General features: G+C 72.4%; 33 protein-coding genes, 1 tRNA gene and 1 rRNA gene. 15 read left to right on the forward strand and 20 right to left on the reverse strand.

Annotation, left to right across the window (positions count from 1 at the left end; translation table 11 throughout):
- Window positions 1–35: 35 nt before the first annotated feature.
- Window positions 36–2213 (forward strand): endo-beta-N-acetylglucosaminidase, encoded by a 2178-nt coding sequence (locus tag OTB16_RS36215; RefSeq protein ID WP_267726782.1) that lies wholly within the window; start codon window positions 36–38, stop codon window positions 2211–2213.
- 4 nt (window positions 2214–2217) lie between these two features.
- On the opposite strand, the gene OTB16_RS36220 is transcribed toward OTB16_RS36215, so the two are convergent.
- Both OTB16_RS36220 and OTB16_RS36225 read right to left on the reverse strand, forming a co-directional pair.
- A complete protein-coding gene (locus tag OTB16_RS36220) occupies window positions 2218–3630 on the reverse strand; it encodes a sensor histidine kinase (protein WP_267726783.1) in 1413 nt (470 codons plus the stop codon).
- A 12-nt stretch (window positions 3631–3642) separates the two neighbouring features.
- Complete coding sequence (locus OTB16_RS36225) at window positions 3643–4347, reverse strand: response regulator transcription factor (RefSeq protein WP_267726784.1); 705 nt, start codon at window positions 4345–4347, stop codon at window positions 3643–3645.
- A gap of 274 nt (window positions 4348–4621) precedes the next feature.
- Between OTB16_RS36225 and OTB16_RS36230 the strand changes: the two genes are divergently transcribed.
- From OTB16_RS36230 to OTB16_RS36260, 8 genes are all read left to right on the forward strand, one after another.
- Entirely contained in the window at window positions 4622–5407 is a 786-nt protein-coding gene (locus OTB16_RS36230) for an amino acid ABC transporter ATP-binding protein (RefSeq protein ID WP_267726786.1), read from the forward strand.
- Window positions 5408–5527: 120 nt separating this feature from the next.
- On the forward strand, window positions 5528–6382 hold the full coding sequence (locus OTB16_RS36235) for a glutamate ABC transporter substrate-binding protein (RefSeq protein ID WP_267726787.1): 855 nt from the start codon (window positions 5528–5530) through the stop codon (window positions 6380–6382).
- 62 nt (window positions 6383–6444) lie between these two features.
- Window positions 6445–7119: an amino acid ABC transporter permease gene (locus OTB16_RS36240; protein ID WP_267726788.1), complete on the forward strand. Its 675-nt coding sequence runs from the start codon at window positions 6445–6447 to the stop codon at window positions 7117–7119.
- Window positions 7116–8009, forward strand: a complete 894-nt coding sequence (locus OTB16_RS36245; protein WP_267726790.1) for an amino acid ABC transporter permease — start codon at window positions 7116–7118, stop codon at window positions 8007–8009. Before OTB16_RS36240 ends, OTB16_RS36245 begins: the two co-directional genes overlap by 4 nt.
- A 1663-nt stretch (window positions 8010–9672) precedes the next feature.
- On the forward strand, window positions 9673–11256 hold the full coding sequence (locus OTB16_RS36250) for an FAD-dependent oxidoreductase (RefSeq protein ID WP_267726791.1): 1584 nt from the start codon (window positions 9673–9675) through the stop codon (window positions 11254–11256).
- A 202-nt stretch (window positions 11257–11458) separates the two neighbouring features.
- Entirely contained in the window at window positions 11459–11545 is an 87-nt protein-coding gene (locus tag OTB16_RS39395) for a putative leader peptide (protein ID WP_311318651.1), read from the forward strand.
- A gap of 75 nt (window positions 11546–11620) precedes the next feature.
- Entirely contained in the window at window positions 11621–12181 is a 561-nt protein-coding gene (locus OTB16_RS36255; RefSeq protein ID WP_267726792.1) for a cupin domain-containing protein, read from the forward strand.
- Window positions 12172–12567 (forward strand): rhodanese-like domain-containing protein, encoded by a 396-nt coding sequence (locus OTB16_RS36260; protein ID WP_267726829.1) that lies wholly within the window; start codon window positions 12172–12174, stop codon window positions 12565–12567. The genes OTB16_RS36255 and OTB16_RS36260 overlap by 10 nt, the downstream gene beginning before the upstream one ends.
- 82 nt (window positions 12568–12649) lie before the next feature.
- Here OTB16_RS36260 and recX read toward each other — a convergent pair whose 3' ends face one another.
- A complete protein-coding gene (recX, locus tag OTB16_RS36265; RefSeq protein WP_267726794.1) occupies window positions 12650–13216 on the reverse strand; it encodes a recombination regulator RecX in 567 nt (188 codons plus the stop codon).
- Between the two features lie 3 nt (window positions 13217–13219).
- Entirely contained in the window at window positions 13220–14350 is a 1131-nt protein-coding gene (gene recA / locus OTB16_RS36270; RefSeq protein ID WP_267726795.1) for a recombinase RecA, read from the reverse strand.
- Between the two features lie 533 nt (window positions 14351–14883).
- On the opposite strand from recA, the gene OTB16_RS36275 reads away from it, so the two are divergent.
- Window positions 14884–15645, forward strand: coding sequence for a Clp protease N-terminal domain-containing protein (locus OTB16_RS36275; protein WP_267726796.1), 762 nt, complete (start codon window positions 14884–14886; stop codon window positions 15643–15645).
- On the opposite strand, the gene OTB16_RS36280 is transcribed toward OTB16_RS36275, so the two are convergent.
- Both OTB16_RS36280 and OTB16_RS36285 read right to left on the reverse strand, forming a co-directional pair.
- Window positions 15593–16687, reverse strand: a complete 1095-nt coding sequence (locus OTB16_RS36280) for an AI-2E family transporter (protein WP_324290930.1) — start codon at window positions 16685–16687, stop codon at window positions 15593–15595. The genes OTB16_RS36275 and OTB16_RS36280 overlap by 53 nt on opposite strands.
- A 392-nt stretch (window positions 16688–17079) precedes the next feature.
- On the reverse strand, window positions 17080–17274 hold the full coding sequence (locus OTB16_RS36285; protein ID WP_267726798.1) for a DUF3046 domain-containing protein: 195 nt from the start codon (window positions 17272–17274) through the stop codon (window positions 17080–17082).
- A gap of 81 nt (window positions 17275–17355) precedes the next feature.
- Here OTB16_RS36285 and OTB16_RS36290 point away from each other — a divergent pair, with 81 nt between their 5' ends.
- Entirely contained in the window at window positions 17356–18372 is a 1017-nt protein-coding gene (locus OTB16_RS36290) for a hypothetical protein (protein ID WP_267726799.1), read from the forward strand.
- On the opposite strand, the gene OTB16_RS36295 is transcribed toward OTB16_RS36290, so the two are convergent.
- From OTB16_RS36295 to OTB16_RS36305, 3 genes are all read right to left on the reverse strand, one after another.
- On the reverse strand, window positions 18341–18649 hold the full coding sequence (locus OTB16_RS36295; RefSeq protein ID WP_267726801.1) for an AzlD domain-containing protein: 309 nt from the start codon (window positions 18647–18649) through the stop codon (window positions 18341–18343). The genes OTB16_RS36290 and OTB16_RS36295 overlap by 32 nt on opposite strands.
- A complete protein-coding gene (locus tag OTB16_RS36300) occupies window positions 18646–19344 on the reverse strand; it encodes an AzlC family ABC transporter permease (protein ID WP_267726831.1) in 699 nt (232 codons plus the stop codon). Before OTB16_RS36300 ends, OTB16_RS36295 begins: the two co-directional genes overlap by 4 nt.
- Before the next feature lie 187 nt (window positions 19345–19531).
- Window positions 19532–20368 (reverse strand): AraC family transcriptional regulator, encoded by an 837-nt coding sequence (locus OTB16_RS36305; protein ID WP_267726802.1) that lies wholly within the window; start codon window positions 20366–20368, stop codon window positions 19532–19534.
- Between the two features lie 80 nt (window positions 20369–20448).
- Between OTB16_RS36305 and OTB16_RS36310 the strand changes: the two genes are divergently transcribed.
- The 3 genes from OTB16_RS36310 to OTB16_RS36320 all read left to right on the forward strand — a co-directional run bounded on the left by OTB16_RS36310 (window position 20449) and on the right by OTB16_RS36320 (window position 27090).
- Window positions 20449–25038 carry an ATP-dependent helicase gene (locus tag OTB16_RS36310; protein WP_267726804.1) on the forward strand — a complete coding sequence of 1530 codons (4590 nt, stop codon included), beginning with the start codon at window positions 20449–20451 and terminating at the stop codon, window positions 25036–25038.
- A gap of 384 nt (window positions 25039–25422) precedes the next feature.
- Window positions 25423–26226, forward strand: coding sequence for an Fpg/Nei family DNA glycosylase (locus OTB16_RS36315; RefSeq protein ID WP_267726806.1), 804 nt, complete (start codon window positions 25423–25425; stop codon window positions 26224–26226).
- Complete coding sequence (locus OTB16_RS36320) at window positions 26227–27090, forward strand: SDR family NAD(P)-dependent oxidoreductase (RefSeq protein ID WP_267726808.1); 864 nt, start codon at window positions 26227–26229, stop codon at window positions 27088–27090.
- Here the strand turns inward: OTB16_RS36320 and OTB16_RS36325 are convergent.
- From OTB16_RS36325 to OTB16_RS36365, 9 genes are all read right to left on the reverse strand, one after another.
- Entirely contained in the window at window positions 27038–27415 is a 378-nt protein-coding gene (locus OTB16_RS36325) for a hypothetical protein (protein ID WP_267726810.1), read from the reverse strand. The genes OTB16_RS36320 and OTB16_RS36325 overlap by 53 nt on opposite strands.
- A gap of 148 nt (window positions 27416–27563) precedes the next feature.
- On the reverse strand, window positions 27564–27944 hold the full coding sequence (locus OTB16_RS36330) for a helix-turn-helix domain-containing protein (protein WP_267726812.1): 381 nt from the start codon (window positions 27942–27944) through the stop codon (window positions 27564–27566).
- Between the two features lie 109 nt (window positions 27945–28053).
- A complete protein-coding gene (locus OTB16_RS36335) occupies window positions 28054–28563 on the reverse strand; it encodes a CinA family protein (RefSeq protein WP_267726814.1) in 510 nt (169 codons plus the stop codon).
- A gap of 65 nt (window positions 28564–28628) precedes the next feature.
- Window positions 28629–29285, reverse strand: coding sequence for a CDP-diacylglycerol--glycerol-3-phosphate 3-phosphatidyltransferase (gene pgsA / locus OTB16_RS36340; RefSeq protein WP_267726816.1), 657 nt, complete (start codon window positions 29283–29285; stop codon window positions 28629–28631).
- On the reverse strand, window positions 29282–30775 hold the full coding sequence (rimO, locus tag OTB16_RS36345; RefSeq protein WP_267726818.1) for a 30S ribosomal protein S12 methylthiotransferase RimO: 1494 nt from the start codon (window positions 30773–30775) through the stop codon (window positions 29282–29284). Before rimO ends, pgsA begins: the two co-directional genes overlap by 4 nt.
- Window positions 30776–30899: 124 nt before the next feature.
- Window positions 30900–31796 carry a helix-turn-helix domain-containing protein gene (locus OTB16_RS36350; protein ID WP_267726820.1) on the reverse strand — a complete coding sequence of 299 codons (897 nt, stop codon included), beginning with the start codon at window positions 31794–31796 and terminating at the stop codon, window positions 30900–30902.
- A 223-nt stretch (window positions 31797–32019) separates the two neighbouring features.
- On the reverse strand, window positions 32020–34809 hold the full coding sequence (locus tag OTB16_RS36355) for an FtsK/SpoIIIE family DNA translocase (RefSeq protein WP_267726822.1): 2790 nt from the start codon (window positions 34807–34809) through the stop codon (window positions 32020–32022).
- Window positions 34810–35058: 249 nt separating this feature from the next.
- Complete coding sequence (locus tag OTB16_RS36360) at window positions 35059–35739, reverse strand: response regulator (RefSeq protein WP_267726823.1); 681 nt, start codon at window positions 35737–35739, stop codon at window positions 35059–35061.
- 274 nt (window positions 35740–36013) lie between these two features.
- Window positions 36014–41539 carry a HAMP domain-containing protein gene (locus OTB16_RS36365; protein WP_267726825.1) on the reverse strand — a complete coding sequence of 1842 codons (5526 nt, stop codon included), beginning with the start codon at window positions 41537–41539 and terminating at the stop codon, window positions 36014–36016.
- Window positions 41540–41707: 168 nt separating this feature from the next.
- Here OTB16_RS36365 and OTB16_RS36370 point away from each other — a divergent pair, with 168 nt between their 5' ends.
- Window positions 41708–44293 carry a SpoIIE family protein phosphatase gene (locus OTB16_RS36370; protein WP_267726827.1) on the forward strand — a complete coding sequence of 862 codons (2586 nt, stop codon included), beginning with the start codon at window positions 41708–41710 and terminating at the stop codon, window positions 44291–44293.
- 127 nt (window positions 44294–44420) lie between these two features.
- On the opposite strand, the gene OTB16_RS36375 is transcribed toward OTB16_RS36370, so the two are convergent.
- Both OTB16_RS36375 and rrf read right to left on the reverse strand, forming a co-directional pair.
- A tRNA-Thr gene (locus OTB16_RS36375) sits at window positions 44421–44496 on the reverse strand.
- A gap of 5 nt (window positions 44497–44501) precedes the next feature.
- Window positions 44502–44618, reverse strand: a 5S ribosomal RNA gene (gene rrf / locus OTB16_RS36380).
- Between the last annotated feature and the right edge of the window lie 8 nt (window positions 44619–44626).

The raw sequence follows: 44626 nt of genomic DNA on the forward strand, positions 1-44626 counted from the left end.
TCGCCAACCCGCCCGCCCCTCCGGAGGAGCCCCGCATGTCCGAGACCGGCCCCGGCGTCGACCCTCGTACCGCCGGTACCACCCCCGCCCGAGCCCCCGTACGCCCGACCCGGCGCGGCGTGCTCGCCGCGGGAGCCGGGGCCGGGGCCCTCGCCCTGCTCGGCCCGACCCCCACGGCCCGGGCGGTGCCCGCCGCCCCGGCCCCGCCCGGGCCGGCCGCCGCCGCCGCCGACCTGACCCCGTACGCCTCCTACTGGTTCCCGGACTCGCTCCCCCACGGCGCCCCCGGCCCGGGCATCGTGTGGCGCTCGCTGAAGCGGTGGACCCCTGAGTCGGACCCCGACCTCGCCCACAACACCGCCTCCGTGCCGCTCGCCCCGCGCTTCACCCCGGTCGCGCCCCATCCGGGCGCCCGCGCCGGCCAGGCCCGGATCTCCTCCCTCGTCTCCTTCGGGCCGACCGCGCGGAACCCGTCGCAGGGCTCCCCGACCGCCGACTCCTACGCCCTCACGCACTGGGCGTACATCGACGAGCTGGTCTTCTGGGGCGGTTCCTCCGGCGAGGGGATCGTGCTGGCCCCGAACGCCCCGGTGATCGACGCCGCCCACCGCAACGGGGTCCGCGTCCTCGGCAACGTCTTCCTGCCGCCCGCGGCCTACGGCGGCGACCTCCAGTGGACCCGCGACCTCGTCCAACAGGACGCCTCCGGCTGCTTCCCGATCGCCGGGAAACTGGCCCTGGTCGCGGCGGCGTACGGCTTCGACGGCTGGTTCGTCAACGCCGAGACCGACGGCGGCGACAGCGAACTCGCGTCCCGGATGCGGGAGTTCCTGCGCGCGTTACGGACGGCCGGCGCTCCGCACGGGCTGCGCACCACCTGGTACGACGCCATGAACAGCACCGGCCGGGTCGGCTGGCAGGGGGCGCTCAACGAGCTCAACCAGGAGTTCTTCGAGGACCGGACGGGCCCGGTGTCCGACACGCTGTTCGTCGACTTCCGCTGGACCCCGGAGCGGCTGGCCTCGTCGGGGGCGCTCGCGGACCGGCTCGGGCGCGGCCGCCACGAGCTGTGGGCGGGCGTGGACGTGGAGTCCAACGGCTGGAACACCGAGGTTCGCTGGGACGCGATCGTGCCGCGCGGGCGCGACCACGTCGTCAGCTGTGGGCTCTACCGGCCGGAGTGGACGCGCGACCACCTCGCCGACCGCTCCCCCGGCGCCTTCCACCGCGCCGACGACCGGTTCTGGACGGGAGAGTCCCTCGACCCGTCCCGCCCCGCGCCCGAGGGCACGTGGCGGGCCCCCGCCACGGTCGTCGCCGACCGGTCCACGGTCGCCGCGCTGCCGTTCGCGTGTTCCTTCAACACCGGCCACGGGGAACGCTGGTACGAGGCGGGCGAGGTGGTCTCCGACGCCCCCTGGAGCCACCTCGGGCTCCAGGACCGGCTCCCGGGCCGCCGCTGGGTCGTGGAGACCTCCGGGTCGCGGCCCGCCGTGACCCTGGACTTCGCGCGGGCCTGGCGCGGGGGCTCCAGCTTGCTGGTCGCGGGCCGGCTCACCGCGCCGGCCGCGGTCGGGCTGCACTCCACCCGGCTGCCGCTGACCCGCTCCACCGTGCTGGAGCTGGTGCACTGCGCCGCGACGGGCCCGGTCGGCACGGAGGTCGGCGTGGAGGTCGGCGTCGCCGTACGCGAGCCGGCCGCCCCGGGCGAGCCGGTCCCGTACACCTGGTTTCCGGCTCGGGAACCCGCCCCGGGGCCGGGCTGGCGCACCGCGCGGTTCGGGCTCGCCGCCCTCGCGGGCAGGACGGCGTACGGGCTCGCCGTACGGATCACCGCGCTCGGGAGCGGTCCGGTGGAGTGGCGGCTCGGCGCGCTGTCGGTGCGCGACGGCTCCGCCGGACGGCGGCCGGCCCCGCCCACCGCGCTGACCGTGGACGCCTCGGCCGCACGGGACGGCACGGCGGCGGTCCGCCTGTCCTGGCACCGCGCACCGGGGCGGCCCGCCCGCCCCCCGCGGGTCCGGCACTACGAGGTCTCCCGCGTCCTGCCCGACGGCACCCGCCGCTTCCTCGGCGGCACCTGCGGGACGGCCCTGCACTTCCCGGCGGTCCCCCGCGCGGGCCGGGAGCGGGCGGTGGCCTTCGAGGTGCGGGCCGTGGACGAGCTGTACGCGGCCTCCGCCCCGGCCCGCACCGCGCTCCCCTGGGACTGACCCCTCAGGGCGCGGCGGGGTCGGTGCGCGGGACGGCCACCGTCACCCGGAGTCCGTGCGGCGGGTTGTTCTCGTAGGAGAGGGACCCGCCGCCCGCGGCGAGCAGGGCCCGGGAGATGGACAGGCCGAGGCCGGAGCCCTTGACGTTCTGGTGCCGTCCGCTGCGCCAGAAGCGGTCGCCGACGCGGAGCAGCTCGTCCTGGGTGAGACCGGGCCCGCGGTCGGCGACGACCACGCGGACGGTCCGTGCGACGGCCTCGACCGACACCTCGACCTCCTCGCCGGAGGGGGTGAACTTGAGGGCGTTGTCGATGACCGCGTCGAGCGCGCTGGACAGCGCGATGGGGTCGGCCCAGCCGGTGACGGCGCTCCGGCCCGTCAGGGCGAGCAGTACGCCCCGCTCCTCGGCGTACGGCCGCCAGGACGCCACCCGCTCGGCGGCGAGCGCCCCGATGTCGGTGAGGCTGATCTCCGCGGAGGCGTGCTCGGCGAGCGCCAGGTCGAGCAGGTCGTCCAGGACCTGCGTCAGGCGCTTGCCCTCGGTGCGCACGGAGGCGATCTCCTCGTTGCCCTCGGGAAGCTCCAGCGCGAGGAGCTCGATGCGCAGGAGGAGCGCGGCGAGCGGGTTGCGCAGCTGGTGGGAGGCGTCGGCGACGAACGCCCGCTGCTGTTCCAGCACCTCTTCGACGTTGTCGGCCATCTCGTTGAACGAATGGGCGAGGCGTTGCAGTTCCGGCGGCCCGCCGGCGGCGGCGACCCGCGAGTTCATCCGCCCGGTGGCGATGCCGTGGGCGGCCGCGTCCAGGGTCTGTACGGGCTTGAGGACCCAGCTGGTGAGGCGCAGGGCGGCGCCGAAGGCGACCAGCATGGTGGCGGCCAGCCCGGCGGCGATGATCAGCCAGCCGCGCAGGATCCGGCTCCGCATCTGGTCGGTCGGCGATTCGGTGGCGACGACGGCCACGACGTCACCGTCGAGGACCACCGGGGAGGCGACAAGCAGTTTCCCGTGTGTCTGCCAGGGCCACACCTGCGGGGGGTCGTGGCTGCGGCGTCCAGCGAGCGCCTCGACGAAGGCTTCCCGGCCCTCGCCCTTCGCCGGGAGCTCCCACCAGCCCGGGGCCCGGGCCATGGCGTTGTCGTCGCGGTAGAAGATGCCGGCGCGGATGCCGTACAGCTCTTGGTAGCGGACGAGCTCCAGCTGCAGGGTCGCGCGGCGCTCGTCGGCTCCGGTGGACCCGGAGCCCTCGGCGTCGACGACGAACTGGGCGAGGGCGGCGAAGCGGGCGCTGTCGTCGATCCGGTCGACCACCACCCGCTGCTGCTGGCCGGCGGCCAGGCTCACGGCCAGCGGGAAGCCGAGGGCGAGCAGCGTGCCCGCCATCAGGATGACGAGCAGCGGGAGCAGCCGGGCACGCACGCCGGGATCCCGCTAGGGGGCGGCCGGGGCGACGAGCCGGTAGCCCACCCCGCGGACGGTCTCGATGAGGGCGGGCATGCGCAGCTTGGAGCGCAGCGAGGCGACGTGCACCTCCAGGGTGCGGCCCGTCCCTTCCCAACTGGTGCGCCAGACCTCGCTGATGATCTGCTCGCGGCGGAAGACGACGCCGGGCTGCTGGGCCAGCAGCGCCAGCAGGTCGAACTCCTTGCGGGTGAGCGGTACGTCGGCGCCGTCCACGCTGACCCGCCGGGTGGGCAGCTCGATGCTGACGGTGCCGAGCCGGACCACGGCGGGCGTGCCGGTTCCGGTGGCGGCGGCCTCTTCGGAGGCTCCCGCGCGCCGGGCGACGGCGTGGATGCGGGCGAGGAGCTCGCCGGTGTCGTACGGCTTGGTGACGTAGTCGTCGGCGCCCATGTTCAGCCCGTGGATGCGGGAGCGCACGTCGGCCCGGGCGGTCACCATGATGACGGGCGTGGCGGTGCGCTTGCGGATCTTGCCGCAGACCTCGTAGCCGTCCTGGTCGGGCAGGCCGAGGTCGAGCAGGACGACGCCGAAGGGCGGGGCTCCGGCGGGCAGCAGCGCCTGGAGGGCCTCCTCGCCGTTGCGGGCGTGGGTGACCCGGAAGCCGTGCCGGGCGAGGATCGCGGACAGGGCGGCGGCGACGTGGTCGTCGTCCTCGACGAGCAGCAGTCTCATGCCGTCCCCCTCTCCTCTTCTTGCTCTTCAGCTTCCGTACGCATGGCCACCCTGCATCCACGCCGATGCGGAGTCCCACGTCAAGGGGGTTCCGGTGCGGCGCGCCTTCCGTTATGCACCCGGTACGCGCCCGGGGCGGCAGCGCGGGCGGCACGCACGGAGCGTATCCGGGCGAGGCCGGATTGTTATCCTCAATTCTCCCTCAGATGTGATGACGTTGTGCGCGCCACGTCACTACTGTCCTCCCAACCGAGGAGGACGGAGCAAGAAGCCGATGAGCGGAGTATCAGTGACCAAGGACGTGCAGGACGCGGCCGGTGCCGCGGACGACCTGGTCGTACTGAGCAACGTCAACAAGCACTTCGGCGCGCTGCACGTGCTTCAGGACATCGATCTGAGCATTGCCCGCGGTGAGGTCGTCGTCGTGATCGGTCCTTCGGGATCGGGCAAGTCCACGCTGTGCCGGACCATCAACCGTCTGGAGACCATCGACTCGGGCACCATCACGCTCGACGGAAGCCCGCTGCCCGCCGAGGGCAAGGCGCTGGCCCGGCTGCGCGCCGACGTCGGCATGGTCTTCCAGTCGTTCAACCTCTTCGCGCACAAGACGGTGCTGGAGAACGTCATGCTGGGCCAGCTCAAGGTCCGCAAGACCGACCAGAAGGCCGCCCGCGAGAAGGCCGTGGCCCTGCTGGACCGGGTGGGCGTCGGCTCGCAGGCCGACAAGTACCCGGCGCAGCTGTCCGGTGGCCAGCAGCAGCGCGTGGCGATCGCCCGCGCGCTGGCGATGGACCCGAAGGTGATGCTGTTCGACGAGCCGACCTCGGCGCTCGACCCGGAGATGATCAACGAGGTGCTGGAGGTCATGCAGCAGCTCGCCCGGGAGGGGATGACGATGGTCGTCGTCACGCACGAGATGGGCTTCGCCCGCTCCGCGGCGAACCGGGTCGTCTTCATGGCCGACGGCAAGATCGTCGAAGAGGCCACGCCCGAGCAGTTCTTCAGCAACCCGCGCAGTGACCGGGCCAAGGACTTCCTGTCGAAGATCCTGCACCACTGAGGTCCGGGTCTGGTAGTGATCCGGTGACGGGCCGCCGCCCGACCGGCTCCTGCCGCCTGCGCACGTGCCCGTAAAGCGTCGCTCGTCGTTCAACAACGTCTCATCCGAGGGAAGTTCACCATGAAGATCTCCAAGGTCGCCACGACCGCGGCCATCGCCGTCGCTCTCGCCCTGACCGCGACCGCCTGTGGCGGCAGCGCCAAGGACGCCGCGAGTGACGCCGGTGCGTCCGGCGGCACCGCCAAGGACAAGATCGTCGTCGGCATCAAGTACGACCAGCCCGGTCTGGGCCTGAAGACCCCGGACGGCAAGTACACGGGCTTCGACGTCGACGTCGCGACGTACGTGGCCAAGGAGCTCGGCTACCAGCCGGACCAGATCGAGTTCAAGCAGGCCGTCAGCGCCGAGCGCGAGAACCTGATCGCGAACGGTGACGTCAAGCTGGTCGTCGCGACGTACACGATCAACGACAAGCGCAAGGCGAAGGTCGACTTCGCCGGCCCGTACTTCCTGGCCCACCAGGACCTGCTGGTCCGCGCCGACGACACCTCGATCACCAAGGCCGAGGACCTCAACAAGAAGAAGCTCTGCTCGGTCGCCGGATCCACCTCGGCACAGAACGTCAAGACCAAGCTGGCTCCCGACGCCGACCTGCGCGAGTACCCGGGCTACTCCGAGTGCCTGACCGGCCTGGAAAACAAGGCCGTGGACGCGCTTACCACGGACGGCTCGATCCTGGCCGGGTACGCCGCGCAGGAGAAGAACAAGGGCAAGTTTAAGCTGGCCGGCCTGAAGCTCAGCGACGAGCCCTACGGCATCGGCCTGAAGAAGGGCGACAAGGACCTGCAAACCAAGGTCAATGCCGCGCTCAAGAAGATGGTCGAGGACGGCTCCTGGCAGAAGGCCATGGACGCGAACCTCGGTCCCGCCGACTACAAGGCCGAGCCGGCCCCGCAGATCACCGAAGGCAGCTGATTCATCGGTGAGGCGCGCCGCCGCGCGCCTCACCGGCCATCCTGGGGAGAGCGCAGGGCAACGTGTTCGACTTTCTTACTTCCGGGCAGTATGACGTGCTCGGAGCCTTCTGGGTGACGGTTCAGCTCACCCTCTACTCGGCGGTCGGGTCCCTGATCTGGGGCCTGATGCTGGCCGGGATGCGGGTCAGCCCGGTCCCGCTGATGCGGACCTTCGGTACGACGTACGTGAACGTCGTGCGCAACACTCCGCTGACCCTGCTGGTCCTCGGCTGTTCGCTGGGTTTGGACCAGACCCTGGGCATCACGCTCGCCGGCGGGGATTCAAAGGAGATTGGATTCCGCCTCGCCATCCTGGGCCTGATCGCCTACACTGGGACGTTCGTCTGTGAGGCGCTGCGCTCGGGCATCAACACCGTGCCCGTCGGCCAGGCCGAGGCCGCCCGTGCGCTGGGTCTGAGCTTCTTCCAGGTACTCACTCTGATCGTGCTTCCCCAGGCCTTCCGGGCGGTCGTCGGACCGCTCACCAATGTGCTGATCGCCCTCACCAAGAACACCACGGTGGCGGCAACCATCGGCGTGGCCGAGGCGGCCCTGCTGATGAAGGAAATGCTGGAGAACGAGGCGGACGCGCTCTTCGCGGTCTTCGGGGTCTTCGCCCTCGGCTTCGTCCTGCTGACCCTGCCCACCGGCCTGCTCTTGGGCTGGGTGGCCAAGCGAGTGGCGGTGAAGCGATGAGCTCCGTTCTGTACGACAAGCCCGGCCCCAAGGCCAAGCTCCGCAACTGGATCTACACCGGCGTTTTCGCGGTACTCGTCGCGCTAGCCCTGTGGTGGATTCTCGACCGCATGGCCGAGAAGAACCAGCTCGAGGCCGACAAGTGGACCCCATTCGTCACCGACAGCCAGGTCTGGACGACGTTCCTGCTGCCCGGCCTCGTTGAGACCCTCAAAGCGGGCCTGATCGCCATGGTGATCGCGCTGCCACTGGGCGCGGCCTTCGGCATCGCCCGGCTCTCCGACCACGCGTGGGTGCGTGTCCCGGTCGGCGCGCTCGTGGAGTTCTTCCGCGCCATCCCGGTCCTCATCTTGATGATCTTCAGCTCGGCCTTGTACGTGATGCTCGGAACCGTCAGCTCCGATCTGCGGCCGCTGTACGCCGTCGTCACGGGCCTCGTCCTGTACAACGCCTCGGTCATCGCTGAAATCGTCCGGGCCGGCGTCCTGTCACTGCCGCGTGGCCAGACCGACGCGGCCAAGGCGATCGGCATGCGCAAGGGCCAGACCATGATGTACGTCCTGGTCCCGCAGGCCGTCACGGCGATGCTGCCCGCGCTGGTCAGCCAGCTCGTGGTGATCCTGAAGGACACCGCACTCGGCGGCGCCTTCCTGGGCTTCGCCGACCTGATGTCGATGAACCGGCAGATCTCCGCCAACTACAGCAACACCATCGCGACCATGGTGACGATCGCCCTGATCTACATCGCGGTGAACTTCACCCTGACCACGCTGGCCTCCGCACTCGAGAAGCGGCTGCGGCAGTCGAAGAGGGGCACCGGCGCCGTCCTCGAGGGCGACGTGGCCGAGGTCGACGCGGGCGGCGCGTCCGGCGTGGGCAAGGCCCCCTGACGCAACGGGACAATCCCCTCTGGGGTCTGACACATAGTCAACCCGATGGAACGAAGTGACACGTGTGGTGCGGCAGATCTCATCCGCCGCACCACACGCATGCCCGCACCTTTATCACTTGACGTACGCACCCATGGGGTTGCCCACCATGCCAGCCGCCACCCCGCACCGCAGCGATCTTCCACTGTGGTCCCCGAGGCGATCGCAAGGCCCCTGTCGGTTCTCGAACCGTCCGCCCCGCTCTGCGGGCCGACCGCGACGCACCGGCGCCCTCCGGGGTACCCACCACATCACTACCAAAGGCACCTGAGGCTCGAGGTAGGGCATCAGCCCCACGAGCGGTATGCACGGCACCGCCATACCTGCCGGCCCACCGGGTCGCCGACCCCATTGTGAGCTCCTCGAGCAGGCCGACGACGCTCCTTCGCCGCCGCATGGGTTCATGCCACAGAGCAGGATAAGGATCACGGAGAATTCCCGGCGACCTATCAAATTTCACGATGGGCCACCGGGAATTCTTGACCTGCCTCAGGAATCGGTGCGGCTAGCGCACGCGACTAGTAGGAACGGGTCCAGAATGTCCCGCCGGTGACGTAGGTCAGCGGCGGACAGAAGGCCATGGAAATTCCGCTCTTGGTCCAAGACGTCGCGTCCCAAGTGATGGCGGGTGCACCGTCATAGGGCTGACATTTCGCAGACGCCTTCCAACTCCCACCGTTAGGGCTGGTGCAGTTGGCTGCCCGACCGTTGGTTTCGGGAACCGTCCAGGTCCAGCAGCCCTCCGGCCAGCCCGTCGGGGCCGCAGTAGCCGTTCCCTGGAGCCCCATACCCGCCATCGCCGTAGCGGCCAACAGCACTGTAAGCGCCTTCTTCATCGTCACAGATCCCTCCCAGTAGCCTCGACTGAATTCAGGTGTTGTTTCGGACGGACGTCTCAATCCCCGCAGAGGTGGCCCGGTAGGAGCTCTCACAGTAGGCAATAGAGTTTCCCCACTGCCTCCACGGCCCATAGAATCCCATCACCCTCCCATCCGCGGGGTCCGTGCACGTAACGTAGGCTCGATAGGATCCGCCGTTGTGATTGCTACAACTGACGACGGCGCCCCAATTTCCCGGGACCTCCTTACGGCACCCATCAGGACGCCCCTGCGGGGCGGCCGATGCGGGTGCCTCGACGCCTAGCGTGAAGATTCCGGCGAGCAGCAATCCGGCCACCGGAATAGTGGCAGCACGACCACGAATACGCTTCAGCAACTTTCCTCACCTGCTTCCCATCTAGAAACAACTACCAGAGAGGGCTCGACACCCCGAAAGAGGGGCAACGTAACCTCGGGAATGCCCCCTGCACAAATACGAGAATTCCATGCCCGTCGCGAATCCGCAAGAGAATATCATTATCTTGAGGTTTATTTGAGCATTGTAAATAGATGAATCAATTCCGGCACACCGAGGCTGGAATTCGTCGCGTATATATATGCGCCAGATGTCCGATAATCAATGCCCTTCAGAGTGTCGCGAAACATCTTCGACATTGCGACGCATCCACTCCATGCGGAGTAAATGATTCCCCTTGTCGGCTCGCCGCACGGTGTCACTTGACTCGGGAACGTTCAGTCGGTTGCATACGTTCTGTGATCACATACCGGACATCGGGAGCCGCGCCATGGACCCGGTGATCGTCGTCGGCGCGGGGCCCGTCGGACTGTCCCTGTCCCTCGCCCTGGCCGGCCAGGGCGTACCCACCGTCGTGCTCGACGAGGGGCCCGGCAAGGAGGAACGCCGGCCGGCCCGTACGGTCGTCCTGCACTCCGACACCGCGGCCATGGTGAACCGGCTGGGCTGCACGACCCTGCGCGACGAGGGGGCGTACTTCGCCGCCTGGCGCACCGTACGCCGCCGCCAGTCCGCCCAGCGCCGCACCTTCGACGACGGCCCGGCCCCGCTGCACCTGCCGCAGCACGCCCTCACCCGCGGACTGCGCGACGCCGCCGCCGCGCACCCGCTCGTCCAGCTGGTCACCGACTGCCGACTCGACTCCCTGGAGCAGGACGGCCGCGGGGTGACCGCCCACACCCGCGGCGCCGAGACGACCTGGTGGCGGGGCAGCCACCTCGTCGGCTGCGACGGCGCCCGCTCCACCGTGCGCAAGCTGCTCGGCATCCGCTTCCCGGGCCGGACCGCCGTGGAGCGGCACGCCGTGGCCGCCCTGCGCACCGAACTCCCCTGGCCGGGCGAGGCGTTGCTGCACCGCGGCCTGCCGTCCGGGCCGGACGAGGCCACCGCCCGGCCGCTGCCCGACGGGGTGTGGCGGCTGGACTGGCTGCTGCCGCCGCGCGGCGACCTCGTGACCCCCGACGCGCTGGTGAACCTCGTACGGGACACCCTCGCCGTGTGGTGCGGGGGCACGACTCCCCCGTACGACCTGATCGACACCGGGGTCCACACCCTGCACCACCGGCTGGCCCGGCGCTGGCGCGAGGGGCGCGCATTCCTCGCCGGGGACGCCGCGCACCTGCTGGGCGCCCTCGGCACCCAGGGTGTCGAAGAGGGGCTCCGGGACGCCGAGAACCTGGCGTGGAAACTGTCCCTGGCCTGGCACCAGGGGGCCTCCGAGGCCCTGCTCGACAGCTACGAGGCCGAGCGGCGCACCGCCGTCGCGGCCCGGCTGCGCGCCGCCGACCAGGCGATGCCGGTGCTGCGGGCCGGCGGCGGCCTGCGCACGTACCTGCCCGGGGCGTCCCGTTCCGCCGAGTCCCTGCTCGCCGACGGCCACCTGGGGCGAGGCCCGCTGGGCGCGGAGCCCGCGTACGCCCCGCCCGTGGCCGTACGCGAGGTGCCGACGGCCACCGAACCGGGCGGGCCGGTGGCGAACGTGGCGGTGACCGCGCCCGACGGCTCGACCGTACCGCTGCGGGACCTGCTGGGCGGCCGGCTGCTGGTGATCCTGGTCGCCCCGGGCACCGGGGTCTGGGACCGGCGCCACTGGCTCGGCGCCGGGCTGATGCCGCGGCTCGCGGCCGCGGTGAGCGCGCTGCCCGTCCGGACCGACCTGCTCGTCGCGGAGAGCTACCCGGGGGCCCCGGCGCACACCGTGCTCCTCGTACGGCCCGACGGGCACCTCGCGGCGACTTTCGCGGGGGTCAGCCCGGCGGAGCTGTACGAGGCGGCGGACGCCGTCCGCGCCGGAGCCCCGGACGCGGCGGCGCTGACGACTCCCGCCACGACGCCCACGGCGGTGGTCGACTGAGGCTCCGGCGGTGGTCGACGGCAGTGCGAGTCCGACGCGCCCGGACCGACTTGCCGGACCGACGCGCCGGACCGACCTGCTCGGCCGACCTGCTGGACTGACATGCTGCGCTGTTGGACTGACCTGCTGGACTGACGTGCTGGACCGGGACTCCAGCCGTGATCGATTGCCCCTCCCGCGGACTCGTGGTTCACTCGCGAACATGACCGGCAACGACGTACGCCTGTGGCGGAGGGTCCATATGGACTTGCTCCGCTACGCGGGCTGCGTGTGTCGCCCTTCCTGCTGATTCGCCTCCTCCGCGCGCCCCGTGCCGTCACCGGCCCGCGCGCACCTCCGCGAACCCCAGGAACGGTCCTCCTCCATGTCTGCACCCACGCTCGCCCCCGCTCCGGCACCCGTCGCCGTCCCCGCACCCGCCGCGCCGGCCGGGGGCCCGACGGCGCGCGAACTCCTCGACTTCGCCCTGCACACCGCGGCGGACGCCGACGCCGTCGCGGCCCTGCCGCTGGACCCGCAGGGCCGTACCTGGATCCGGCTGGACGGGCCCGCCGGCAGCGAGGCCTGGCTGATCGGCTGGCCGCCGGGCACCGGCACCGGCTGGCACGACCACGCGGAGTCGCGGGGCGCGTTCGCCACCGCCCGGGGCCGGCTCACCGAGAACTCGCTGGCCGTGCGCCTGCCCTCGGAGGGCTGGAAGTCCCTGGAGCTCGCTCCCGACGTGGACCGCCTCCGGCACCTGGACGCGGGCACCGGACGGGCCTTCGCCGAGCACCACGTCCACGAAGTCCTGAACGAGTCCCCGGCCGAGCACGCGATCTCGGTCCACGCCTACTACCCGCCGCTGCCGCTGATCCGGCGCTACAGCCGCTCCGGCCCCGTCCTCACCCTGGAGCACGTCGAGCGTCCGGCGGACTGGCAGTGAGCGCCCCGGTCGGCATCGACGAACTGCTGGGGCGGATCCGCGCGGCCTATGACCGGGTCGGCCCGGAGGAGGCCGCCGCGGCCTCCCGCGCCGGGGCCGTGCTGGTGGACATCCGCTACCGGGCCCTGCGCGAGCGGGACGGCCTGATCCCGGGCGCGCTGGTCATCGAGCGCAACGAACTGGAGTGGCGCCTGGACCCGCGGGGCAGCCACCGCTTGCCGGAGGCCACGAGCCACGACCTCCGGGTGGTGGTGATCTGCAACGAGGGCTATGCCTCCACCCTCGCGGCGGCGTCCCTCCACGCCCTGGGACTCCACCGCGCCACGGACCTGACCGGCGGCTTCCAGGCCTGGAAGTCGGCGGGCCTGCCGGTCGTCCCCTCCTGACGTCCCGGGGGGCGTGCCGCGGTTCACCCCGTCACGGTCCGGCGGGGACGCGGTACCCCCCTGGCCACTCCCCCGGTCCTGGTCACTCCCCCGGGTAACCCAGCCCCTCGGCGTCCTCGCCCTCCGCCTCCAGCGCGCGGCGGACCACCCGCAGGGCCATGCCCTCCGGGTACCCCTTGCGGGCGAGCATGCCGGCGAGGCGCCGGATGCGCTTGTCCCGCTCCAGGCCCCGGGTGGCGCGGAGCTTGCGCTCCACGAGCTCCCGGGCGGTCTGCTCCTCCTGGTCGGAGTCCAGCTGTTCCAGCGCCTCCTGCACGAGGGTGGTGTGCACCCCCTTGGTACGGAGCTCCTGCGCGAGCGCCCGCCGGGCCAGGCCCCGGCCGCGGTGCCGGGACTCGACCCAGGCTCCGGCGAAGGCGGCGTCGTCGATCAGGCCCACCTCCTCGTACCGCGAGAGGACCTGCTCCGACACCTCCTCGGGGATGCCCCGCTTGGCGAGTGCGTCCGCGAGCTGCCGCCGGGTGCGCGGCATTCCGGTGAGCAGGCGCAGACAGATCGCCCGCGCCTGCTCCTCGGGGCTCTGGGACGGCAGTTCCTGGCGGTCTTCACGGCCGCGCCGGCCTTCACCGCCCCTTTCCTGCTCCCGCACGGGTCAGCTCTTGGCCACGGCGGCCTTGGCCGTCGTCTTGGCCTTCGATGCGGGGGCGGGCACGGCGGCGGCCGCGGCGTCGGCGGTGTCGGTACCGGCAGCAGCAGCGGCCTCGGGGGTGGCGGCCGCGGCGTCCTTGCGGATCCCCACGCCCAGCTTCTCCTTGATCTTCCGCTCGATCTCGTCGGACAGGGCGGGGTTGTCGCAGAGGAACTTCCGCGCGTTCTCCTTGCCCTGGCCGAGCTGGTCGCCCTCGTACGTGTACCAGGCGCCGGCCTTGCGCACGAAGCCGTGCTCCACGCCCATGTCGATCAGGCCGCCCTCGCGGCTGATGCCGTGGCCGTAGAGGATGTCGAACTCGGCCTGCTTGAACGGCGGCGCGACCTTGTTCTTGACGACCTTGACGCGGGTGCGGTTGCCGACCGCGTCCGTGCCGTCCTTCAGGGTCTCGATGCGGCGGATGTCGAGGCGTACGGAGGCGTAGAACTTCAGCGCGCGGCCACCGGTGGTGGTCTCGGGCGAGCCGAACATCACGCCGATCTTCTCGCGGAGCTGGTTGATGAAGATCGCGGTGGTCTTGGACTGGCTGAGCGCACCGGTGATCTTCCGGAGCGCCTGGCTCATCAGGCGGGCCTGCAGACCCACGTGCGAGTCGCCCATCTCGCCCTCGATCTCCGCGCGCGGCACGAGGGCCGCCACGGAGTCGATGACGATCAGGTCGAGGGCACCGGAGCGGACCAGCATGTCCACGATCTCCAGCGCCTGCTCGCCGGTGTCCGGCTGGGACAGGATGAGGTTGTCGGTGTCCACGCCGAGGGCCTTGGCGTACTCGGGGTCGAGCGCGTGCTCGGCGTCCACGAAGGCGACGGTGCCGCCGGCCTTCTGCGCGTTGGCCACGGCGTGCAGGGTCAGGGTCGTCTTACCGGAGGACTCCGGCCCGTACACCTCGACCACGCGGCCGCGGGGGAGCCCGCCGACGCCGAGGGCGATGTCCAGCGCCGTCGATCCGGTGGGGATGACGTCGATGGGGTCGTTCGGCTTGTCGCCGAGGCGCATGACCGCACCCTTGCCGAATTGCCGTTCAATCTGTGCGAGAGCGGCGTCGAGAGCCTTCTCGCGGTCGGTGCCTGCCATGGGTTCCACCCGATTTGCTTGAGTCGATCGCTTCACGCCTTTGACGCTAATGCCTGCCACTGACAATGCGCCTCCAGCGCCGGTCCGGCTGTGGATAACAATCAGAATGGATGTTCGATTTCCCTGTCAAGCGCGCCACGCCCACCCCTCCCCGGCCGTCCCGCGACCGGCTGCGACGCGGCTCGGAACCCGCACCCCCGCAGGGCGCGGACCTGCGGGTTCGCCCCGGCCGGGCGACCCCGGAGGACGGGCGGCGCGGGGGCACCCCCTACCCACCATCGGGGTTCCGGCGGGACCTCGAGGGGACCTGACGGCGATCCACTCCGGCGCGGTGCCCCTCTCGTTCCGGCCGGACGCCATCGCACCAGGGGCTTCGGCGGGATGCCGGAGGAAGTGACCAAGGCCCAGTGGGACAAGTTCGCGAAGGCCTCCGCCGCCGGTCACTGACGAGCGCGGGGCGGCCGACCCGACGCAGCCACTTACTGACAACCCAGGGTTGACAGTCATGAGACTGTCAACCTACGGTTGCCTCCATGACGAACCCTTCCGTGGAACCCGTTCGCATGACCAACCCGGTACGTCTCGACGACCTGATCGAGGCCATCAAGAAAGTCCACACCGACACCCTGGAGCAGCTCAGCGGCGCCGTCGTCGCCGCCGAGGCGCTCGGGGACGTGGCGGACCACCTCATCGGCCACTTCGTCGACCAGGCCCGTCGCTCCGGCGCTTCCTGGACCGACATCGGCCGCAGCATGGGCGTCACCCGTCAGGCCGCCCAGAAGCGCTTCGTCCCCAAGGCCGACAAGGAGGGTGAGGCGGGGATCGACCCGGGCCAGGGCTTCGGCCGCTTCACGCCCCGCGCCCGCAACGTCGTCGTGACCGCGCAGAACGAGGCGCGCGCCGCCGGCAACGCCGAGATCCGCACCGAGCACCTCGTCCTCGGCCTGCTGGCCGAGCCCGACGGCCTCGCCGCGCACGCGCTCGCCGCCCAGGGGGTGTCGGCGGACGACCTGCGCGCCGCCTCGGCCGCCGCCCTGCCCCCGGCCCAGGCCGAGGTCCCCGAACTGGTGCCCTTCGACGCCTCCGCGAAGAAGGCCCTGGAGCTCACCTTCCGCGAGGCCCTGCGACTGGGCCACGACTACATCGGCACCGAGCACGTCCTCCTCGCCCTCCTGGAGCTGGAGAACGGCACGGGCGTGCTCAGCGGGCTCGGCGCGGACAAGGCCGGCGTCGAGGCGTGGGTCAGCGACGCCTTGGCAGCCGCACTCGGCTCCACGGACGGGACGCAGCGGTAGAGGTGTGCGCGTCCTGCGTCAGCGCGTACCGCTTCACGTACGCGCCGAGGAACGCCTGCAGCGTGGCGACGGCCGGGATCGCGATCAGCGCCCCGACCGCGCCCAGCAGGGCGGTGCCCGCGATGACCGAGCCGAAGGCCACCGCCGGGTGGATGTCCACGGTCTTCGAGGTCAGCTTCGGCTGGAGGACGTAGTTCTCGAACTGCTGGTAGACCACCACGAACCCGAGTACGTACAGCGCGTACCAGGGGTTGACCGTGAAGGCGATCAGCATCGGCAGCGCACCCGCGAGGTAGGTGCCGATGGTGGGGATGAACTGGGAGACCAGCCCCACCCACACCGCGAGCGCCGGCGCGTACGGCACACCGAGGATCGCCAGCAGGATGTAGTGCGCGACGCCTGAGATCAGCGCCATCAGCCCGCGCGAGTAGAGGTAGCCGCCCGTCTTGGCGACGGCGATCTCCCAGGCCCGCAGCACCTCGGCCTGCTTCGCGGGCGGCAGTACGGAGCACAGCGCGCGCCGCAGCCGCGGCCCGTCGGCGGCGAAGTAGAAGGAGAACAGCCCGACCGTCAGCAGCTGGAAGAGCCCGCCGAGCACCGTGGCGGACACGTCGAGCACCCCGCTGGCACTGTTCTGCACGTACTTCTGGAGCCAGTCGGAGTGCAGCATGCTGTCCTGGATGTCCAGGCGGGACAGCTTGGTGTGGAAGGTCGCGTTGATCGAGTCGATGACCGAGTCGAGGTAGTTCGGGAAGCTCTCGACCATCGCGACGATCTGCCCGGCGAGCATCGAGCCGAGCAGGATCAAGAAGCCCGCCGCGAAGCCGAACACCGCGAGGAACACCAGGAAGGTGGCGAATCCGCGCCGCATGCCGCGGGCCGCCATCCGGGCCACCGCAGGCTCGATCGCGAGCGCCAGGAAGAACGCGATCAGGATGTTGACCAGCAGCCCCATCAGCTGGTGGAAGGCCCAGCTGCCGAGCTGGAAGCAGGCAACGAGGGCCAGTACGAGGACCACGGCGCGCGGCAGCCAGCGCGGCATCCGCTCGCCCGCGCCCGCCGGGACAGCGCTCGCCGGGACAGCGCCCGGAGGCGGTCCGCCGGGGCGGGCCGGATCGGCGGGCCGGGGCGGCTCCCCGGCGCCGGCGGGCCCTCCGGCCGCGGCGGATCGTGCCGGACCTCCGACCGCCGCGGATTCCGCCGCACCTCCGGCCGCCGCGGACCCTCCGGCTGCCGCAGGCCCCTCGGACGGTCCGGCCGTCGCGCCCGGCCGAGCCGCCGGTACCGCCGCGGCTGTCGTAGCCGTCACGGGCACCCCGGCAGCGGCGTCCGGGGCGCCTGCGGGCTGGTCGGTCGTCTCATCAGTCGCTGCCACGCGGTCAAGTCTCGCCCACCGGCCGCCCATCCGGCGAAGCCGCGTCCGGCCGAGCGGGGTCAGCGCATCGAGGCGGGCACGTCCATCGCGGAACACACCGCGCGCCACACGTCCTTGGCCTCCCAGCCCGCGTCCAGCGCCTGGTGGACGGTGCGTCCGCCCAGCTCCGTCATGACGTGGTCCCGCGCGAAGGAGTCCGCGTAGCCCGCACCGAAGTGCTCCGCCATCCGCTCCCAGAAAATCGTCAACCGCATGCCTCCAGTATCCCGCCCCGGAGAGTGCACCCGCCCCGTTTGTCCCCCTCCGGCGCACCACCGCGCCCTACGGTTTCTCGCATGCCTGGAGACGAAGCTCCCCCACCGGTCCACCCGGTCCACCCGGTCCACCCGGTCCACCCGGCCCCGACCGCCCCGCCGCAGGACCGGCTGGCCCGCGCCGAGCGGTTCATCTGGCTCACGGCCCGGGTGCTGGAGCAGCGGCGGTTCGCGTTCCACTTCCTCGGCGCGGACGCCGACCCCGTGGACGCCGCCCTCGGCGCCTACCTGGGCGACGACGGCGGCTACGGGCACGCGCTCGATCCGGATCTGCGCGGCCCGCTCAGCCAGCCCCTGCACACCGCGCACGCGCTGCGGGTCCTGGACGGCCTGGGCCGCTGCGGCGGGCAGCGGATCGAGCGGCTCTGCGGCCACCTGACCCGGGTCTCCACCGCGGACGGCGCCCTCCCGACCCTCGTCCCGGCCCCCCGCGGCCATCTCGCGGCCCCGTACCACCCCGCGTACGACGACCCTCCCGGCGAGCTGCTGGCCACGGGCCCCGTCGTCGGCGTACTGCACCGCAACCGGGTCTGGCACGCCTGGCTCTTCCGGGCCACGGACTTCTGCTGGGACCGCGTCGAGGGCATGCGCCAGTCGCATCCGTACGAGGTCCAGAGCGCGGTGGCCTTCCTCGACGGCGTCCCCGACCGGCCGCGCGCGGCCGCGGCCGCGGACCGGCTGGGGCGCCTCGCGCGCGAGCGAGGGCTGGTGGTGCTCGACCCCGGGCGGCGCGCCGAGTACCCGCCGGCCCCCGGCTACGCGCCGGCCGAGCAGCTGTTCCCGCACGACTTCGCGCGGGGACCCGGTTCGCTGGCCCGCGGCTGGTTCACCGACGAGGAGGTGCGCCGCTCGCTGGACTTCCTGGCCGCGCAGCAGCAGCCGGACGGCGGCTGGCCGGTGTACCGCCGGGAGTGGGCGCCGGGCAGCTCGCTGGAGCGGCGGCCCATCGCCACCCTGGAGGCCCTGCTCACCCTGCGGGCGTACGGGCGCCTGCCGGACGGCGCCGCTACCAGCCCAGCGCCCGGACCCCCGCGGTGACCAGCACGGCCGCGGCGACGACGACGAGGAACGGCGCCCGCAGCACCAGCGCCAGCCCGGCGGCCGCGAGCCCCGCGGCGCGGGCGTCGAGGACGAGCTCGTGCCCGGTGCTGAAGGTCTGCTGGGCGGTGAGCGCGGCGAGCAGCGCGACCGGCAGCAGGGCGGACAGGCGGCTCACCAGCGGCCGCTCCAGCGCCGCGGCGGGGACGAGGAGCCCGGCGAGCTTGACGGCGTAGCAGCCGACGACGGTGAGCCCGATGGCGATCCAGACGTTCACGAGCGGCGTCCCTTCATCCACAGCACCGCGGGAGCGGCGAGCGCCGCGATCAGCACGGGGACCCCGGCGGGCAGCACGGGCAGGAAGGCCAGCCCGAGGACGAGCGCGAGGGCGGCGACGGTCCGTTCGGTGGAGGTCTTGAGCATCGGCGCGAGCAGCGCCAGGAACACGGCGGGCCCGGCGGCGTCCAGGCCCCAGGCCCTGGTGTCCCCGATGGCCTCGGCGCCCAGGGCGCCCAGCAGGGTGGTGAGGTTCCACAGCACGTACAGGGTGAGCCCGGTGACGGTGAAGCCGAGCCGGGCCGACTTCCGGTCGGGCTGGGCCAGCGCCACGGCGGTGGTCTCGTCTATGACCCAGTGCGCGGCCAGCGGCCGTACGGGCCGGGGGAACGCCAGCAGCTGGGACAGCCGCAGGCCGTAGAAGGCGTTGCGGGTGCCGAGGAAGAAGGCCCCGGCGGCCGCGGTGAACGGGTTGCCGCCCGCGGCCAGCGCCCCGACCAGGGCGAACTGCGAGGCGCCGGTGAAGACGAGCAGGCTGAGCACGCAGGCCTGGAGCGTGCTGATCCCCGCCCCGGCCGCGGTCACCCCGAAGGCGAATCCGGACAGACCGACGGCCACCCCGACCCCGAGCGCGTCCCGGACGACGGCGCCCCGCGGCTTGTCGTCGACCCCGTCGGGGGCCTCTCGTATGACCATCTGATGTTCTCCCACGCCGCGAAGGTACGCAGGGAGGGCCGGTCCGGTCTTGTACGTTCTTGCGCGCTCGACCCGGGTCCCGGATCCCCGGCGGACCCTGCCGACGCGCCTGCCCGGCGGACCCTGCCGACGCGCCTGCCCGACGCGCCTGCCCGGCGGACTCGCCCGGCGCGCCTGCCCGGCGGGCCTACCCGGCGGCCCGCCCCCGCCGGTACGCGCCCGGGGGCACCCCCACGATCCGGGTGAAGTGCCGGTTCAGGTGCGGCTGGTCGGTGAAGCCGACGGCGACCGCCGCCTCCGCCGGCGGGGTCCCCGCGTCCAGCAGCCGGCGCGCCCGCCGGACCCTGGCGTCGGTCAGCCAGGTGTGCGGCGGCATCCCGTACCGCTCCCGGAAGGCCCGCAGCAGGGCGAACGGACTCGTCCCCAGACCGGCTGCCAGCTGCTCCAGCGAGGGCGGATCCGCCATCCGCTCCTCCAGCACGGCCCGCGCGGCCGCCGCGTCGGCGGCGCCCGCCCCGCGGACCGTACGCGGCGGCAGCGGGCCCGCGTGCCGGCCGAGCATCCGCGCCACCACGCCCCGCAGCAGGGTGTCGGCGGCCAGCGCGTTCCCCGCCTCGGCGGCCCGGTGCACGTCGGCGATCGCCCGCGAACCCTCCGGGTCGGTGACCATGTCGGCGGTGAAACCGGGGGTTCCGCGCAGCGTCCCGATCTCGGCGGCGACCTCGCCGATCAGCTCGCGGGAGGGATAGAGCGTGGAGTACGCCCACCCCTCCGGCACCCCGGCCCGCGCGGTGTGCGCGACCTCGGGGTTGATCAGGACCACGCTCCCCGGCCCGGCCCGCAGGGTGCCGCCCGGCAGCCCGATCTCCTCGACGCCGCCGGTGACGGCCGCGATGACGTACCCGTCGTGGGCGTGGCGCGGGAAGGTGTGGCGGACGTAGCGGGCACGCAGCAGGTCCAGCCCGGGCAGCTCCGGGTACCGCCAGTGCCGCGCCCACTCGCGGCGGTCCTCGTCCGTCCCCATCCCCCCATTCTGCGCCCCGCCGCGGACCGGCGTTTCCCCAGGTCCGGACCGTTGTCAGTGCCGGGGTGCAGGATGGGGACATGGTCGGCTCCGCGCTCGAATCGTTCTCCCCCGCGACCCGCTCCTGGTTCACGGGGGCCTTCGCCCTGCCCACCGCCGCCCAGGAGGGCGCGTGGCGGGCGATCGCCGAGGGCTCGGACGTGCTCGTCGTGGCGCCCACCGGATCGGGCAAGACGCTGGCCGCCTTCCTCGCCGCCCTCGACCAGCTCGCCTCGACCCCGCCGCCGGCCGAACCGAAGAAGCGCTGCCGGGTGCTGTACGTGTCGCCCCTGAAGGCGCTGGCCGTGGACGTCGAGCGCAACCTGCGCAGCCCGCTGACCGGCATCCGCCAGGAGTCCGTACGGATCGGCCTGCCCGAACCCGAGATCCGCGTCGGGATCCGCTCGGGGGACACCCCGCCCGCCGAGCGGCGCTCGCTGGCCGTCCGCCCGCCGGACATCCTCATCACCACGCCCGAGTCGCTGTTCCTGATGCTGACCTCGGCCGCCCGGGACGCCCTGGCCGGCATCGAGACGGTGATCCTGGACGAGGTGCACGCCGTCGCCGGCACCAAGCGCGGCGCGCACCTCGCCCTGTCCCTGGAGCGGCTGGACGAGCTGCTGCCGCGCCCCGCGCGCCGGATCGGGCTCTCCGCGACGGTCCGCCCGGTGGACGAGGTGGCCCGGTACCTGGCGCCGCGGGGCAAGGTGGAGATCGTCCAGCCGCCGTCCACCAAGGAGTTCGACCTGTCGGTGGTCGTGCCGGTGCAGGACATGGGCGAATTGGGCGGCTCCCCGGCCACGGAGGGGCGCGAGGGCGGGGACAAGCCGTCCATCTGGCCCCACGTGGAGGAGCGGATCGCCGACCTCGTCCAGGCCCACCGCTCGACGATCGTGTTCGCCAACTCCCGCCGGCTCGCCGAGCGGCTCTGCAACCGGCTCAACGAGATCGCGTACGAGCGCGCCACGGGCGAGCAGCTCCCCGAGGGCTCGCCCCCGGCCGAGATCATGGCCCAGTCGGGCGCCTCCCACGGCGCCCCGCCGCTGCTGGCCCGCGCGCACCACGGTTCGGTGTCCAAGGAGCAGCGGGCCCTGGTGGAGGAGGACCTGAAGGCGGGCCGGCTGCCCGCCGTGGTCGCCACCTCCAGCCTGGAACTGGGCATCGACATGGGCGCCGTGGACCTGGTGGTGCAGGTGGAGTCTCCGCCCTCGGTGGCCTCCGGGCTCCAGCGCGTGGGCCGCGCCGGCCACCAGGTGGGCGCGGTGTCCACCGGCGTGGTCTTCCCCAAGTACCGGGGCGACCTCGTGCAGGCCGCCGTGGTCACCGAGCGGATGCGCACCGGTTCGATCGAGTCCCTCCGCATCCCCTCCAACCCGCTCGACGTCCTGGCGCAGCAGCTCGTCGCGATGACCGCGATGGACACCTGGCAGGTCGACGACCTGATCGCGCTGGTGCGGCGGGCGGCGCCGTTCGCGGCGCTGCCCGAGTCGGCGTTCACAGCAGTGCTGGACATGCTGGCGGGCCGCTACCCGTCGGACGCGTTCGCCGAGCTGCGGCCGCGCGTGGTGTGGGACCGGGTGGCCGGGACGGTCACCGGGCGGCCCGGGGCCCAGCGCCTCGCGGTCACCTCCGGCGGCACTATCCCGGACCGCGGCCTCTTCGGCGTCTTCCTCGCGGGGTCGGACCCGAAGAAGGGCGGCGGCCGGGTCGGCGAGTTGGACGAGGAGATGGTGTACGAGTCCCGCGTCGGGGACGTGTTCACCCTGGGCACCACGACGTGGCGGATCGAGGACATCACCCGCGACCGGGTCCTGGTCACCCCGGCTCCCGGGGTGCCGGGCCGGCTGCCGTTCTGGAAGGGCGACCAGCTGGGCCGCCCGCTGGAGCTGGGCCGCGCGGTCGGCGCGTTCCTGCGCGAGCTGGGCGCCCTCTCCGGCGAGGACGCCCGGCTACGGCTGCTGGCGGCCGGCCTGGACGCCTGGGCCGCGGAGAACCTCCTGGCGTACCTGGCCGAGCAGCGCGAGGCCTGCGGGCACGTACCGGACGACCGGACCATCCTCGTGGAGCGCTTCCGCGACGAGCTGGGCGACTGGCGGGTCGTCGTCCACTCCCCGTTCGGCGCGCCGGTGCACGCCCCGTGGGCGCTGGCCCTCAGTGCCCGCCTCGCCGAGAAGTACGGCATGGACGCGCAGGTCATGCACGCCGACGACGGTATCGTGCTGCGCCTGCCGGACGCCGACCTGCTGTCCATGGACCTCCTGGACCACGACCCTGCGGGAACGCCGGCCTTCGAGTTCGACGACGAGCAGGCCCCGCTGGGCGCCGCCGACGTCGTCCTCGACCGCGGCGACGTCAACCAGATCGTCACCGACCAGGTCGGCGGCTCGGCGCTGTTCGCCTCCCGCTTCCGCGAGTGCGCGGCCCGCGCCCTGCTGCTGCCGCGGCGCAGCCCCGGCAAGCGCACCCCGCTGTGGCAGCAGCGCCAGCGCGCGTCCCAGCTGCTCCAGGTGGCTTCCGAGTTCGGATCCTTCCCGATCGTGCTGGAAGCCGTACGGGAATGCCTCCAGGACGTCTTCGACGTGCCCGGCCTGACCGAGCTGATGGGCGACATCGAGGCCCGGCGGGTCCGCCTCGTCGAGGTCACCACCCCGGAACCCTCCCCGTTCGCCCGCTCCCTCCTCTTCGGGTACGTCGCGCAGTTCCTGTACGAGGGCGACTCGCCCCTCGCCGAGCGCCGGGCGGCCGCGCTGTCGCTGGACTCCCGGCTGCTGGCCGAACTGCTGGGCCAGGCCGAGCTGCGCGAACTGCTCGACGCGCAGGTGCTGGAGGAGCTGGAGCGGGAGCTCCAGTGGCTCACCGAGGACCGCCGGGCGAAGGACGCCGAGTCGGTCGCCGACCTGCTGCGCCTGCTGGGCCCCCTCACCGGCGCCGAGCTGGCCGAGCGCGGCGCTGATCCGGCCTGGGCCGCCGCCCTGTCCGCGGCCCGGCGCGCGATCTCCGTCCGGATCGGCGGACAGGACCACTGGGCCGCGATCGAGGACGCGGGCCGGCTGCGGGACGCCCTGGGCACGGCGCTGCCGGTCGGTGTCCCGGAGGCGTTCACGGAGCCGGTCAAGGACCCCCTCGGGGACCTCCTCGCCCGGTACGCCCGCACCCACGGGCCGTTCACGACGGCCGCCGCGGCCGCCCGCTTCGGCCTGGGCGCGGCGGTCACCGAGGGCGCGCTCCACCGGCTCGCGGCGGCCGGCCGGGTGGTCCAGGGAGAGTTCCACCCGGCGGGCATCGGCCAGGAGTGGTGCGACGCGACGGTGCTGCGACGGCTCCGCCGCCGCTCCCTGGCCGCGCTCCGCCAGGAACTGGAACCGGTGCCGCCGGACTCGCTGGCCACGTTCCTCCCGCAGTGGCAGCACGTGGGCGGCGCCCTGCGCGGCATCGACGGCCTGGCCCGGGCGGTGGAACAGCTCCAGGGCGCCCCGGTACCGGCGTCCGCCCTGGAGCGCCTGATCCTGCCCTCCCGGGTCGCGGGATACTCCCCCGCCCTGCTGGACGACCTGACCACCACCGGCGAGGTCGTCTGGGCGGGCGCCGGGGCCCTCCCGGGCAAGGACGGCTGGATCTCGCTCTACCTGGCCGACGCGGCCCCCCTGCTCCTGCCCCAGCCGCACCCCCTGGAGCTCGGCCCGCTCCACCAGGCGGTCCTGGACTCCCTCGCCGGGGGGTACGGGCTGTTCTTCCGCCAGATCACCGACTCCGTCCGGGCCGGCCACCCGGAGGCGTCGGACCTGGCCCTGTCCGAGGTGCTGTGGGACCTGGCCTGGTCGGGCCGGCTGACGAACGACACCCTGGCCCCGCTGCGCTCCCTGCTGGGTTCAGGCCGCACGGCGGGCGCGACGGCCCACCGCGCCCGCCGGACCGTCCCGCGCGGCCGGTACGGCACCCTGAGCGCGACCGTGTCCCGGACCGGCCCGCCGACCGTGTCGGGCCGCTGGTCCCTCCTGCCCCTCCGGGCCCCCGACCCCACCCACCGCGCCCACGCCCTGGCCCGCACCCTGCTGGACCGCCACGGAGTCGTCACCCGCGGAGCGGTGGCGGCCGAAGGCGTGGAGGGCGGTTTCAGCGCGGTCTACCGCATCCTGGCGGCCTTCGAGGACAGCGGCCAGGCCCGCCGGGGGTACGTGGTGGAAGGACTCGGAGCCGCGCAGTTCGCGATGGACGGCGCGGTGGACCGGCTCCGGGCCGCCGAGCGCACCCCGCCCCCGCTGGCGGCGGTGGTCCTGGCCGCCGCCGACCCCGCGAACGCCTACGGCGCCGCCCTGCCCTGGCCGGAGCCCCCGGTCGGCGCCACCCACAAGCCGGGCCGCAAGGCGGGCTCGCTGGTGGTGCTGGTCGACGGGGAACTCACCCTGTATCTGGAGCGCGGCGGCAAGACCCTCCTCGCCTGGCCCCCGCCGGACGATCCCCGCCTCACGTCGGCGGTCGCGGCCCTGGCGGGCGCCTGCCGCGCGGGCACCATCCCCGCCCTGACGGTGGAGCGCGTCAACGCGGCCGCCTCCCTGACCTCCCCGTACGGCCCGCCCCTGGAAGCCTCCGGCTTCCACGCCACCCCCCGGGGCCTGCGCCTGCGCACCTGACGGCCGCGGGGCCCTCACCCCTTCCGCGTCCCGGCCTCCACGTCCGTGGCGCGCCCCGCAGCCACGGCCGGGCCCGCAGCCGTCCCCCTCGACGACAATGCCTCGCCACGGGCGGAGAAGATCCACGAACGGAGAACCACCTCAGCCACGGCCGGGTCCACAGCCGTCCCCCTCAGCGACAATGCCTCGCCACGGGCGGAGGAGGTCCGCGGACGGAGAACCACCCTGGGCACGGCCGCCGCGCCGCCCGCCGGCCCCAGTCGGCCCCCGCCAGTCGCCCCCCACCGGCCGGCCGCCGCCTCCCCACCCCGCACCCCACACCCCGCACCCCACAACGGAACCGCGCCACCGGCACGGGGCCCGCCGCCGCGCGACAATGTCCGCATGCCCGAAGGAGACAGCGTCCACCGCGCAGCCGCCCGCCTCCACGCGGCCCTCGCGGGCCGCCCCCTCACCCGCAGCGACCTGCGCGTCCCCCGCTTCGCCACCGCCGACCTCACCGGCCGCACCACGCTCGACGTCACCCCCCGCGGCAAGCACCTCCTCGCCCGGTTCGAGGGTGGCCTCACCCTCCACAGCCACCTCCGCATGGACGGCGCCTGGCACGTCTTCCCCGCGGGTGCCCGCTGGCGCGGCGGCCCCGACTACGAGGTCCGCGCGGTCCTCGGCACCGCCGAGCACACCGCCGTCGGCTACCGCCTCCCCGTCCTGGAGCTGATCCGGACCGCCGACGAGGACCAAGCCGTGGGGCACCTCGGCCCCGATCTCCTCGGCCCGGACTGGGACCCCGACCGGGCGGCGGCGAACCTCCTCGCGGTTCCCGACCGCCCGCTCGGCGAGGCCCTCCTCGACCAGCGCAACCTCGCCGGGATCGGCAACATCTACAAGTCCGAGCTCTGCTTCCTGGCCCAGGCGACCCCCTGGACCCCCGTCGGCGCGCTCCCCGACCCCCCTGCGACCCTGCCCCGCATCGCCTCCGCCGCCCAGCGCCTCCTCGCCGCGAACATCGGCGACAGGGCGCGCGGCCGCCGCAACACCACGGGCATCGGCCGCCCCGGCCCCGACCTCTTCGTGTACGGCCGTGCCCGCCGCCCCTGCCTGCGCTGCGGCGCCCCCGTCCGCGAAGCCGAGCAGGACGGCCGCCCCACGTACTGGTGCCCCCGCTGCCAGACCGGACCCACTCCTTAGTTGACGCCCCGTCAGATTCGGTCGTACGGTCCCGGCATGCCCACACCCGCGCCCGCACCCGCATCCCCCACAGCCACACCCACGCCCACACCCACGCCCACCCCGCCCTCCCCCCACGACCTCACCGGCCGCACCGCCCTGATCACCGGCGCCGCCGGCGGCATCGGCCGCGCCACCGCCCTCGCCCTCGCCGGAGCGGGCGCGCACGTGCACTGCGCCGACCGCGACGAGACCGGCCTCGCCGAGACCGCCGCGCTCGTCGCCGCGGCCGGCGGCGCCGCCACCGTCCACCCCCTCGACGTCACCGACCGGGCCGCCCTCCGCGCCGCCGTCACCGCGGCCGGCCCCCTCGACATCGCCGCCGCGATAGCCGGGATCATGCACACCAGCAGCGTCCTGGAGACGGCTGACGAGGACCTCGACCGGATCCTGGACGTCAATTTCAAGGGTGTCCTGCGCACCTGCCAGGAGGCCGCCCGCTCCATGATCGCCGCGGGCCGCCCCGGCTCGATCGTCACCATGGCCTCCGGCGCCGTGGACGCCGCCCAGCCCGGCCTGCTCTGCTACAGCGCAGCCAAGGCCGCGGTCGTCCAGCTGACCAAGACCCTCGCCACCGAGGCCGGCCCGCACGGCATCCGCGTCAACGCCGTCGCCCCCGGCTGGATCCGCACGCCGATGACCGGCCGCCACGGCCCCGAGGTCCAGGAGCGGACCGAGGCGATGATGATCCGGATGTCCCCGCTGCGGCGGGTCGGCGAGCCCGAGGACATCGCCCAGGCCGTGCTCTACCTGGCCTCGGACGCCTCATCCTTCATGACGGGCCAGATCCTTCGCCCGAACGGCGGAGTCGCGATGCCGTGGTAGCCCAGCCGTCGCCGCCCCCGGCCCCCGCCTCGCCCGCACGGGCCGCCTGCGCCGCGCCGGCCATCCCCGCGACGCCGTTCATCCGGGTCGCACCCGCCACAGCGACCGCGGCCGCCTCAGCGGCCGCCCGCCGTGCCTTCCGTACGGGACCCGGCACGCAGTGCACCGGCAGCAGCCCCAGGCCCCAGCCGCCCACGGCCACCGCGCCCTCCACGGTCCCCGCCTCCGCGGGTGCGAGGACGAGCCGCAGCACGGCCCACCACCACAGGGCGCCCACCGTCAGCGCGAGGGCCGGAGCCACGGGTATGCGCAGCGAACGCCGCACGGCTACCTCCCAGGGACCGGGGACGGACCCGGACGGCCCCATCCTCCCGCACCCCCCTCACCCCCGCACCCAGAACGGCACAGAGCCCCGGCCGGCGCTCAAGGCACCGGCCGGGGCTCCGGCCACACTCACACGCTCACGTGCTCGCTCACGCGGCTACGACATTCACCGCTTCCGCGGGCGCCTTGATGGTCACCCGCTCCGGTCCGGCCGTGACCGAGGTCATGGAGACCGAATTGAGCATCGGGCGGACCGGTACCTTCACCGGTTCGCTTGCCGCGGCCGACTGTGCCAGCTCGGCAAGCGACAGTTCGTCGCTGACTTCGCGCATCAGCTCGGACATCCGTACGTCCAACGCGTCGCAGATCGCGGAGAGCAACTCGGAGGATGCCTCCTTCTGCCCCCGCTCCACCTCGGAGAGATAACCGAGCGAAACTCGGGCCGACGAGGAGACTTCGCGCAGAGTACGGCCCTGGCGCTGGCGCTGCCGACGCAGCACGTCACCCAGCAGGCGACGGAGCAGAATCATCGGTGGCTCCCTCCTCTGACCGTGTAGCCGCATCCTTCACGCCCCACCGTACCGCCTCGCGCCGCGGCCGTGCGGGGAGCGATGTCGTGTTCACTCAGGGCTGCAAACATCAAATCCCCCCGTTCCGTTCCGTATCCTGCCTCCGCGCATTCTCGCGGAGTTGGCTTGAGAGAAGTTCGAGTACTGTGCGCGCACTCTCCCTACGAATTTCCGTACGGGAGCCGTTCAACCACAGCCGGGCCGTTTTCCCGCCCTCCGGACCCGAAACGGAGACGAAGACGGTGCCCACCGGCTGACCGTCCTGCGGGTCCGGACCGGCCACCCCGGTGGTCGCGATTCCCCACGACGCGCCCATGACCCGCCGCACCCCGGCCGCCATCTCCTCGGCGACCTGCGCGTTCACCGCGCCCTCGGCCTCGAGCAGCCCGGCGTCCACGCCCAGGACGCGGTGCTTGAGCTCCGTGGCGTACGCCGTCACGGAGCCGCGGAAGGACCGGGAGGCGCCCGGGACGGCCGTGAGTTCGGACGCGACCATGCCGCCGGTCAGCGATTCGGCCACGGCGAGGGTCTCGTCACTCTCCGCCAGCAGCCGCAGCACTTCCGCGGCCACTGCGGCCACACCCGCCCCCGCGGCCCCTCGGGCCGCACCGTCCGCCAGAGGGGGAAGCGCCCCCGCCGCGTGCGTCACCGCGCGGCCCGCTCCGCGGCGATTCCCCTGCGGCGCAGTACGAGGGCCTGGCGGATGTAATCCAAACCGGTGACGACGGTCAGCACGACGGCGAGCGCCATCGCCCAGAAGCGCAGGGTCGCCAGCGGTCCGGTCAGCGCCAGGACGTACATGCCCACCGCCGTGCCCTGGGCCAGGGTCTTCATCTTGCCGCCCCGGCTGGCCGGAATCACTCCGTGCCGGATCACCCAGAAGCGCAGCAGCGTGATCCCGAGTTCCCGCCCGAGGATCACCCCGGTCACCCACCAGGGCAGGTCGCCGAGCCAGGAGAGGCAGATCAGCGCGGACCCCATGATCGCCTTGTCGGCGATCGGGTCGGCGATCTGGCCGAAGTCCGTGACCAGGTTGTACGTGCGGGCCAGGTGTCCGTCGAAGATGTCCGTGATCATGGCGACGGCGAAGGCCGCCCATGCCCAGGCCCGCCAGACGGGGTCGTAGCCCCCGTCGGCGAGCAGGAGCAGGACGAATCCCGGCACCAGTACGAGCCGGACCATCGTCAGGATGTTGGCGATGTTCCACAGGCTGGCCTGATTGACGGCCGTGGTCCCGAGCTGTGCGCCGGGGACGGGCCGGCGGCCGGTCCCGCCCGCCGCAGGTGCCGGGACTCCGGTCATCCGGCCGCCTCCTCGAACTCCAGGCCCAAGGGCTCGGCCACCAGGTCCACGCCCAGCGTGCCGACCACCTTCGCCGTGACGATGCGCCCGGGGACCAGGCCGGCGCCGTCCGTGAAGACGACCTGCCCGTCGGTCTCGGGAGCCTGGTGGGCGGCGCGTCCGTAGGCGCCCTCGCCCTCCTCCGCCTCGTCGAGCGGCACGACCGTCTCGACGAGTACCTCCAGGGTCTCCCCGATCCGCTCCTCCGCGCGCTGCGAGGTGAGCTCCTCGGCGAGGCGCTGCATGTGGGCGAGGCGCTCGGCGATGGTCTCGGCGTCGAGCTTGTTCTCGTACGTGACGGCCTCGGTGCCGTCCTCGTCGGAGTAGCCGAAGACACCGATGGCGTCGAGCCGCGCGTGGGTGAGGAAACGCTCCAGCTCGGCGAAGTCCGACTCCTTCTCGCCGGGGAAACCGACGATGAAGTTGGACCGGACGCCGGCCTGCGGGGCCTTGGTGCGGATGGTGTCCAGCAGTTCCAGGAACCGGTCGGTGTCACCGAAGCGGCGCATGGCGCGCAGCACGTCGGGGGCCGAGTGCTGGAAGGACAGGTCGAAGTACGGGACGACCTTGGGGGTCGAGGTCAGTACGTCGATCAGGCCGGGCCGCATCTCGGCGGGCTGGAGGTAGCTGACGCGGACGCGCTCGATGCCGTCCACCTCGGCGAGCTCGGGCAGCAGGGTCTCCAGCAGGCGGATGTCGCCGAGGTCCTTGCCGTACGAGGTGTTGTTCTCGGAGACCAGCATGATCTCCTTGACGCCCTGCTCGGCGAGCCAGCGGGTCTCGCCCAGCACGTCGCTGGGGCGGCGGGAGATGAAGGAGCCGCGGAAGGACGGGATGGCGCAGAAGGAGCAGCGCCGGTCGCAGCCGGAGGCCAGCTTGACCGAGGCCACGGGGCTCTTGTCCAGACGGCGGCGCAGGGGCGCGCGCGGGCCGGAGGCGGGCGCGAGGCCGTCGGGGAGGTCTGCCGGCGCGGGAGCCGGCTCCTGGGCGTGGCCGGGGAGCGCGACCGCGGTGTCCTGGCGCTCCGCGGGGCTGATCGGCAGCAGCTTGCGCCGGTCGCGCGGGGTGTGGGAGGCGTGGATGCCGCCGTTGAGAATGGTCTGCAGGCGGTCGGAGATGTCGGCGTAGTCGTCGAAGCCGAGCACGCCGTCCGCCTCGGGGAGCGCTTCGGCGAGTTCCTTGCCGTAGCGCTCGGCCATGCAGCCGACCGCGACGACGGCCTGCGTCCTGCCCTGGTCCTTGAGGTCGTTGGCTTCCAGCAGGGCGTCTACGGAGTCCTTCTTGGCGGCTTCGACGAAGCCGCAGGTGTTGACGACGGCTACGTCCGCGTTCGCGGCGTCCTCGACGAGCTCCCAGCCATCCGCCGCCAAGCGGCCTGCGAGCTCCTCCGAGTCCACCTCGTTACGGGCGCAGCCAAGAGTGACAAGGGCGACGGTACGGCGTTCGGGCATGGACTCAAGACTACTTCGTCCCGGCGGCGGCCCCCGCCCACGTCCCCCCACGACAAGATCCCCGGAGTGCGGCGCAGCACTCCGGGGATCTCGAATCGGGCGTTCCGCCCGGGGGCGGCCCTGGTCAGCCCGCCTGCGGCTGACCCTGGAGGGGGTCTTCCTTGGTGTAGGTGAGACGTTCCACCTGGCCGGGCTGGAAGTCGTCTTTGATCTCCTTGCCGTTCACGAAGAGCTTCACGGCCCCGGCGTCGCCGAGCACGAGGTCGACGGACTCCTTGTCGGTGAACGTCTTGGACTCACCCTGCGTGAGGGTTCCGTCGAAGAGGAGCCGGCCGCTGTGGTCCTTCGCGGAGATCCAGCTCTCGCCCGTGTCCGCCGTCAGGACGACCGTGACGAGGTCCTTGGGCGCGGCGGCGATGGCACTGTCCGAAGGCTCCGGCTTGGGCGCCTTCGGGCTCTGGGGGGCTTGCGGGGACTGGGACGCCGGCTGCTTGCCGCCGGACTGCTTGGGGGCGGGCTGCGGGGCGGCGGAACCTTCCGCCACCGGCTGCTTCGCCTTCTCGTCGTCGCCGCCGAAGGCGGTGAAGCCGACGAAGCCGATCACGGCGACGATGGCGGCGACCATGGCGGCGGTCCAGTTGGGCCGCTGCCTCTCGGGGCGGATGCGCTCGGCTTCGAACATCGGCGCGGCGGGGGTGGGGGCCGGCCGGCCGCCGTAGCTCTCGATCAGTGGTTCCGGATCGAGGTTGACGGCGCGGGCGAGCGTACGGATGTGACCGCGGGCGTATACGTCGCCGCCGCAGCGGGTGAAGTCGTCCTCTTCGATCGCGTGCACGATCGGGATGCGCACGCGGGTGGTGGAGCTGACCTCGTCGACGGTGAGCCCGGCGGCGATCCGGGCCTTCTTGAGGGCCGTCCCGATGGACGGTCCTTCGACGGAGCGTTCGACGATGCGGTCCTCGGACCGGTCGTCGGTCGAAGGACGCTCATCTTCGGGGGAGTTGGCGTTGCCGATGGACACGAGGGCGCCTTTCGAGCGTGTAGCCACCTGCTGGATGTCCAGTCTAGGGGGGTGACGAAAGGGTGGAGCAACCGGAGGGTGCACTTCCTACGCCATCCGAATGGCGAAGCAAGATCCGTTTCCGGCGCGGTGGCCCTGCGCCGTGCACGTGGCCGTGCGCGCGGTGCCACCACCTCCGTTCAACTTGACGCGCGCCCGGGGGAAACGGTTGCTCGCCGATCCCTTACGGGTGAGCCTCCCCGCGGATGACGGCGAGCAGTCCGTCCAGCTCGTCCGCCTTGAGCAGCACGTCACGGGCCTTGGAGCCCTCGCTCGGGCCGACGATCCCGCGCGATTCCATCAGGTCCATGAGCCGGCCGGCCTTCGCGAAGCCCACCCGCAGCTTGCGCTGGAGCATCGAGGTGGAGCCGAACTGGGTGGTGACCACGAGCTCCGCCGCCTGGCACAGCAGGTCGAGGTCGTCGCCGATGTCCTCGTCGATGTCCTTCTTCTGCTTCTGCCCGACCGTGACGTCGTCCCGGAAGACGGGGGCCATCTGGTCCTTGCAGTGCTGGACGATCCCGGCGATCTCGTCCTCGGTGACGAAGGCGCCCTGGAGGCGGACCGGCTTGTTGGCCCCCATCGGCAGGAACAGCCCGTCGCCCTTGCCGATCAGCTTCTCGGCGCCCGGCTGGTCGAGGATGACCCGGCTGTCGGCGAGGGAGGAGGTGGCGAAGGCGAGCCGCGAGGGCACGTTCGCCTTGATCAGGCCGGTGACCACGTCGACCGAGGGCCGCTGGGTGGCGAGCACCAGGTGGATGCCGGCCGCGCGGGCCAGCTGGGTGATCCGGACGATGGAGTCCTCGACGTCGCGCGGGGCCACCATCATCAGGTCGGCGAGCTCGTCGACGATCACCAGCAGGTACGGGTACGGGCTCAGCTCCCGCTCGCTGCCCGGCGGCAGTTTGATCTTGCCGTCCCGGATGGCCTGGTTGAAGTCGTCGATGTGCCGGTAGCCGAAGGCGGCCAGGTCGTCGTAGCGCAGGTCCATCTCGCGCACGACCCACTGGAGCGCCTCGGCGGCCCGCTTGGGGTTGGTGATGATCGGCGTGATCAGGTGCGGAATGCCCTCGTACGCCGTCAGCTCGACGCGCTTGGGGTCCACCAGCACCATCCGGACGTCCTCCGGGGTGGCCCGGACCATCACGGAGGTGATCAGGCAGTTGATGCAGGAGGACTTTCCGGAGCCGGTGGCGCCGGCCACCAGCACGTGCGGCATCTTGGCGAGGTTGGCCATGACGTAGCCGCCCTCGACGTCCTTGCCGAGCGCGACGAGCATCGGGTGGTCGTCCTCGGCCGCGTCCGCCAGTCGCAGGACGTCGCCGAGGTTGACCATCTCGCGGTCGGTGTTCGGGATCTCGATGCCGACCGCGGACTTGCCGGGGATCGGGCTGATGATCCGGACGTCCGGGGACGCCACCGCGTAGGCGATGTTCTTCGCCAGCGCCGTGATCCGCTCGACCTTCACGGCCGCGCCGAGGGTCACCTCGTAGCGGGTGACCGTCGGTCCCCGGGTGAAGCCGGTGACCTTCGCGTCGACCTTGAACTCGGTGAAGACGTTCGTCAGCGAGTCGACCACGGCGTCGTTGGCGGCGCTGCGCGTCTTGCCGGGGCCGCCGCGCTCCAGCAGGTCGAGCGACGGCAGCGAGTACGTGATGTCCCCGCGCAGCTGGAGCTGCTCGGCGCGCGGCGGCAGCGGCTGGCTCTCCGGCGCGGTCTTGGTCAGGTCGGGCACCGCCAGCGTCCCGGACACCGCGGCGGTGGTGTCGTGCGGCTCCTCGGCGGGCGGCGCCGCGGGAGGGGTCGCGGGCGGCGCCGGTACGGGCCGCTCCGCGCGCGCCGGCGGCACCGGGGCGGTGGGCTCCGCGCCCTCCCGCTCGGGGGTGATCCCCTGGGTCAGGTCGGCGACGAGCGGGGACGGCGGCAGCCCGCCGTACACCGCGCCGTCCAGGGCGGCGGCGGCCGCGGCGGCCACGTCGACGGCGTCCATCTCGCGGTTCATGGCCGGCCGGGCCGAACTCCGCCGCGGGCGGCGGCGCCGGGTGAGCGCCTCCTCCTCGGCGACGTCCGCCGGGTCGCCGGACTGCGCGTCGGCGCCGCCGCGGGCCCGCCACCGCTCCGGATCGTGCCGGTCGCCGGGGGCCGGGCCGGCCTCGTGGTCCCCGTAGCCCTCGTCGTACTCGTTCGGCGCGATGATCCCGAGCCGGATGCCGAGCCGCCGCAGCCGCTGCGGGATGGCGTTGACCGGGGTCGCGGTGACCACCAGCAGTCCGAAGACCGTCAGCAGCACCAGCATCGGCACGGCCAGCGGCGCGCCCATGGTGAAGATCAGCGGCTTGGAGGCGCCCCACCCGATCAGCCCGCCCGCGTCCTGCATGGCGGTGGTGCCCTCGTCCCGGCCGGGCGCTCCGCAGGCGATGTGGACCAGGCCCAGGACACCGATGGCGAGGGCGGAGAGTCCGATGCCGATCCGGCCGTTGGCGTCGGCCTGCTCGGGGTGCCGGATGAAGCGCACCGCCATGACCCCGAGCAGGATCGGTACGAGCAGGTCGAGCCGGCCGAAGGCCCCGGTGACCAGCATCGTGACCAGGTCCCCGACGGGACCGCTCAGGTTCGACCAGGTTCCGGCGGCGACGATCAGCGCGAGGGCGAGGAGCAGCAGCGCCAGGCCGTCCTTGCGGTGGGCCGGATCCAGGTTCTTGGCACCCTGGCCGATGCCGCGGAAGACCGCGCCGACCGCGTGCGCGCAGCCCAGCCAGACGGCGCGCACCAGCCGCACCACACCCCCGGTCGGTGAGGGCGCGGGCTTGGCCGCGACCTTCTTGACCGGTGCGCGCCGGGCCGCCGCGGCCTTCTTCGCGGGAGGTCTGCGCGCGGGAGCCGCCTTCTTCGCCGGCGCCGTCGTACGGCCGGTGCGGCCCTTCGCGGTGCCCGCGGTGCTCGGGGAACCCTTACCGGACGTACTTGAGGCCATGGGGCCGAGGTTACCGGTGCGCACGCCGGTGGACACGCGTGCCCACCCCTTCACCCGTTCGTGTCGCCCGCCCCACCGGTGCTTTGACACTCCGCCAGACCTGACGCCCGCCCAGGACGCTCCCCGGCCGGGCCTCTTCGCGGAGCGGGGCCCGGACGCCGGGGTCCCGTCGGCTCCGGCCGGTGCGTGGTTGCGCGGGCGGTGCGTGGTGGTGGGGCCGGTGCGTGGCGGTGGGGCCGGTCGTCCGGCTCAGCCCTGGACGGGCAGCATCGCGCCGCCGCCGGTACCGGGCTCCAGCGCGTCGAGCGCCCGCCGCAGTCCGGTCAGTTTGCGCTCCAGGTGGGCGGCGGTCGCGACCACCCCGGCGTCGGCCGAGTCCTCGCCGAGCTGCTTGGTCAGCGCCTCCGCCTGCTCCTCGACCGCCGCGAGCCGCGCGGAGAGCTCGGCCAGCAGTCCGGCCGTCTCCTTGCCGGCGTCCACGCCGTCGGAGCTGCCGCCCTCCAGCTGGAGCCGCAGCAGGGCCGCCTGCTCACGCAGTTGGCAGTTCTTCGTGTACAGCTCCACGAAGACCGAGACCTTGGCCCGCAGCACCCACGGGTCGAAGGGCTTGGAGATGTAGTCGACCGCACCCGCCGCGTACCCGCGGAACGTGTGGTGCGGACCGTGGTTGATCGCGGTGAGGAAGATGATCGGGATGTCCCGGGTCCGCTCCCGCCGCTTGATGTGCGCGGCCGTCTCGAATCCGTCCATCCCCGGCATCTGCACATCCAGCAGGATGACCGCGAAATCGTCCGTCAGCAGCGCTTTGAGCGCTTCCTCCCCCGACGACGCCCGGACCAGTGTCTGATCGAGCGCGGAGAGGATGGCCTCCAGCGCCAGCAGATTCTCCGGCCGGTCGTCGACCAGGAGGATCTTGGCCTTCTGCACCATGCCCTGTCCTCCTCGCCCCGGCATGGGGCCTCCCCGGCTCCAGGCCCCGGCCTGTGCGCCGGGCCCCGCCCCAGAGGAAGGCATCCTTGCGCCGTCCGTCCTTGTGCCGGTCATCGTAGCCCCAGTCCCGAGATCGCCACACCCTGTCACCAAGATGTCACTGTGCACGAAGCGGAAACGCGGTGGGAGACCAGAAGGTTCCCCGCCCGCCCGCCTCCCACACCCGTGCGGCCGCACCGCGGCGGCCCTGCCCGTCCGTATGCCCGCCGCGCGGTCACTTTCCCCGCATCCACTGCTCCATCACCGACAACAGGTAGTCGGGGTCGACGGGCTTGGTGACGTAGTCGGAGGCACCGGAGTCGATCGCCTTCTCCCGGTCGCCCTTCATCGCCTTCGCCGTCAGCGCGATGATCGGCAGCCCCGCGAACTGCGGCATCCGCCGGATCGCCGACGTCGTCGCGTACCCGTCCATCTCCGGCATCATGATGTCCATCAGCACGACCGTCACGTCGTCGTGCTGCTCCAGGACCTCGATGCCCTCCCGCCCGTTCTCCGCGTACAGCACGGACAGCCCGTGCTGCTCCAGCACGCTGGTCAGCGCGAAGACGTTGCGTACGTCGTCGTCCACGATGAGCACCTGCTCGCCGCGGAAGTCGTACGTCCGGGGCACCACCGGAAGCTCGTCCTCCGCATCGCCCCAGCCGGCCTCGGCGCCCACCGCGCTGGGCTGCCCCGGCACCGCCGTACGCGGCTCCTGGTCACTCAGCGGCTTGCGCCGCCGCCGGAACAGCGCGGCCGGACCGCCGCCCTGCCCCGCCTGCTCACCGGTCGGCAGGGAGGCCCGTACCGGCTGGGCCCGCACCGGAGCCGCGGGCGCCGCGGCGACCGGCGGCAGCGCGGGCCGCGGCTCGTCCGCCGGCCTGCGGTACAGCTCGCCGCGCGCGCCGCCGGGCGCGGGCGGTGCGTATCCCTGCGGGGGAAGCTCGCTCGGGTGCAGCGGCAGGTACAGCGTGAAGGTGGACCCGCGGCCCGGCTCGCTCGCGGCGTAGACCTCGCCGCCCAGCAGCCGGGCGATCTCCCGGCTGATGGACAGCCCGAGGCCCGTGCCGCCGTACTTGCGGCTGGTGGTCCCGTCGGCCTGCTTGAACGCTTCGAAGATCACCAGCATCTTGCTCGCCGCGATCCCGATCCCGGTGTCCGTCACCGAGAAGGCGATCAGGTCCCCGTCCGCCTCCCTCAGCGATCCGGCTTCCAGCAGCTGTTCCCGGATCGCCGTGGGAACGTCGGCCCCGGCGGGCCGGATCACCAGCTCCACCGCCCCGGTGTCGGTGAACTTCACCGCGTTCGACAGCAGGTTGCGCAGCACCTGCAGCAGCCGCTGCTCGTCGGTGTGCAGGGTGGCGGGCAGCTCCGGGGAGACCCGCACCGAGAAGTCGAGCCCCTTCTCCGCGGTCAGCGGCCGGAAGGTGGCCTCCACGTAGTCGACGAGCTGGACCAGCGCGATCCGCGTCGGCGAGACGTCCATCTTGCCCGCCTCGACCTTCGACAGGTCCAGGATGTCGTTGATCAGCTGCAACAGGTCCGAACCGGCGCCGTGGATGGTCTCGGCGAACTCGACCTGCTTCGGCGACAGGTTCTCCTCGGCGTTGTCGGCGAGCAGCTTGGCCAGGATCAGCAGCGAGTTGAGCGGGGTCCGCAGCTCGTGCGACATGTTCGCCAGGAACTCGCTCTTGTAGCGCATCGAGACCGCGAGCTGCTCGGCCCGCTCCTCCAGGACCTGCCGGGCCTCCTCGATCTCGGTGTTCTTCACCTCGATGTCCCGGTTCTGCTGGGCCAGCAGCTCGGCCTTCTCCTCCAGCTCCGCGTTGGCGGCCTGGAGGGCCTTCTGCCGGTTCTCCAGTTCGTCGGAGCGCTCGCGCAGCTGCTCCGTCATCTCCTGCGACTGCTTGAGCAGCATCTCCGTCTTGGAGTTGACGCTGATGGTGTTGACGCTGGTGCCGATCATCTCGGCGATCTGGCTGAGGAAGTCCTTCTGGATCTGCGTGAACGGCGTGAAGGAGGCCAGCTCGATGACGCCGAGCACCTTCCCCTCGAAGAGCACGGGCAGCACGATCACGTGCGCCGGCGGCGCCTCGCCCAGCCCCGAGGAGATCCGCAGGTAGCCGGGCGGGGTGTTCTCGACGAGGATCGTCCGCTTCTCTTCGGCGACGGTCCCGATCAGCCCCTCCCCCGGCCGGAACGAGATCGGCATCTGACCCCCGGCGTACGCGTAACTCCCGCGCATCCGCAGCTCGTACGAACCGTCCGCGCCCCCCTCCGTCCCGATCTGGGTGGTCCCGCCGGCCGGCAGCGCCAGGAAGAAGGCGCCGTGCTGCGCCGAGACCACCGGGGTGAGCTCGCTCATGATCAGCTTGGCCACGTCGTCCAGCTCCCGGCGCCCCTGCATCAGGGCCGAGATCCGGGCGAGGTTGCCCTTGAGCCAGTCCTGCTCCTTGTTGGCCAAGGTGGTGTCGCGCAGGTTGACGATCATCGTGTTGATGTTGTCCTGGAGGACCTGGATCTCCCCCGCCGCGTCCACGTCGACCTTCAGGCTGAGGTCGCCGCGGGTCACCGCGGTGGCCACCGCCGCGATGGCACGGACCTGCCGGGTGAGGTTGCCGGCCATCTCGTTCACGGACTCGGTGAGGTCCCGCCACGTGCCGTCGACGTCCCGGACCCGGGCCTGGCCGCCGAGGATGCCCTCCGTGCCCACCTCGCGGGCGACCCGGGTGACCTGGTCGGCGAAGGAGGACAGCTGGTCGACCATCGTGTTGATGGTCGTCTTGAGCTCCAGGATCTCGCCCCGGGCGTCGATGTCGATCTTCTTGGTCATGTCGCCCTTGGCGATGGCGGTCGTGACCATGGCGATCTGCCGCACCTGACCGGTGAGGTTGGAGGCCATGAAGTTCACCGAGTCGGTGAGGTCCTTCCAGGTCCCCGAGACGCCCGGCACGTGCGCCTGGCCGCCCAGGCGGCCCTCCGTGCCCACCTCTCGGGCCACGCGCGTGACCTCGTCCGCGAACGACGACAGGGTCTTCACCATCGTGTTCACGGTGTCCGCGAGCTGGGCGACCTCACCCCGCGCCTCGACGGTGACCTTCTTCGTCAGGTCGCCGTTGGCGACCGCCGCCGAGACCTGCGCGATCCCGCGCACCTGGGCCGTCAGGTTCCCGGCCATGGTGTTGACGTTGTCGCTGAGGTCCTTCCAGATGCCGGTGACCCCGCGCACCCTGGCCTGGCCGCCGAGGATGCCCTCGGTGCCCACCTCGCGGGCCACCCTGGTCACCTGCTCGGCGAACGAGGACAGCTGGTCCACCATCGTGTTCACGGTGGTGACCAGCTCGAGGATCTCGCCCTTCGCGTCGACGGTGATCTTCTTCGACAGGTCTCCCATGGCGACCGCCGTGGTCACCTCGGCGATGTTGCGGACCTGCGAGGTCAGGTTGTTGGCCATGAAGTTGACGGACTGGGTGAGGTCCTTCCAGGTGCCGGAGACGCCCTTGACCTCCGCCTGCCCGCCGAGGATGCCCTCGGTGCCGACCTCCCGGGCCACCCGGGTCACCTGCTCCGCGAAGTTCGACAGCTGGTCGACCATCGTGTTCAGGGTGTTCTTCAGCTCCAGGATCTCGCCCCGGGCGTCCACGTCGATCTTCTGCGACAGGTCACCGCGCGCCACCGCCGTGGCGACCTGGGCGATGTTGCGGACCTGCGAGGTCAGATTCCCGGCCATGCCGTTCACCGAGTCCGTCAGGTCCCGCCACACGCCGGCCACCCCGGGCACCTGCGCCTGGCCGCCGAGGCGGCCCTCCGTACCCACGTCCCGGGCGACGCGGGTCACCTGCTCCGCGAAGGCCGAGAGCTGGTCGACCATCGTGTTGATCGTGTTCTTCAGCTCCAGGATCTCGCCCCGGGCGTCCACGTCGATCTTCTGCGACAGGTCACCGCGCGCCACCGCCGTGGTCACCTGGGCGATCTGGCGGACCTGCGAGGTCAGGTTCCCGGCCATGAAGTTGACCGAGTCGGTCAGCTCCTTCCAGGTACCGGAGACCCCCTCCACCCGGGCCTGGCCGCCGAGGCGGCCCTCCGTACCCACGTCCCGGGCCATCCGCGTGACCTGGTCGGCGAACGACGACAGCTGGTCGACCATCGTGTTCACGGTGTTCTTCAGCTGGAGCATCTCGCCGGACACGTCCACGGTGACCTTCTGCGACAGGTCGCCGTTGGCCACCGCCGTCGTCACCTGCGCGATGTTGCGCACCTGGCCGGTGAGGTTGCGGAAGGCGGTGTTCACCGAGTCGGTGAGGTCCTTCCACGTGCCGGCCGCCCCGGGCACCTGCGCCTGGCCGCCGAGCTCGCCCTCGACACCGACCTCGCGGGCCACCCGCGTGACCTCCGCGCCGAAGGACTGGAGCTGGTCGACCATCGTGTTGACGGTGTTCTTCAGCTCCAGCATCTCGCCGGCCACATTGACGGTGACCTTCTGCGACAGATCGCCGTTGGCCACCGCCGTCGTCACCTGCGCGATGTCCCGCACCTGCGTGGTGAGGTTGCGGAAGACCGTGTTCACCGAGTCGGTGAGGTCCTTCCACGTCCCCGCCGCCCCCGGTACCTGCGCCTGCCCGCCGAGCAGGCCCTTCGCCCCGACCTCGCTGGCCACGCGGGTGACCTCGTCGGCGAACGTGCGCAGCGTCTCGGTCATCTGGTTGATCGTTTCGGCCAGCTGCGCCACCTCGCCGCGCGCGCTCACCCGCACCTTCTGCGACAGGTCGCCGTTCGCGACCGCCGTCGTCACCTGCGCGATCCCGCGCACCTGGGCCGTCAGGTTCCCGGCCATGGTGTTGACCGAGTCGGTCAGGTCCTTCCATACGCCCGCGACGCCCGGCACCTTCGCCTGGCCGCCCAGCTCGCCCTCCGTACCCACCTCACGGGCGACGCGCGTCACCTCGGAGGAGAAGGACGACAGCTGGTCCACCATCGTGTTCACGGTGTTCTTCAGCTGGAGCATCTCACCGGCCACGTGCACGGTGACCTTGCGCGACAGATCGCCCTTCGCCACCGCCGTCGTGACGAGAGCAATGTCACGCACCTGGGCGGTGAGCCGGTACGCCATCGTGTTGACGGAATCGGTCAGGTCCTTCCAGGAACCCGACATCCCGCGCACCTGGGCCTGCCCGCCGAGCTTGCCCTCGGTACCGACCTCCAGCGCCACGCGCGTCACCTCGTCGGTGAACGCGGACAGCTGGTCGACCAGGTTGTTGACCGTACGGCCGACCTTCAGGAACTCCCCGCGCAGCGGATGCCCGGCCCCCTCGGCGGCCTGCGTCCGCAGGTCCATGCGCTGGTCCAGGTCGCCCTCGGCGACCGCGGACAGCACCCGGCCCACCTCGGACACCGGGCGGGCGAGGTCGTCCACCAGCTGGTTCGAGGCATCGATCGCGGCCGCCCAGGAGCCCTCGCAGGCACCTGTTTCCAGCCGTTCGCTCAGCTTGCCCTCACGGCCCACCATCCGCCTGACGCGGGACAGTTCCCCGGTCAGGTGCAGGTTACGGTCGGCCACCTCGTTGTAGACGGCGGCGATCTCCGCCATCACTCCGTCGCCGGACACCGTCAGCCGCTTGCGGAAGTTCCCGTCCCGCATCGACACCAGGGCCGTGAGCAGCCGGTTCAGGGCGGCGGTATCGACCTCCGTCGTGCCACTGCGCCGGGAACGACCGCCCTTCGGCCGCGTTCCCGTACGCCGCACCGCTGCGCCAGACTCCACCGTGTCCCTCCCGAAAGGGTCGACCACTGTTCCACCGGATACCGGACTCCTCGCGAGCCGGCCCTCCAAGCCTGCCCAGTGTTTCACCCTGGCCGAACCCGGCCATAACACTCCGGCACCATCGCACACCGGCCGTACCCTGCGGGTGGATTCCCCGACGACGGCACCATGCCGACCGCGAAGGTAAGTAACCTGGCACCCGATGTCCAACCGCGTCGAAGGAGACTCGTGATCACGGCACGGGCGGCTGCCAGTTTCGACCCCCTCGGGCGTTCGGTCGCCGCTGCCCGAGCGTTCGTCCGCGACACCCTGCAGGGCTGGGGCTTCGCGGATGTCGTCGACGACGCCGTGGTCCTCACGAGCGAGCTCGTCACCAACGCCGTGGTCCACGCCGGAACCCGCGCCGAGGTCCTGTGCCTGCGCGCGGAGGACGGCGTACGGGTCGAGGTCGCCGACCGCTACCCGGAGCGCGAGCTGCCGCTCCAGCACCCCGGTGAGCGCCCTTACGCCGACCCCGACCGCGAGAACGGCCGCGGGCTGATGCTCTGCGCCGCGCTGGCCACCCGCTGGGGCGTCGAGTACACGGCCACGCACAAGCACGTGTGGTTCCGTATCGACCTGCCAGACCGGCCGGTCGGTACCCGCTCCGCGGGCCCCGTCATCCCCGACCAGCTGCTCCCGCTCGCCGACAGCCGGGTCCGCGTCGCCGTCCTCCAGATCGACGCCGACGACACCGTCTCCGCCTGGAACGAGGACGCCGAGCACATCTTCGGCCATCCCGCGGAGAAGGCCGTCGGCCGCCCGCTCGCGGAGCTCGCCGCCTGGCCGCAGACCCCCGGCACCGGTACCGGCATCGCCGAGGCCCTGCGCCTGTCCCGCTGGGAGGGCAGCTACGGCATCCGCGGCGCCGACGGACGCGTCATCCCCGTCTACGCCTCCCACCTGCGGGTCCGCGACGCCCACGGCGAGCCGTCCATCGTCTGCCTCCTCGTCCACGACGACGAGCGCGCGCTCCTCCAGACCCCCACGCGGATCCCGGGCGTCGACAGCGGCCACCTCACCGAGCCCCGCCCCGCGGACCCCTTCGAGGTGTTCATCGGCTCCCCCGCCCCCGACGACCTCGACGGGCTGCTCCAGCGCACCGTCGAGCGGGCCCGCGACCTCCTGGACGCCGACTCCGCCTTCCTGCTGCTGGCCACCGACGACGAGACCGAACTCGAGGTCCGCGCCACCACCGGTCTGCCCTCCACCCGTCAGCGCTTCGCCCGCGTCCCGGTCGAGGCCGGCACCAACCGGTACGGCTCGGCACGGATGCCCGCCGTCCACGACGACCTGCTGGCCGTACCGGGGGCCGTCCCGCTGCTGGAGTCCACCGGCATGCGCTCGGTCATCACCGTCCCGCTCAAGGTCGAGGGCCGTCTCACCGGCTCCCTCGGCGTCGCCGCGGAGGTACCGGGCCGCTACTCCAACGAGGAGGCCCTGCGCCTCCAGTTCGCCGCCGACCGCATCGCGCTGGCCGTGGAGTCCGCCCGGCTCGGCGAGCTGGAACGCCTGCGCCGCGGCTCCCTCTCCTTCCTCGTCGAGGCCTCCGACCTGCTGGCCGGCACCCTGGACCGGGACCAGACGCTGGCCCTCATGGCCCAGATGACCGTCCCGACGCTCGCCACCTGGTGTGCCGTCTACACGATCGCCGACCAGTCCTCGGACCCGTTCCTCTCCTACGTCCTCCACGAGGACGAGGAGCGCATCGACGGCCTGAAGGAGCTCCTCTCCCGGGTCAGCCCGCCGGAGCCGGTCCGCGAGGCCGGCGCCCGTCCGTGGCCCGAGACGGCTCTCGCGGTCGGCGGGGAGACCGTCGTCCTCCCCCTCCTGGCCCGCAACCGTGTGATCGGCCTGCTGACGCTCGGCAAGCCGTCCGAGGAGCACTTCCGCCAGGAGATCCTCGAACTCGCCGAGGACCTCTCCCGCCGGGCAGCCCTGGCCCTGGACAACGCCCGCCTGTACTCCGAGCGCACCGCGATCAGCCGCGCCCTCCAGCGCAGCCTGCTGCCGCCGGACTCCCCCGCCATCCCCGGTATGGAGGTGGAGGTCATCTACCGTGCGGCCGGCGAGGGCAACGACGTGGGCGGCGACTTCTACGACGTCTTCCCGATCCGCGACGGCGCGTACGGCTTCGCCATCGGCGACGTCTGCGGCACCGGCCCGGAAGCCGCGGCCGTCACCGGCCTGGCCCGGCACGCCCTGCGCCTCCTGGCCCGCGAGGGCCTCGGCGCCCCGGCGGTCCTGGAGCGGCTGAACGCGGCGATCCTCGACGAGGGCGCCCGCAGCCGCTTCCTGACCCTCCTGTACGGCGAGCTGCACCCCCAGCCCGACGGTGGCGCCCTCATGAAGGTCGTCTGCGCCGGCCATCCGCTCCCCCTGCGGCTGCGACCGAACGGCGAGGTCATCCCGGCGGCCGAGCCCCAGCCGCTGCTGGGCGTGATCGAGGACCTCGAGCTGTACGAGGAGACCCTCGTCCTCGACCCGGGGGACGTCCTGCTCTGCGTCACGGACGGTGTGACGGAACGCCGTGAGGGCACCCGCATGCTCGGCGACGACGGCCTGGCGGAAGTCCTCACCACCTGCACGGGCCTCACCGCCGGCGCGGTGGCCTCCCGCGTCCTGCGCGCGGTGGAACGCTTCGCGGCCGAGCCCGCCTCGGACGACATGGCCATCCTGGCCCTCCGCGTCCCCCAGCCGCGCGAGGGCGAATAACCGCACAACCTTGAGCAGCCCGTTCGTATGGTCTCCGCACGAACGGGCTGCGGCCGACCGGTGCCCTCTGGCCGAGGGGGCCGGGAACGCAAGAAGGCCCCCACCAAATGGTGGGGGCCTTCTTTGTTGGAGCCCTTTAACGGAATCGAACCGTTGACCTTCTCCTTACCATGGAGACGCTCTACCGACTGAGCTAAAAGGGCGGGTTGTTCGGCGGCGTCCTACTCTCCCACAGGGTCCCCCCTGCAGTACCATCGGCGCTGAAAGGCTTAGCTTCCGGGTTCGAAATGTAACCGGGCGTTTCCCTAACGCTATGACCACCGAAACACTATG

Origin of the sequence: Streptomyces antarcticus (assembly GCF_026627255.1) — a bacterium.
GTDB lineage: Bacteria > Actinomycetota > Actinomycetes > Streptomycetales > Streptomycetaceae > Streptomyces > Streptomyces antarcticus.

Excerpts from the sequence above, each read along its gene's own strand:
- OTB16_RS36290 (WP_267726799.1), top strand. The coding sequence starts at position 17,356 with ATGCCTGGAGACGAAGCTCCCCCACCGGTCCACCCGGTCCACCCGGTC.
- OTB16_RS36235 (WP_267726787.1), top strand. The coding sequence starts at position 5,528 with ATGAAGATCTCCAAGGTCGCCACGACCGCGGCCATCGCCGTCGCTCTC.
- OTB16_RS36355 (WP_267726822.1), bottom strand. The coding sequence starts at position 34,809 with ATGGCCTCAAGTACGTCCGGTAAGGGTTCCCCGAGCACCGCGGGCACC.
- OTB16_RS36215 (WP_267726782.1), top strand. The coding sequence starts at position 36 with ATGTCCGAGACCGGCCCCGGCGTCGACCCTCGTACCGCCGGTACCACC.
- OTB16_RS36225 (WP_267726784.1), bottom strand. The coding sequence starts at position 4,347 with ATGAGACTGCTGCTCGTCGAGGACGACGACCACGTCGCCGCCGCCCTG.
- OTB16_RS36310 (WP_267726804.1), top strand. The coding sequence starts at position 20,449 with ATGGTCGGCTCCGCGCTCGAATCGTTCTCCCCCGCGACCCGCTCCTGG.
- OTB16_RS36360 (WP_267726823.1), bottom strand. The coding sequence starts at position 35,739 with ATGGTGCAGAAGGCCAAGATCCTCCTGGTCGACGACCGGCCGGAGAAT.
- OTB16_RS36300 (WP_267726831.1), bottom strand. The coding sequence starts at position 19,344 with ATGGTCATACGAGAGGCCCCCGACGGGGTCGACGACAAGCCGCGGGGC.
- OTB16_RS36250 (WP_267726791.1), top strand. The coding sequence starts at position 9,673 with ATGGACCCGGTGATCGTCGTCGGCGCGGGGCCCGTCGGACTGTCCCTG.
- OTB16_RS36280 (WP_324290930.1), bottom strand. The coding sequence starts at position 16,687 with ATGCCGCGCTGGCTGCCGCGCGCCGTGGTCCTCGTACTGGCCCTCGTT.
- OTB16_RS36330 (WP_267726812.1), bottom strand. The coding sequence starts at position 27,944 with ATGATTCTGCTCCGTCGCCTGCTGGGTGACGTGCTGCGTCGGCAGCGC.
- OTB16_RS39395 (WP_311318651.1), top strand. The coding sequence starts at position 11,459 with ATGACCGGCAACGACGTACGCCTGTGGCGGAGGGTCCATATGGACTTG.
- OTB16_RS36315 (WP_267726806.1), top strand. The coding sequence starts at position 25,423 with ATGCCCGAAGGAGACAGCGTCCACCGCGCAGCCGCCCGCCTCCACGCG.
- OTB16_RS36285 (WP_267726798.1), bottom strand. The coding sequence starts at position 17,274 with ATGCGGTTGACGATTTTCTGGGAGCGGATGGCGGAGCACTTCGGTGCG.
- rimO (WP_267726818.1), bottom strand. The coding sequence starts at position 30,775 with ATGCCCGAACGCCGTACCGTCGCCCTTGTCACTCTTGGCTGCGCCCGT.
- recA (WP_267726795.1), bottom strand. The coding sequence starts at position 14,350 with ATGGCAGGCACCGACCGCGAGAAGGCTCTCGACGCCGCTCTCGCACAG.
- OTB16_RS36255 (WP_267726792.1), top strand. The coding sequence starts at position 11,621 with ATGTCTGCACCCACGCTCGCCCCCGCTCCGGCACCCGTCGCCGTCCCC.
- OTB16_RS36245 (WP_267726790.1), top strand. The coding sequence starts at position 7,116 with ATGAGCTCCGTTCTGTACGACAAGCCCGGCCCCAAGGCCAAGCTCCGC.
- OTB16_RS36275 (WP_267726796.1), top strand. The coding sequence starts at position 14,884 with ATGACGAACCCTTCCGTGGAACCCGTTCGCATGACCAACCCGGTACGT.
- pgsA (WP_267726816.1), bottom strand. The coding sequence starts at position 29,285 with ATGACCGGAGTCCCGGCACCTGCGGCGGGCGGGACCGGCCGCCGGCCC.
- OTB16_RS36230 (WP_267726786.1), top strand. The coding sequence starts at position 4,622 with ATGAGCGGAGTATCAGTGACCAAGGACGTGCAGGACGCGGCCGGTGCC.
- OTB16_RS36305 (WP_267726802.1), bottom strand. The coding sequence starts at position 20,368 with ATGGGGACGGACGAGGACCGCCGCGAGTGGGCGCGGCACTGGCGGTAC.
- OTB16_RS36370 (WP_267726827.1), top strand. The coding sequence starts at position 41,708 with ATGCCGACCGCGAAGGTAAGTAACCTGGCACCCGATGTCCAACCGCGT.